Genomic DNA, 57,671 nt, shown 5'->3' with positions numbered 1-57,671 from the left:
TGCTCATGCGGCCTCCCTTCTGATGCGCCGATAGAGACGCGTTTCCGCTGTGCGTAAAAGGGCATTGAGCGTGGCAACGAAGATCAGCATCAGGAGCATGAGGCCGTACATCGTCGAATTGTCGAACGCGTTGTAGGCGAATGCGATTTGATAACCGAAGCCCGACCCGGACAACACGAATTCACCCGCTACCACCGCGATGAACGCGTAGACCACGGTGAGCTTGATGCCTGTAAATACGAACGGAAGACTCGCGGGCAAGGTGATGAGGCGCACCTCGTCTAGCGTATTTAAGCGGCATACGCGCGCCGTGCGCAACAGCACACGAGGCACACGTTCAAGACCATTCAAAGTATTTACGGCCATGGCGACGACCGCAAAGAGAAACCCGATGCCAACCAGAGGCCAGCGGTTCAAGCCGAAGATCACGATCAAGATCGGATACAGCACGAAGACGGGCACCGCATAGTAGGAAAGCAGCAAGGGGTCCAGCACACGCCTTGCGCGCGGCAATCTGAACAGCAACACGCCGCCGATAAAGCCCACTACCACCGCAAGCGCGACAGCCAGCAATGCGCTGCTAAGCGTCTGCACAATATCCACGGTGTATTGCCCTGACGCGAGAATGTCCCAGGCGCTCACCGCCATACGCGAAGGCGGAATGAATGAGACAGGATTGATCCATGCAAAACGAGTCGCTATCTCCAGCAACAAAATGAAGCCGATGACTATTCCCACGCGCCAGCGTGCGGCAACGCTCATGACTGGCTCCCTAGCGCTTTCATGGCCTCTTCGCGCAACAGACCCCACACTTGCGCGGTCAGTTCGCCGAAGCGCGCATCGAGTGCGATCTTGCTGTCGCGAAGACGCGGCCAGCCGGTTTCAATGGTCGATATGAAGCGTCCCGGACACGCCGACATCACACCAATGCGATCGGACAGCAGCACCGCTTCGTCGATCGAATGCGTAATGAGCATGATGGTCGCGCCCGTATCGCGCCAAAGCTTGAGCATTTCATCGCCCATGAGGAGACGTGTCTGCTGATCTAATGCGCCGAATGGTTCGTCGAGCAACATGAGACGCGGACGCACGACCATGGCGCGCGCGATGCAAACGCGTTGCCGCATTCCGCCCGAGAGTTGCGCGGGATAAACACGCGCGAAAGACTTGAGACCCATGAAAGACAATGCATGATCGACGCGCGCCTTTACTTCGTTCTCTGCCACGCCTGCGCGACGCGCCGCAAAGGCTGCGTTGTCAAAGACGTTGAGCCATGGAAAGCTCGCGTCTTCCTGAAACACGACGGCCACGCCATCCGGAACCTCGCGTCCCACTGCATGCCCTTCGAATTCGACAGTGCCGCCGCTTGCGGGATTAAGGCCTGCGAGCACATCCAGCAAAGTGGACTTACCGCAACCGGAAGGGCCGACAACCGAAAAGAATTCACCCGCGCGCAATTCCAAACTTACGGGGCCGAGCGCATGAAAAGGAGGCTTGCCTGCAATGCCGGGATAAATGCGCGTGACATCGGTCACGCGCGCTTGCACACGATCCCCCGCCTGTGTCGCAGCGTCTGTGGAAACAACGGAAATTCGCGTGCGACGTGACAATACGCTCATCGCGTGCCTCACTTTTTCGTTTGCAGATCGGCGGGAAGCAGAGACTCGTCGACGATCTTCGACCAATCGAACGGGCCTTCCGGAATGGCCTTGACGAGTATCAGGCCCTTGAGCACTTCTTCCATGCCTTTGCGATCGAAGCTTCCTTCGCTCCAGTACTTCGGATCGGACTCGAGCACGTTATTGACCGCCGACGTCGCGACAGCGGGGTCCATCTTGTATTGCTTCGCCAGAATCTGCGCCGATTCTTCACGGTGCGCGGCAATGTACTGCACCGCCTTGCGACGCGCATTGATAATTCCGCGTATCACCTCGGGATGCGACTTGAGATAGTCGGTGCGCACGATGCCCACGGTCTGTGTCTCGTTAGGCACGATATCGGAAGAGCGAAAAGCTATGCGCAACTGATCTTTTTTCCCGCTATAGGAAGGCTCCGTCATGTAAGCGACATCGACAGCGCCTTGTTGCAGCGAAGTCAGCATACCGCTAGAACTACCGACCGGCTTGCGCTGCACTTGGCCTGCGAGACCTGCACGGTCTAACGCAATCGTCACGACCGTATCCGTAGTCGACTTCGGGCTGCTATAGCCGATAGTCTTGCCCTTCATTTGTTTGATGTTGGTGATGGTGCCGTTCTTTAGTTCCACCCAGACAAGGTCGGCGAGACTCTGCACGCCGCCATGCACAATTGTCAGGTCGACACCTTGTTTGACTGCGGAAATGGCGGCCGGCAGGGCGACCTCGCCATAAGGAATCTCGGAAGCCATCGCATTGCGCACGGTGGTGCCGCCGCCTTCCGATGTGATGAAGCCTGTTACGTCCACGTTGGCTTCCTTAAAGAAGCCTTTTTCCATGGCGACCGCAAAAGGCACGCCATACATGCCGTCACCCCAATGCGTCACGGTAAGCGGCGCGGCCTGCACATGCGTCGCGCAAATGGACGCGGCAGCGAGAGACATTAAAAGAACACTACGGGCGATTCTCCGTATTCCAGACATGTAGGCGTCTCCATCCATGTTGGGCGGTCTCGCATCGTGCTTGGCGCATGCGGCCGCACTATGTTTTAGGCTTCTTGACTGAGCGGGCTATTGAGCCGCGCGGCAAATCGAACTCGCACGGGAGGCTTAACCGTGCAAGTTAATGTATGCATTAAATTCTCTGAAGTCCAGAAATGCCGGGGGCGGACATACCCGTGCTCGAGCTGGCTCGACTCTTGTCGCGCGCCTTAGGAAGGCGCTGCCTCAAGCCTGTTGAATGCCGAATTGTTGCAGTACGCTCGTTTGGTCGCGCCAGCCACGCTCTCGATGTGCACGATATAGCGCGCTTGCCTTTGCCGCATCGCCGCATTGAATCGCGTCGATGATGCCGTAATGCTCCTGCACGGATTTCACGGGTTGCGGATGCGGTTTGACCATTTGCGTAAAGCGTCGCACGCGATGCACTTGATCGCGACAATTCATGACCACGCTTTGCAAGCGGGTATTCCCGCTAAGCGCAACGAGCGTTTCGTGAAAGACTTCGTCCGCGGCAGCCCAAGCCAACATGTCGCCGCGTTCGTATGCCGCGCTCATCGCCTCGCACGCAATGACAAGGGGTGTGATGTCCACGCCCTTCTTCGACGCAATAAGGCTGGCAGCCGTCGATTCCAGGCTGATGAGGACCTGGTAGATGTTCCTGATGTCGGAGATGGAAGTTGGCACGATACGAATGCCATGCCTAGGCACGATCTGCACGAGTCCCTCGCCCTGCAGACGAATTGCGGCTTCGCGAATCGGCGTGCGGCTGAAGCCCAGCATCAAACCGAGTTCCTGTTCGAGCATGTAGGAACCAGGCGTCAATTCGCTTTCGATGATTCTGCGGCGTAATTCGGCATATGCAAGCTCGGTCGTGTTGCGCTTGACGGGTTTCGTTCCGTTAGCGGTTGCGACCGGTGGCTCGTCCTGCACGATCTTTACGCGCGTGGCGCTCATGATTTGCGTCTCCTTAGCCGATGTTAGCACCGGCAATGACGTTATACGGCTGCCAGATGCGCGACGAGTTTTCTGCAGGCTTCGGGCAGGGCATCGAGCGAGCGCATTCCTATCAGGAGTTCACGCGCGGCCCATTTATCCGTTAAAGCGACGACGCAGAGCCCCGAAGACCTTGCATGTTGGCGTGCGACTGCATCGGGCATGACACCAAGACCAAGGCCTGCACCGATCATCAGACATTGGGCATCGTAGCCTGTCACCTGAATGCGCACGTTGACGGCGCGGCCATCTTCGTTTGCGGCTCGCGTAAGACATTGGCTTATAGCGGTATCGGCCGGCAAGACGACGAATTCGAAGTCTAGTGCTTCGGCGAAAGCTATCGAATTTCTTAGCGAAAGCGCGTGACCCGGCGGCGTGACGAGCACGAGATTGTCGGTACGATAGGGAAGCGTCTGAATAGCACGACCATGCGGCACGGCTGTAAAGACGCCTATGTCGGCCGCGTTATCGGCGATCGCGCGCACGACTTGCATACTGGGCTTTTCGTCCACTTGCAAGCGAACATTGGGATGACTGGCCGCGAAAGACTGAATATCCTGAGGCAGGAATTGCACGATGGACGAGTTGTTCGCCGCGATGCGCACCATACCGCTAAGGCCATTAGTGAAGTCGCGCATTTGCAGGGCAATATCGTCGAAATGATGCAGCGCGCTAAGCGCCAAAGCGACGAGGCGTTCACCCGCTTCGGTCGGCACTACGCCCTTATTCGTGCGATGCAATAAAGGCACGCCGAACATGGCTTCAATCTCGCTGATACGTCGACTTACCGCGGCTGCCGCAATGTGTTCACGTTCAGCCGCGGCGGCAATGGTGCCCGCCTCGGCAACCGCTACGAAGAGTCTCAGCGAAAGCGGATCGATCGAATGCATAGGGCTTGTTCAGGCCGTTGATGATCGTTAAGAGCGGCAATCGCAGTGTACTGAAAATTGACTCGTCATCGCATATCGCGATGGCGGCATGACGAAGCGTTGCTTTGCGACACTCACCGCATCAAACAGAATTAGCTCCAGCACGTCGTTGAAGGCCTTGACCTTAGGAGCATGAAAATGGAAGCCGAAGTCGCTCAAGCCACGCGTATTCGCGTGTTCTGGCAACCGGGATGTTCGTCGTGTCTGCGGACCAAGGAATTTCTTACGCGTCAGGGCATCGAATACGAATCGATTGACGTGCATAACGATCCGGAAGGCCGCGCGGCGCTCTTGGCGCTTGGTGCACGTAGCGTTCCGGTGGTCGCGCTCGGGCAGAAATACACGTTTTGCCAATCCATCAACGACGTCATCCGTTTTCTCGATCTCAAGACCACGGCAGCGCCGCCGTTGCCTCCCGAACAGCTCGTCGCAAAGCTCGCGCACGTACTCGAGTCGAACGCGCGCTATGCGAGGCAGTTCGGTCTTGAGCATTTTCGACAGCCGTTCCGTAATCGCAATCGCACGCCGGCTGGTTTGACGTTTCACGTATTCCGCGTCGCCGAAATGGGTGTGCAAGCCGCGCATCAGATTGAATTGCGCTTCGAGGGCTTTGACGATGTGCCGCCTGACAATTGGACCGCAGAAGACATCGCGCGTTGGGGAGAAAGCGTGCGCGTCCGACTACTAAAGTGGTGGGAACAGGAAACCGATCGCACGCTTGCCTATGACGTGCCGACTTACTACGGCCGCCGCTCAATGCACGAAGTGCTTGAACGCACCGCATGGCATAGCGCGCAACACACCCGGCAGGTAATGCTCATGCTTGAAAGCGAAGGAGTCACTGTGGACCGACCCTTGAGCGCGGACGACCTCGGGGGCCTGCCTTTGCCGGACGAAGTCTGGGACAGATAATTTCAGGCTAAGACGGAAGCGAGCAGGCCCATTCAGCCGCCCGCCTAGGGCGGCTTTTTTTAGTCTGATGTTAAGCAAATCATCCGCCTTTTCGCTGCGGCATAACGTATACGTTGAGCGATACAAGGTGATTCTTCTCTTATAATGTAAGGCATTCCGTCCGTCTTTCAAGGCGGATTTCGTCCATGCCCGGGCGATAACGCATCTGGAATGCCCATCATGGCTGAAGCCCAGACCGCCGAAGCGATCAGCAAGCCGCGAGAAAAATCGACCGCTACGGTCTACCAGAGAATTCGCGAGATGATCCTGCGCAACGAGCTGCGCCCGGGTACGCAGTTGCTCGAGCAAGAACTGGTGCAGATGTTCGGCGTAAGCCGCACACCCGTTCGCGAGGCGCTCATCAGACTGCAAAACGAACATCTCGTACAAATCATTCCACGTCACGGTGTGCGCGTGCGCAATGTGTCGATGGCGGATCTCGAAGAAGTTTTCCAGGTGCAGACAAGTCTCGAAGCAACTGCGGTGGCAGCAGTAGCTTCGCGCAAACTAAGCGCGCGTGATATCAAACCACTCGAAAAATCCTGCGCGGATATGGAGCGCGCTTTTGCTAAAGACGATCGCGATGCGTGGGCGGCGGCATGCGAGCTTTTCTATGCGCACCTCGTCGAAATGAGCGACAACCCGAGGCTGGCGCAAATAGTCGGTGAATGTGCCGATCAAGTGCGCCGCGTGCGCGAACTCACGCTAAAGCTCATCAAGCTCGACGACGCAAGCACCAGCGTCCTGCGCGATGTCATCACCGCGTTGCGAAATGGCGATGCCACGAATGCCGAAATGCTTTGCCGTGAACATCGCGCACGGAGCCTTCAAACGCAGATCGAAGCCCTGCAACGCTACCGGATTCTCGACGTGTGAGACCGATTACGCGTGACTTGCTTCCCACACCGTGCGTGACAGAGTTTCAGTGCAAGCCCGCTCATTCGCGCGCTCCGACGCAATCAGCACTTCACGGTCGGTATGACGGCACACCACATGGCTTACGCGTCGCACGCCGATGCCAAAGAGACTGCGCTTGCCGCCACCGAGCACGATGAGATCCGCTTCGAGCTCGTCTGCAGCCTCTGCGATGATACGCCCGACGTTGTGTCCATCGGCAGGCGTTCTGCGCGTCTCCCAGTGAGCTTCGACCCCTGCCTCCTCCAGCATCTTGGTGCTACTGCGATAGACGACGAGCGCAAGCTGGTTGACGAGATCGACCGTATCGCAGCAAATCACATCGGCTTGTGATGCCGTCCACCACGGAGCGCTGTCGATGACATGCAGCATGGTCAGCCGGGCATTGCTTTCACGTGAACGCGCGATCGCGACGAACAACGCGGCTTCGCTGAAGCCAGGACCCACGGCGACGAGAATGTGTTGGTACATGGCGCTAGCTCCTGTCGATACGTTTGTTGGTTGGTGCATGTCGTCATCATCGTCGTCAAGAATTAGCAAACAGTGAGGAAATTGCATTCTGCATGCACCACGTCGGGGCGATAAATTAAACTGATAGGCTTCTACCCTCATTGCGGCTCGAATGGACCACCGCGAACTGCTCAATCTCGCCTATCTGCGCGCTTTCCGGCTCGTTGCGCAGACGGGCAGCGCCACGCGCGCCGCCGTCGCTTTGTTCCGCGCTCAGTCGGCAGTCACGCGCTCGCTACAGGAACTTGAAGCCGCCGTTGGCGAGACGCTGCTCGAACGCCGGTCATCGGGCATGCTTCCTACGCCGGCCGGCCGCGCCGTTCTTCTGCGTTGCGAACGCATCTTCACGGAGCTGGAAACCCTTGCACAGTGGTGTGCAGCGCGCCAGTCACGGCGCCGCGCCAGCAGCGGCGACGGCCTGCCGGCGTTTCTGCTGAACACGCGGCGCCTCCAGTTGTTTTCCGCGCTGGCGCGTCATCGACATATGCCGAGCGCGGCGCAGACGCTCGGACTTAGTCAGCCCGCGGTGTCTAGCGCCATTCGCATCATGGAAACGGGCGCGGGCATGCAGCTTTTTTATCGCAGCCCGCGCGGCTTGCTGCTCACGAGCGAAGGCGAAACTTTTGTCTTGCACGTGCGTCGCGCGCTTAACGAACTGCGCCATATTCCCGACGATATCGCCGCATTGCGCGGGACGATTCAGGGCTTCGTCACGGTCGGTTCGCTGCCGCTCGGGCGTACGTTGATCCTGCCGGGCGCGATAGCGAGAGTGGCCGCGCAATATCCGGGCGTGCGCATCATCACCGACGAAAGCGCCTATGAGACGCTCGTTGCCGGCCTGCGGGCGGGCGATATCGATTTCGTGCTCGGCGCGCTTCGGCAGAACGATGCATCGAGCGGTTTGACTAACGAACGTTTCATGTCGGAGGACATGGTCGTGATCGGGCGGCGTGGTCATCCGCTTGCCGAAATCGACGGACTCACTCTTAAGGAACTCGTCTCGGCACAATGGATTTTGCCGCGCAGCCACGCCCCCGCGCGTGGCATGTTCGAGGCGCAGTTCAAGCGATGGAAAATGAAGCCGCCCATGCCGACCGTCGAAACCGCCGACCTCGCGGTCATTCGCGGTTTGCTGATGAACACCGATATGCTCGCAGCGGTCTCAGCGCAGCAATTGCATTATGAATGCGAGTCGGGCCAACTCATGGTGCTCGACATAGCGATGCAAAATACAAAACGCGATATCGGTCTGACCTTGCGCGCCGGTAGCACTCCCTCGCCAGCTGCCCGAGCGCTGATCGACGCCATTCGGCTGACGGTGGACGAGGTCGGCCATACATTGCGGCGTGAAACGGCTCGGAAAGAGACCGGCACGACGCATCGTGTTTGAAATTTTGAATGCCACCGCGTGGTTTTTTGCATGCATGTCGGCCGGCGGAGTATCGTGGCAGTTCGCTCAAGACGAGGATTTCGGATGGACCAGCAGCAATGGGATGCCATGGACGCCTACCTGTGCCAGCAAACCCAGGCACACGACGAGGTACTCGAAGCAGCGCTCGCGGCGAGCAGTGCGTCGGGACTGCCTCCCATCAATGTCGCACCGAATCAGGGCAAGCTGCTGAACCTGCTCGCACGCCTGCGTGGCGCACGCCATATCCTTGAAATAGGCACGCTAGGCGGCTACAGCACCATCTGGCTCGCACGCGCCCTGCCACCTGACGGCACGCTGCTTTCGCTTGAGGCCAATCCCGACTACGCCGAGGTGGCGCGCAAGAATCTCGAACGCGCTGGACTTGCTTCGGTTGCAACAGTCGTGGTCGGCGCGGCGGCCGCATCGCTTGAAGGGTTCGTGCGCGAAGGCATGCGCCCTTTCGACTTCATATTCATCGATGCCGACAAGAAAAGCTATCCCGAATATCTGCGTCTCGCGTTGAGCCTTAGCAAGCCGGGCACGGCGATCGTTGGCGACAACATCATCCGTCGTGGCCGTATCGCCGATGCTGACAGCACCGAGCCCGATGTGATCGGATTGCGCGCCTATTTCGACATGCTCGCAACCGATCCACGGCTCTCCTCCACTGCCGTGCAAACGGTGGGCAGCAAGGGATGGGACGGATTCTCGCTGTCCATCGTAACGAGCTAGCAAGCTTTATTAGAAGCTCAAGCCGGGCGCCTTCTCCACTGCTGCCAGCGGGAACGCATGCGCGGCACGGCAAGCCGCGCTTCTGCAAGCGGCATTTGCCTGCACTCGACATGCATTCCTCTGGCGGGTGCTTCGCTCACGAAGTCATCGATGATCTCGCGTACGTCCGGGTCGATATGGTCCGCACGCGAAGCATCGAGAATGACAGTCGCGTTGTCAGGAATGGAGCGCAGAAGATGCTTTAGCGTGACCTTGCCGAGAAACGACACGTCCTTTCGAAACGAGAGTAGGTAATGATCGTCGTGCTGCGTCATCGTGATCGGCCGCTTGAGATTTGCGCGCACGGCAAGCACGAGACTACATGCGATGCCAAGCACAATACCCATGAGCAGATCGGTCAGCAACACGCCAGCGATTGTCACGACGAAGGGTGCAAATCGCTCGAAGCCTTGTCTGGCGATGGCGACAAACAGCGACGGCTTGGCAAGCTTGAGCCCGGTGAAAATCAATATCGCAGCCAGACATGCAAGCGGAATGAGGTTGATCACGCTCGTCAACGCAAAGACGCTTGCAAGCAGCAAGACACCATGTACGAATGAAGACCAGCGACTTTGCGCGCCCGCGTGAACGTTTGCCGAGCTACGCACGATGACCGATGTAATTGGCAATGCGCCGATAGCGCCCGCCATCATGTTGCCAATGCCTTGCGCTTTCAATTCGCGATCGGGATGTGCACTACGTCTCTTGGGATCGAGTTGCTCGACCGCCTCCAGGCTCAACAAAGTTTCAAGGCTCGCGACGATGGCAAGCGTGAATGCGAGACGCCAGACATCCGGGTTGACGAATTGCGAGAAGTTGGGCAATTCAAGCGCATTCGTGAATGCTGCGAACGTTTCAAGCGAAGGCAATGCCACGCGATGTTGCGCGGGCGGCGCCAAGCCCGGCGCGAACATGTCGAGTAAAAGCGTTACGCCAATACCGAACGCCACCACGGCAAGCGGCGCGGGCACGGCGCGCACCACGGCAAAACGTCGCATGGCGCGCGTTTCCCAGCCAGCGAGCATGGCAAGGGACATCACGGCTACGGCACAAGCAGCGAAAGATACCGGACCGAAAGGCGTATCGAGCAAGCCCGGTCCGCTCGCGGCTGGTGCGCCTGCATTGGCGAAGCCCGCGGCCAGGGGTATCTGCTTGATGACGAGCAATAGGCCAATGGCCGCAAGCATGCCCTTGATCACCGACGACGGCACATACGCTGCAAAACGTCCCGCCTTGAGCAAGCCAAAGCCGAATTGAATTGCGCCTGACAAAAGCACCGCGAGTAGAAATGCAGAAAAACTGCCTAGTCCCGCGATGCCATCGACCACGATGACGATAAGCCCCGCTGCCGGTCCGCTTACGCTCAATTGCGAGCCGCTAAGCAATGCCACGACAATGCCGCCTATGATTCCGGACAAAAGCCCCGCAAAGGGCTCCACGCCCGACGCATTGGCAATGCCAAGACACAGAGGCATCGCTACGAGAAATACGACTGTGCCGGCGAACAGGTCGCGCGGGAACTGGCTTAGACGATTGCTAAGGTTCATAAGGATTTAGCCATGTGGGTGCCTGCTACGTTTAACGAATTCACGCAGCATGAAATGAGCGACGATCGAATCAGCGTCCGGCGGCTTCGACGAGTTCCGCGTACAACGGCACCATACGAGGCGCGTCATAGCCGGAGGCGAGCACTTTGATAAGCCCGTCGTGCAGGCCGAAAATCCAGCCGTGCACGAGCGGAGGCTCATCGCGATCGATTACGATCCGCGTCTGACGCAGAAGCCGCACTTGTTCGAGCACATTGAGTTCCGCAAGGCGATCAGCGCGCGCATCGAACTCTTCCAAGTCGTCGAGTTCACGTCGATGCCGCTCGCCTAAAGCGCACACCGGGGCAATACGGCGATTGACGTGCGGTATTTCATTCGAGAGCGGCAACAACGATGCTCGCACACCGCCGCATCCATAATGCCCGCATACGATCACATGATCGACCTTCAGCACTCGCACCGCATATTCAAGGACGCTCACAGTGTTGTCGTCCGACGGCGAGAACAAGTTCGCGATGTTGCGATGAACGAAAAGATCGCCTGGGTTAGCGTTCGTGATCGTTTCGGCAGGCACGCGACTATCCGAACACCCGATCCACAACACCTTGGGGTTTTGCCCCTCTGCAAGGCGTGGGAAAAATTGCGTGTCCGCCTGCGCGGTTTCGCGAGCCCAGGCAATGTTTTCCAGAAGCATGCGTTTCGGTCGATTCATGGCGTTCTCATGACGAGCATTCGATGGATTGCACCCGCGTTGCAGTGCAGCGAATCCTTACGAATCACTTTCGCCGAGAAAGTTCAGCGCCGTCCAAGAGAAAATAATTCGCCTCGCTATTTATTTCTCTTGAGATTTTCCTTGGACGACGCTAAGACACGCTCAAGAAAAATCGGTCGAGCGCGACAAATGCTCACACTTGTCGATTTCTTCGTTAAGCGCCACTAGCTTCGTTTTGACAAGAGAGATTGCATCGCTCCCAAGAAGAAGATGCGCAGGTGGATGATGGGCTTCGATGAGGCTTAGCAAGGCTTGGCCGGCCTTGGCTGGATCGCCCAATTGCTTGCCGCTCTTGGCCTCACGCGCCGCGCGGATCGGGTCGAATAGCGCGTCATAGTCTGCGATGCTGCGCTCCGTTCTGACCATCGAGCGGCCAGCCCAATCGGTACGAAACGATCCGGGCGCAACGGCCGTTACTCTTACGTTGAAGTCCTTGACCTCTTTGGCCAACGTCTCTGAAATGCCTTCCAGCGCGAATTTGCTGCCGCAATAGTATGCAATGCCCGGCATCGTGATGAAGCCGCCCATGGACGTGATGTTGATGATGTGGCCGGCACGGCGCTCCCGCATGGAAGGCAATACGGCTTTGATCATGGCGACCGCACCGAATACGTTGACATCGAACTGCCGGCGCATTTCCTCCAGCGGCGATTCTTCAAGTGTGCCTTCGTGGCCATAGCCAGCGTTATTGACGAGCACATCGATCGGGCCGTATGTGCGCATTACTTCCTCGACAACCGGGCCTATGCGGTCAAACGCCGTCACGTCGAGCACGACTCCATGTGCCGATCGGGGATTGATGGCCTCGAATTCCTTGAGGGCGTCACCATTGCGAACCGTGCCGATAACCGTATGTCCTGCATCGAGCGCGCTTTGCGCGAAAGCGCGTCCAAAACCCGAACTCACGCCGGTGATGATAAACGTCTTGCCGTTTGTGTTTTCCATGTGAACTCTCCTATCCGACTCGTCGCGCGCACCATGCCGCAACACCTGTCCAATATTAGAGAGCGCGCATCGTTCTTGATACGCCGGTTCTTCTCGCATGTTTGCCTAAAGCTATTGGCGTATGGATTCGCGGCTGCAAAGCTGGCAAATTAAGGGCTGTCGACACATCTTGCGGAGCCACCGTGATCACCCGCCGAACGCTAGCCACCGAAACCAGACGCCGCATGATCGAGCTGCTGATGCGGCTTGCCCCTTTGGAAGGCTATAACCTCACAGCATTGCCAGACGTGCGTTTTCTGCGTTCGAACAGACCACTGCGTCGCACGCCGGTACTTTATGACCCGGGCATCGTCATCGTCTGTCAGGGCCGCAAGCGTGGCTATTTCGGCGAGCAAGTTTATCTATACGATGAGCAGCATTACCTGGCCGTGTCGGTGCCCGTACCCTTTTCCATGGAGACGGATGCCAGCGCGCAAAAACCTTTGCTTGCCATCTATTTCCGGCTCGATCTCAACGTTGCAGCAGAGTTGATCATGCAACTCGATGAACACGGCGCAACCGTAACGTCCGAACCTCACGGCATGATCTCAACGCCGCTGGACAAACAACTCGGCGCGACGGTTCTGCGCTTTCTCGAAACCGTGAGTGACCCGCTCGAAGGTCCGGTTCTTGGGCCGGCTCTCGTGCGCGAGATTTATTTTCGAGTGTTGACGGGCGAACAAGGTCCTTCGGTGCGCGCGGCTTTGACACGGCAAGGTCAGTTCGGGAAAGTCGCGCGAGCATTGCGCAAGATCCATCAAAGTTTCGATGAGCCGCTCGATGTTGCGCTGCTTGCAAGCGAAGCCAACATGAGCGTGCCCGCGTTCCATTTGCATTTTAAGACCGTGACCAACACGTCACCAATGCAATATTTGAAGTCAACCCGGCTGCATCAGGCGCGGCTGCTCATGGTGCGGAACGATGTCACGGCAGCCGTCGCATCGGCGCAAGTGGGCTACGAAAGTGCTTCGCAATTCAGCCGCGAATTCAAGCGTTTGTTTGGGCGCAGTCCCGTCGATGAAGCCCAGCGTCTCAAAGACAGTTTCGCGCTGCCAGATCCCGGACCGGGTTCGGGCTACGTGTCATCGCATTGATGCGTGGATCGTCTGTTAATCTTCCACGCAGATCAATCCTGCTACCAAACGCATGAACGAAGCCTTCGTCGAACTGAACTGCGGACCCTATCCGTTGCGCATCGAATATAAGTGGATCAATCCTTCGCGCATCGATGCTCCAATCGCGGTATTTGTGCATGAGGGGCTGGGTTCAGTTGCATTGTGGAAAGACTGGCCGCAGCGGCTATGCGACCGATTGAACTGCCGTGGTCTCGTCTATTCGCGTCCTGGCTATGGACGGTCGACGCCGCGCCCTCCGCATGAAAAGTGGCCTGTGACCTTCATGCATCGTCAGGCGACGAAGATATTGCCTGCGCTTCTAGATGCGCTCAAGGTAAATGCGTTCGAACGTTCTCGCATGTGGCTCGTAGGCCATAGCGATGGCGGGACAATCGCACTGCTTTACGCAAGCACTTTTCCCGAAGCGCTTGCCGGACTGATCGTGCTTGCACCACATGTGTTCGTGGAAGCGATCACAGTCAAAGCCATAAAGGAAGTGCGAAGCGCCTATGAGCACGGTGCGTTGCGAGCGAAACTCGCTGGCTACCATGAGGACGCAGATTCCGCCTTTTATGGCTGGAACGACGCATGGCTCAATCCGGAATTTCTGCGTTGGGACATTACAGGCGAAATTCGCTCGATCAAACGGCCATTGCTCGCAATACAAGGCCACGACGATGAATACGCGTCGATGCTTCAGATCGACAAGATCAAGGCGTCCGTGAATCACACTCATCTCGTCAAGCTAGCGGCTTGCGGACATTCACCGCATAGGGATGCCACTCAGGCGGTCAATGATGCAATTGCAGATTTCGTTACCCGCTCGTCTCTGCCGTGAACTCGAGCGATCAATCGAAAGGCCGTCTGCGCCATGATGCCATCGCGCAAGCCCGCACGGCGATTAAGTGACCGTGCCGCGCGTTTGGGCAGATGATCGCAGTCGGTCCAATGCATCTTTTATTGCGGTTAAATCGACGTTGTTCGTCTCGAGCGAGCGAACCCTCAGGGGCTCTAACTGCTTAAACAAACCACTCGCCCGAAGGACGAATGCGGCTCAAGCCTCCGCAGGCTTAACCGCTGTTTCTTGTGACCGCCGCAAGCGTTCGCGGCTGTTCGACAAATGCATGCGCATGGCTGCGCGGGCAGCTTCCGGATCACGCCGCTCGATGGCGTCGTAGATATCCTCGTGTTCGCGGTTCACGCGATCGAGGTAACTGCCGGGATCGTTATGCGCAAGCGCAGCGGAATTTACACGCGTGCGTGGAATGATCGTGTTGCCCAACTGGCTAAGGATGCTGTGGAAATAACGGTTGCCCGTAGCCTTGGCAAGCTCGAGGTGAAATGCGACGTCCGCGGCAACCGCGTTGCCCGTGCCTTCTGCAATGTGCCGCTCGAACTCGTCCAGAGCATGACGCATGTGCTTCAGATTCTCTTCGCTTCGCCGCATTGCCGCGAGACCTGCGGCCTCGGCTTCGAGACTGATGCGTAGTTCGAGGATGGCCATGACGTCGCGCACGGTGAGATCGCCCGCAGCTTCGATCTGGAAGCGATCGTGATCGGTCGCTTCGAGTACAAAAGTGCCAATGCCATGACGCGTTTGAACCAGGCGCCCCGCTTGAAGGCGCGATATCGATTCTCGTACGACCGTACGGCTAACGCCCAGTTGCGCCATGATCTCCGATTCGGTCGGAAGCTTGTCGCCAGGCTGAAGCGCGCCGCTGCGAATCCGTTCCGAAAGTTCGGCGACAACTTCCTCGGTCAGATTGCGAGAGCGGCGAAGACCGCCGGCGGCGAGAGCTGGTGACATAGGGCGATTGAAAAAGGTAGACGAGCCATTATAGGGGCGCAGACTTGCTTGTACGACGACTGATGCCTGATCGAATACAAAATGCCTTAAGCCCTCAACGCAAAACACAAAAAACCGTTATGGTTCAGGCAACTAAAAATGTAACAAACTGTTGATCAACCATTTGACCGAGCGTAAAGTTCAAGTACCGCTTGAAGTCAAAGCGCGTGTGTTATGTTTTGCAAGGCATGTAAGCATTCAAGGCGCGCGCCTCGCTTTCAAGCGGTCGACTTCCGATCGAAGGCTCGCGAATCCTCGTCCGCATCCGTTGGATTCGCCATCACCTCGCGCACTCGCGAGCCTCCCTGAAGCGGTTCACCGGCTTTTCGCGTCGCGCCTCTCACTCTCCGATTACGCGGCAAACCGGTGTGCTTAGAGCCTCCAAGTTGCGTTCGTGCGAACGCCTTCGTGGAGCGCGGCACCACGTGGGCAGCAAGGAGACAAGCAATGATGCGTGAAGTGACCGGAGCTTTTTTTGGCTCCCGCAAGCTGGACGAAGCACTGGAAGACCTCAAGGCGCAGGGCATCACGAGCGACCGCGTTCGCGTCGCGAGCATGTCCGGGTTCGCCGATTTCACCGCCAGCATGGAACTGAGCATCAGTTCACCGACCCAGTGGATCACCGCCGAATTTGCAGGCTATGCCGATCTAGCCGCCACCGACGGCGGGTATGGGATTGCATCGACGGGCAGCGACGACATCCTACCTGGCTTCGATAACGATGAATCCGCTGCATACGGTATAACCCGAGTATTCGTCAGCATTCGCGACGAAGCCGAAATGCGCGCCGTATGCGATATTTTCTCGCGCCTGGGCACTGATGATATCGACGCGGAAGTCGCGGCGGCCTGACCCGCCGCGATTGCATTCAATCGTTTGTATGCAATAAACGTTTGCTTGATTACTGCGCTGGTGCGGTCACGGGCTTCGCTTTCTTCTTGTGCTTTAAGTGAAAACCCTTGCTCGTACCAGTGGCAGCAGAGGTATTGTCACCGCCTGCCGTCGGCGCGGCCGTCGCTGCGCCGTGCGCGTTGCCGCCGCCAGCGCCGCCATTACCGTTGCCACCTTGCGCCATCGCCGCGCCCGACGCGCCCAGCATCAAACCCGCAGTGAGGGCGATAAGTGCTGCCGATCCATTCGTCTTCATGTCGTTCCTTTTTGCGTAGAGTCAGTCGAGTGTGTATTCACCGTGCAGGCTTTTGAATGCCGAATGCAATCGGCGAGCGGCTTGGCATGAGACCTGCTCGCCAGACGTATTCGCCTGCAAAGTCCAAAAGCCATAAGATGGATGCGCCCAAAGTCAAAAGCCCAGCCAAGCCGCCTCGGCGCAATAAAGCCGAAACGCCGACTGTCTCTCCAGCAGGTTTCGTGCGCGTTCGCGGCGCGCGGGAGCATAACCTCAAAAATGTCGATGTAGACGTCCCGCGCGATGCGCTGGTCGTCTTCACAGGCGTGTCCGGATCGGGAAAGTCGTCACTTGCATTCGGAACTTTGTATGCAGAAGCGCAGCGGCGGTATTTTGAATCAGTCGCGCCCTACGCGCGGCGTCTGATCGAGCAGGTCGGCGTACCGGAAGTCGATTCCATCGAAGGATTGCCGCCCGCCGTCGCCCTGCAGCAGCAGCGCGGCACGCCCAACGCACGTTCGTCGGTGGGAAGCGTGACCACGCTTTCCAGTCTCGTTCGCATGCTGTATTCACGCACGGGCAGCTATCCGCCGAAGCAGCCCATGCTCTACGCGGAAGACTTTTCTCCCAACACGGTTCAGGGCGCGTGCCCCGTCTGCCATGGTCTCGGCCGCGTCTACGAAGTGACCGAGAAGTCGATGGTCCCCGACGACTCACTCACCATCCGCGAACGCGCCATCGCCGCATGGCCGCTAGCGTGGCACGGTCAGAATCTGCGCGACATACTCGTCACGCTGGGCTACGACGTCGACACGCCCTGGCGCGATCTGCCGAAGAAAGACCGCGACTGGATTCTCTTCACCGACGATACGCCCACCGTGCCGGTCTATGCGGGCCTCACACCCGCCGAGACACGTGCCGCACTCAAGCGTCGCGCGGAGCCGAGTTATCAAGGCACCTTTACGGGCGCGCGCCGTTATGTGCTTCATACCTTCGCCCACACGCAAAGCGCGCTCATGAAGAAGCGCGTGTCGCGCTATATGGTCGGGAGCGACTGTTCGTCGTGTCACGGCAAGCGACTGAAGCAGGAAGCGTTATCGGTGACCTTCGCGGGACTGGATATCGCGGAGTTCTCGCGTCTGCCGCTTACGCGGCTTGCGCAGATGCTCGCGCCCATTGCGCGCGGCGAATGGCCCGATCATGAAGAAGCACGCGAGCAAGACGTGCTTGCCAGGGACGTGCGGCAGGCGGCAATTGCGAAGCGTGTCGCGGCGGGTGGATCGGCGCATAAAGCATCGCCCGATGTACGGCGCACGCCCAACTTGTCCAACGAGAAGCGCGCCGCCGCCGAGCGCATAGCAGCCGATCTCGAAGAACGTCTTGCCACGTTGATCGATCTCGGCCTCGGCTATCTTGCTTTGGATCGCGCGACGCCCACCTTGTCGTCAGGCGAATTGCAGCGCTTGCGGCTAGCCACGCAACTAGCCTCGCAACTCTTTGGCGTGGTGTATGTGCTCGATGAACCCTCCGCCGGTTTGCATCCCGCTGACAACGAAGCGCTCTTTGCCGCGCTGCAACGGCTCAAGGCTGCCGGCAACTCGCTTTTCGTGATCGAGCATGACATGGAGACGATGCGTCGCGCAGACTGGCTCGTCGATGTCGGTCCCGCTGCGGGCGAAGCCGGTGGACATGTGCTTTATAGCGGCCCGCCCGCGGGTCTCGCATCGGTGGAGGCGTCACAAACGCGTCTGCATCTGTTCGCGTCCCATTCGAACACCGACCGCGCGCCACGCACGCCGCGCGGCTGGCTGAAGCTCGCGGGCATCACGCGAAACAATCTGCATGAGATCGACGCTGCGTTTCCGCTCGGTTGCTTCACGGCGGTGACGGGTATATCGGGCTCGGGCAAGTCGAGTCTCGTCAGTCAGGCATTGCCCGAACTCGTGGCGCAACATCTGGGAAGAGCGCTCGATGAGCCCGACGAAGACGAAGCCGATCCGCTCTTCACGGTCGCCGAAGCGCCTGCGGAAGGCTCAATCGTCGAAGGCATGGACGCCATACGGCGCCTCGTGCGCGTCGATCAGAAGCCGATTGGCCGCACCCCACGTTCGAATCTTGCGACTTACACGGGACTTTTCGATCACGTGCGCAAGCACTACGCCGATACGCCGCTCGCGCGCAAACGCCATTACAGTGCCGGCCGATTTTCCTTCAACGTCGCGCAGGGGCGTTGCCCGACTTGCGAAGGCGAAGGCTTCGTGAGCGTCGAACTGTTATTTTTGCCGAGCGTGTACACGTCATGTTCGACGTGTCACGGTTCGCGTTATAACGCCGAGACACTCGAAGTCACGTGGAATGGCAAAAACATCGCCGAGGTGCTGGCGATGAGCGTCGATGACGCCTGTCTCTTCTTCGCGGATGAGCCCAATGTGATGCGCGCGCTTGCCGTGCTGCGCGATATCGGCCTCGGTTATCTGCGGCTCGGTCAGCCTGCCACCGAACTCTCGGGCGGCGAAGCGCAGCGCATCAAGCTGGCAACCGAACTGCAGCGCGCGCATCGCGGCGACACGCTCTATATCCTCGACGAGCCCACAACCGGACTACATCCCGCCGATGTCGATCGTCTAATGGCGCAACTTCAAGGACTCGTCGACGCAGGCAATACGGTCGTGGTCGTCGAACACGACATGCGCGTCGCGGCCCAGAGCGACTGGGTCATCGATATCGGTCCGGGCGCGGGAGAAGATGGCGGCAAGATAGTCGCGGCCGGCGTGCCTGCGAGTGTGGCGACGCTGGCCGCAAGCCGCACGGCGCCTTATCTGCAAGACGCATTGACCTGAGCAATCAATACAAGCCCAGCCAGCGCCACACGTGAAACTTCAACGTGCCGAGCATCTCGTGCAATCCGCTGTCGGAATCGATCCAACCTTCCGGGTGCGGCACGAGCCATGACTTTGGATTGCGCACGAATGCAACCGCAGGCTGCGGGTGTAGGTCGAAAGCATCGAATGCGAGCAACGCGCGACGCATGTGCAGTGAGGACGTGATGAGGATGGTCGTGTCGTATCGACGCGAGCGTAGGATTTTGTACGTATTGCGCGCGTTCTCGTAAGTGTCGAGACTCTGATCTTCGAGGATGAGATCCGCAGGCTTCACGCCACGATCCACGAGCAGACCGCCGTATAGTTGCGCTTCGGTTTGTTCGTGATGCTGCGGATTTCCGCCGCTCATGATGACCTGACACTGCTTGTCCGTTTCGACACAGGTTTCGTACAGGGCGGCAGCAAGGTCGACGCGATAGATGGAATCGGCCAGTGGAACGAGATGTTTGTTGCGATCGTATTCGGTCCCACCGCCCAGCACGATGATCGCCGTACGGTCCGCGAGCCGGGGCGCCTGCTTCGACCCATAGCCGATCTGCGCGAGGCTTATCATCGGCCCTGCAAGCCAGCTACCGAAGAGCCAGAACACGGTTCCGGCCACGAGGAAGATCACGAGGCGGCGTTTGCGCCACACGATGAACAAGGCGACGAAGACAAGCAGCAGGCAGAGTAGATCCAATTACGTTTCCCGTCGTTTTAAGGTTTCAAATACCTTGCATCATGCGCATGAAACTTGCAAGGCGAGGCTATGCAGTACGAATACCGTCGTAACGCCGCGACAAGTATCAGTCTGAACGATTTGCGTGACATCAAGCGTGGTCGATATCGCACACGCAACGCGTTGTCTTCCGGGCCTCACCGTGCGCCATCGCACGGACGATCACCCCCCGTAATTCGTTAAATACGATCAAACAAGATTCGACGGTGTTGCGAGTGCTCTTGAGTCGTTTGACCAGCGATTCACCGAGTGCACCACCGCCCGTTAGCAACGGGACTGAGCACGGTCCAAAAAATCGAATATTCGTTTGATACCCGCTTCAGTCCGTTTGCACCGTTGGCCATGGTTCAAGGGAAACCAGAGAAAATGAAAACTGAATTGCGCCGCATCCTTGCCGAGTCCGCACGCCTCGACGTGTCGATCGACACTCTCTCCGACAGCGACGACCTGTACGCAGCCGGCCTCTCCTCGCTTGCAACCGTGCACGTCATGCTCGCGATCGAAGACGAGTTCGGCATCGAAATTCCGGATCAAATGCTTACGCGACGTCTGTTCTCGAGCGTCGATTCGCTCGCGGCCGCCGTCAAGGAGCTGCAAGGTTCGCAGGCGGACGCATGAACGCCGCCACGCAAGAACTCGAAGCAGCAGGACACGTTGAAGGCGACGGCGTGATCGCGCCGCGCAGCGAAAGCGAGTTGCTCGAAGCCGCGCGTCGCGTCTCGGCCATCGCCGGCAAGCATGCGGCAGCGGTCGACAAGGATGCACGCTTCCCCGCTGAAGCCGTGGCCGCAATGCGTACGGAGCGTCTCTTCTCTGCAATGGTGCCGGCAAGCTTCGGCGGCGACGGGCTCTCGCTCACGGGCGTGGCCCGCTTGTGCGAAACGCTCGCGCAAGGCTGCGCATCCGCCGCGATGATCTACGCCATGCATCAGAGTCAGGTCGTCTGCATCGTCGATCACGGCGCGAATGTGCCCTGGCAGCGCGCGTTTCTCACGCGCATGGTGAACGAGCAACTGCTGTTGGCATCGGCGACATCGGAAGAAAATATCGGCGGCAACATGCGCACGAGCGCATGTGCGGTCGATCTTGCCGATGACGCCTTCAACATCGAAAAGCTCGCGCCGACGATTTCGTATGGCACGTATGCCGATTGCATTCTCGTAACCGCACGCCGTCATCCCGACGCGCCGCCGTCCGATCAGGTGCTGATCGTCGCGCCTCGTTCGACGTGCACGCTCGAATCGCGTGGTACGTGGGACACGCTCGGCATGCGTGGCACGTGCAGTCAGGGGCATCGTCTCACTGCAAGCGGCAAGGCCGAACAGATTCTGCCCTCGCCTTTCTCGAAGATCGCCGATGAAAGCATGCTGCCGGTTTCGCATACCTTGTGGTCCGCGGTGTGGATCGGTATTGCGTCGGATGCCGTGAATCGCGCGCATCAGTTCTTCCGTAATCAGGCGCGTGGCAAGCCGGGCGCATTGCCGCCTTCGGCCGCGCGTCTTTCGCAAGCCGTCACCCTCGTGCGCATGATGCAGGCGCGTCTGCGCGAATCGCTCGCCTCGGTCGAGGCTGCGCAAGCGGAACGGCTCGCAAGGCAGGCATTGCAGACCGACGACAGCGACGCACCGTTGACCGCGTCCATCGGCATTGCCTCCGATCTGAACATGCTGAAGCTCGCCATTTCGCAATCGGCCGTGCACGTCGTGCAAGAGACGCTGATGATCTGCGGCATGGCGGGTTACAAGAACGATACGCCCTTCAGCGTGGGGCGGCACTTGCGCGATCTGCACTCGGCGCCGCTCATGATCAGCAATGACCGCATCGAACTGAACACCGCGAATCTGCTGCTCGCGCAGCGTTCCGCAACCGGGACCCTATAACGATTATGAACATGCCGAACGAACAGGCCGCGCTCATGCAGGCCGAAGAACAAGCACATAACGAGACCAGTCAAGTGCCCTACGATAAATCGGATTTGACCTTGCGCGACCGGCTGATGGCCGCCGGCATTCTCATCGATACGGGCGAAGACGGCCTCTATGGCCGCAGCGCGGTGTTCGAGGATGTGGTGGACCGTCTCAACAACGCGATCACGTTGCTCGGCGCCGACCAGCACGCGGAATCGTTGCGCTTTCCGCCGGCCATGCGCCGCCGCGACTTCGAAGACAGTGAGTACCTGAAGAGCTTCCCGAACCTTGCCGGCACGATTCACTCGTTCCAGGGCAATGATCGCGGCCATCATCGTCTGCTCGAAGCGCTCGACAAGATCGTGCATATCGGCGAAGAAGAAGAGCGTTCCGATGACTGGATGGATCAGCAAAAGCCGACGCGTCTCGTGCTCACGCCCGCGGCCTGTTATCCGATCTATCCGCTCGTTGCCAAGCGCGGCAACCTCGCCGAAGACGGCGCGATCTTCGATGCGTTCTCGTATTGCTTCCGTCACGAACCGTCCATCGATCCGGGCCGCATGCAGATGTTCCGCATGCGCGAGTACATTCGCGTGGGCAGCCCCGAGCAAGTAATGGCGTTCCGTCAGAAGTGGATCGAGCGTGGCTCGCTGCTCGTGAATCTGCTGCAACTGCCGTTCGAAATCGATCTGGCTAACGACCCGTTCTTCGGACGCGGCGGCAAGATCGTGGCCGACAGCCAGCGTGCGCAAGAACTCAAGTTCGAACTGCTCGTGCCGGTTGCAACGCCCGACCGTCCGACCGCATGTTTGTCGTTCAACTATCACATGGACCACTTCGGCGAGTTGTGGAACATCCGTCAGGGCAATGGCGAAGTGGCGCATACCGCATGCGTGGGCTTCGGCATGGAACGTACGACGCTTGCGCTCTTCCGTCATCACGGTCTCGACGTGAACGCGTGGCCCGCCGCAGTGCGTGAACTGCTGTGGGGCAATGCGGCGCCGCTCGTCGCCGATGGCCTCGGCACACTGGGCAAAGACGCATGAACGCACGCTCGCCCGAGCACGCCGTGACTGGCGCGTCCAACGAACAGTCTGCCGCTCAAGACGAAGCGAGCCGCCATGCGTTGCATCGCGGCGAGCGCGTCTGGCTGGAGACCAACTGTTACGTCGATCTGTGGATCGAGCTCTTGCACCACTACGGCTGCGATCCGCACGCCGCATTGAGCTTCACCGTGACGCAGGCGTTCGAAGGCGATCAGTTCACGTTCCCCAAGTTCTCGCTCGACGACATCTCGCGGCTCTACGGCTTGCAGGCCCAGGAACTCGCGATTTTCGACACGCTCGAAGCTCACGTGCGCGAGCAGACCAAACGCGGTCACGTAGTGGTCGCCGAAGTGGATGCGTTCTATCTGCCCGACACGCGTGCAACCGCGTACAAGCAGTCGCATTCGAAGACGACCATTGCAGTCGACTCCATCGATGCAGCGGCAAAGCGCATCACGTACTTCCATAACGCGGGCTATTTCGCGTTATCGGGCGAGGACTATGACGGCGTGTTTCGCCTGATGCCAGACCTTGCAAGCGACGTGCATGCGCTCTTTCCGTACGTGGAGTTCGTCAAGCGCGCGCGTGCGCCGCTCGAAGGTCAGGCGCTGGTGCAACGTTCGGTCGATCTGCTCAAGCTGCGCTTGCTCGATCGTCCGACATCGAACCCCGTCTCGCAGTGGCGCGCGGAGTTTCCCGAGCATCTACGTGCATTGCTCGAACGGGATGTGTCTTACTACCATCTCTACACGTTCAACGTGATGCGCCAGCTCGGTTCGAACTTCGAGTTGCTGTCGAAGTATCTGGTGTGGCTCAATGCGCACGGCGTCGAAGTGCCTGAGGCAATCCAGACGAGCGCGCAATCCATGGCGAACGAAGCGATGGTCATGCAGTTCCGCCTTGCGCGGGCGCGCATGCGTTCACGGCTCGACCCGTGTACCGACTGCCTCGATTCGCTCGAAGCATCTTACGAGAAGGTCATCGAACCGCTCGCCGCGCGTTTTCTTTGAAGCACCGGGGCCACGCTGCTCGCGTGGCCCGTGCTTCGTTCATCATGTTCATCTTCGCCCATAGAAGGAAGGAACATGCATTCCATGTCCGATATGTCCAACGCTTGCCTGCCGCAACGCCTCTCCGAAGGGTGGACGTGCACGAGCACGGCTGCGGGCGCTTGTGCGACGCCTGCATCGCTCGATGAAAGCGCGCATTGGATCGATGCGCCCGTGCCCGGCACGATTGCATCGGCGCACCGTGCAAACGGCGTTGGTGAAGATGCGCTCGCGCAGCCCTACGCGATGTCGGATCACTGGTATCGCGTGCGCTTGCAGGGTGAAGGCAAGCGGCGCGTGCGCTTCAATGGCCTCGCGACGATTGCCGAAGTGTGGCTCGATAACGACAAGCTGCTCGACTCCGATTCTATGTTCGTCGCGCACGATGTCGATCTGAATCTGCAAGGCGACGCGACGCTTTTTCTGTGCTTTCGTTCCATTCAGCCTGCACTTGCCGCAAAACGCGGCCGTGCGCGCTGGCGTCCGAAGCTCGCGCAGCCAGCGACGCTGCGCAACGTACGCACGACCTTGCTTGGACACATGCCCGGATGGTGCCCGCCGATTCAGCCAGTGGGTCCGTGGCGCGCAGTGGAACTGATCGGCGAAGCGCGCAATGGCATCGAGCGTATCGAGCTTGCGCCTTCAATCGATCGTGCCGATGGTCTGCTCGACGTCACTGTACATTTCTATCATCCGCAAGAGCCGAAGGAAATGCACGTCGAATGTGGCGATGGCGAGGCCACGGCGCCGCTGCAATGGCGTGACGCGCATACGCTCACGGGACAAGTGCGCGTGCCGCAAGCGCGGCTCTGGTGGCCGCATACGCATGGCGCGCCATCGCTTTATGCCGTGACCTTGACGAGCGAAACGCTTGGTCGTATCGCGCTTGGGCAGATCGGTTTTCGACATATCGAAGTGGATCGCGGTGCGGACAAGACGGGCTTTCAGTTGATCGTCAACGGCGTGCCGGTGTTCGCGCGCGGCGCATGCTGGACTTCCGCCGATATCGTCGCGCTCGACGCATCGCGCGACAAGCTCGCGGCCATCTTCACCCTGTGCCGCGATGCGGGGCTCAACATCATTCGCGTGAGCGGCATCACGCTTTATGAATCCGATACCTTTTACGAACTCGCGGACGAATTCGGCATTCTGATCTGGCAAGACTTTGCGTTTGCCAACTTCGACTATCCCTCGGACGAGGCATTCAACCGAAGCGTGCAACTCGAAGCAGAACAGTTTCTTGCGCGCACGCGGCGTTTTGCATCGCTTGCAGTGCTATGCGGCGGCAGCGAAGTGCATCAGCAAGCGGCCATGCTGGGTCTGCCATTCCATGCCTATCAACAAGGCCTTTTCACGCAACTGCTTCCGGAAGTCATCGCCAAGCATCGCGCCGATGTGGCGTATGTCGTGAACTCACCGAGCGCCGCGCCCGGCGACAGCGTCTCGATGCCCTTCGGCACGCGCGGCGGCATCACGCATTACTACGGCGTCGGCGCATATCAGCGCCCCTTCGACGACGCGCGTCGTGCGCAAGTACGTTTCGCTTCCGAATGCCTTGCGTTCGCGAATGTCCCCGACGATGTCACGCTGCGTTCTGTACCGAATGCGGCGCGCGCGCATGAGCCACGCTGGAAGACAAGCGTGCCGCGCGATCCCGGTTCCGCATGGGACTTCGACGATGTGCGCGAGCACTATCTGCGCGAACTGTATCGGGTCGACGTGGCGCGTCTGCGTTATGAAGACCCCGAGCGCTATCTCGAACTGTCTCGCGCCGTCGTCGCCGATGTGATCGGCGCTGTGTTTTCCGAATGGCGTCGCGAAGGTTCGACCTGCGCGGGCGGCATCGTATGGAATCTGCTGGATCTGCGTCCGGGCGCGGGCTGGGGTGTGATCGATGCGCGTCACAAGCCCAAAAGCGCGCTGCATGGGCTTGCGCGCGTGCTTCAACCTATTCAGGCGCTGATTACCGATGAAGGCCTCGACGGCCTCGATGTGCATCTCGTCAACGAGACGGCTCGCGAGATACGCGCACGCGTCGAACTGTCGTGCTTGCGCGATGGCGCGGTGAAGGTCGCAGGCGGCGCGAGCGATGTCGTGCTATCTCCGCGCAGCGTGCAGCGCGTCAAATCGGCTTCGCTGCTGGGCGCGTTCTTCGACATCACCTATGCATATCGCTTCGGTCCTCGCGCGCACGATATCACGCATGTGCTTCTGCGCGATCAGGATACCGGCGCGGTATTGTCAGAAGCTTTCCATTTTCCCGATCCTTCCATTGGCGAGCGACGTGATGTCGGGTTGAACGCGACCATCGGTCAGGATGACAAAGGCTGGTTCCTCGACGTTGCAACGACACAGCTTGCACGATGGGTGCACGTGGTCGATCCGGACTATTACGCGAGCATCGACTGGTTCCACCTTGCGCCCGGCGTGCCGCGTCGCGTGCCACTCGTTGCGCGAAGCGCACATGTTCGCGCGGCGCCCGAAGGCGATGTGTTCGCGGTCAATGGATCGAAAGGTGCGGTGTATCGCGGTTGAGCAGTCTCGCGATTATCGGGCTCGCAACGCATCTACGATACTCAGCCTCGCAGCACGTACGGCAGGCAGAAAGCCACCGACGAACCCCATGATCATCGAGAATAAAACCGTTTGAATAACGACCGATGGCGTGAGCACGAACCGGAACGATAGGTCCGCGAACGTCTGAAAATTGGTCGTCGAAAACGAAGCGAACTGCATGAGTGCCGCGCAGCCGAGGCCGACGAGTCCACCGGCAAGTCCCAAAAGCAGCGCTTCGAGCAGAAACGCAATCAACACATCGAAGCGCTTGAAACCTAACGCGCGAAGCGTTCCAATCTCCGCGACCCGGTTCGCGACCGAGGCATACATGGTGATCATCGCGCCGATCATCGCTGCTATCGAAAAGATAATCGAAAGCGTGATGCCGAGAATATTGATGAACGTGGATAGCGCCTTCGACTGATCGCCGTAGAACACTTGCTCGCGCTTGGCTTCATCGGCAAGACGAGGATCGACGTCGATTTCCGCCCGAAAGCGGTCGAAGGCATCGCTGCGGGCAAGCCTCACGACCATCGACGAATAACTCGTGCGGCGAAACGACTGCATGAGTTGATCGACATCGCCCCATATCTCCGAATCGAAGCCGCTGCCGCCTGCATCGAAATGGCCCACCACGGTCCAATCGCGTTGAGCGAAGCGCAGATGATCGCCAATGCGCGTGCCCGCAAAACCCTTGGCGATACTGCTGCCGACGATAATCTCCGATGACCCGTGACTGAACATGCGCCCCGCCGTAAGCCTCACTTGCGGCCGCAGTTCGACGCCAGTCGGCGATACGCCGCGTATCACCACATTCGCTGGCGTATTCGAACCGAGCTTATAGAGCGAGATGAGCACCACGGTCTCTTTGGATGCGAAGGGCTCACCCTCGCCATTCATCGCGACAGACGGATGCATCTCCATCACGTTCGCCTGACTGCGGTCGATCGAGCTTTGAATCTCCGTTTCCGCGCCTTTGCGAATGACCACGACGTTATCGCGTTCGCCCGTGGACACGAGCGTTTTCCTGAGTCCCGCATCGAGCATGAGCACGGTCGAGAACACGAAGACGACGAGCGCGAGACCGCCTGCGGTCAACATCGTCGTGAGACGGCGAGCCCATAGGTTGCGCGCGATGTATGAAACGGGAATGGCCATATGCTCGCCTTATCCGATCGCTCGCAAGCCTTCGACGATCCTCACGCGGCTCGCCTGCACCGCCGGTACGATCGCCGCCGCCAGCGCGATGACGAACGCGCAGGCAGCTTGCAGCATCATCGTTTCGTGCGAGACGCGAAAGACCGGAAACACGCCGCCTGTCGCATTTTTGAAGAAATCGGCGACCGGCGGTGTCGCGAGTATGCCGATTGCACCGCCCATCGTGCATATCGCCAGCGACTCGCCGAAGACGAGCACGCTAAGAAACGTGGGTCCGAATCCAAGCGCCTTGAGCGTGGCGTATTCGACGGTGCGTTCGCGTGCGCTCATGGCCATTGCATTGGCCATCACGGCCATGATGATGAGAATCACCACGTAAGAGACGACACGTATGGCCGCAATGATCTGATTAGACATCGCGACGAAGCCCAGCTGAAACGCTTGCTCGGTTTCGGTAAGCGTCTCCGCAAGCGAGTTCTTGAAGACGTTATCGACATTGCGCGATACGGTGGCCGCCTGATCCGGATTTCCGATGCCCACGACATACACGCCGACCTGATCCACTTGACGCTTGGTGGTTTTGCGAATCGTCTCGTTGAGATACTCCCAGTGAAAGATGAGTTGCCGCGTGATGGTCGATTCGTCGCGCCCTTCCATGATGCCGCGCACCACGAAGTCCCACGTTCCTGGATAGATCGTCCCCTTGAGAGGAATGACGTCGCCCACTTTGAAGCCGTATTGCGTCGCAAGCTGTCGCCCGATGAGCACGCCCTTGCGATCGCGCTGGTAATCGGAGCGCGCTTGCGGCGTGACGATGTACTCGGGATAGAGATCCAGATAGTTGTCCGATACCGCGAATTGCGCGAAAAAATTCTTGGGGTCGCGATAGATGCCGCCGAACCAGTTCGAGCGTGCAACCAGCGTCACACCATCCACGCCGCGAATGCGATTCTCGTATGCAAGAGGCAGCGGAAACACCAGCGAGATTGCATTGCGAGTGACCAGGCGCGCGTTGGATGCCGCAGCCGCGCCCGCGTACCATGCATCAACGACCGTATGCAGCAGGCCGTATGCAAGCACCGCAATCGTGAGGCCCAGCACGGTCAGCGCCGTGCGGAGCTTGTGACGCGTGGCATTGCGCAGAATGAGCTTGAAGACGAACATGATTCAGCGCACCGCGCCGTCGATCAACTCGCCCTTCTCAAGATGCACCAGCGCCTTCGCGGCATTGGCGGCATGCGCGTCGTGCGTGACCATGATGATGGTCTTGCCAACGCGTTCATTCAGGCGTTGCAGCATCGTCAGGACTTCGGCCGCAGAGGTGCGGTCGAGATCGCCCGTGGGTTCATCGGCGACGATCAGCTTCGGGTCGGTAATCAAGGCGCGTGCAATCGCCACGCGCTGCTGCTGGCCGCCGGATAGCTCCGACGGATAGTGAGTCGTGCGCTCGCTCATGTTGACCATGTCCAGCACCATCGCGACACGTTCACGCCGTTCGGCGCGCGAGAGGCGCGTGAGCATCAGCGGCAATTCGACGTTCTCGAATGCGGTGAGCACCGGCATCAGGTTATAGAACTGGAAGATGAAGCCGACGTGAGCCGCGCGCCAGTCGGCAAGCGCGGACTCCGGCAAACGCGTGATATCGAGCCCGCCGACAAGAAGCTCGCCGCTGTCCGGCCGGTCGATGCCCGCGATCAGATTGAGCAACGTGCTCTTGCCCGAGCCGGACGGTCCCATCAACGCGACGAAGTCCCCTTCGGCGATGGACAACGAGATGTCGGTCAGCACGGGCACCGTCTGCACGCCGCGCCGGTATGACTTCACGACGTGACTGATCTGGACCAGAGGTGCGGTGCTCACGTTACTTCTTCGCCAGCGTAACGCTGGTGCCGTCTTTGATCTTGTCGTTTGGCGCGAGTACCAGCGTATCGCCTGGCTTGACGCCTTGCACCGCGAGCAGGTCGCCGATATGTTCGCCCGTTGTCACGGGCCTCTGAAGCGCCTTGTCGTTCTCGACGATGAACACGACCTGCTTGCCATCGCGCGTGACCACTGCTGCGGGCTGAACGGCCACCAGCGCCTTCTTCTGTTCGGGCGGTACGGGCTTCGAAAGGAACGCGACCTTCGCGCTCATGTCGGGCAGCACGCGTGGATCGTGTTCGACGAAGCGCACTTTCACGAGGACCGTGGCCTTCGAGCGATCGACCGTTGGCACGATGCGCGATACACGTCCCGAGAAGCGAACATCGGGCAGCGCGTCGAGCTGCATTTCGCATGGTTGATCGACCATGATCTTGCCGATGTTCGACTCCGCGACATCCGCCTCGACTTCGAGCGTCTTCATGTCCGCAATCGTCACGACCGCACCCTTGCTGTCCGATGCCGACGAGAACGGCGTGATGTTATCGCCCACGTTCGCATGCTTTTCGAGCACAACGCCATCGAAAGGCGCACGAATGATGGTCTGGTCGACGGCTACGCGCGCCGCGAGCGCATTGGCTTGCGCCGACACGATCGTGGCTGCGTCGCTATTCACGGCTGCCTTGGCCTTGTCGAAGCGGGCGCGGTCGCTGTCGTGCTGAGACGCGGGAATCGCGCCTTGGGGAGCGAGGATATCCGAGCGCTTGAGACTGATCTCTGCGTCCCTCAACTCGGCGCGTTGCAACTCGAGGTTGGCTTGAGCAACTTTAACTTGCGCCTCGGCTTGTGCAAGCGAAGCGGACACATCATCGCGTTCGAGCCGCGCAATCACCTGGCCTTCCTTTACAGGCGTACCTTCGAGTACACCAAGCCATTCCACGCGGCCCTGTCCCTTCGATGCGACCGCCGCCTTGCGTTGCGGCACGACGTAGCCGGTCGCGTTGAGAAGCGTATAGCTTTGCGATGGATAAACCGACGTGACCGTAGCGGTCTCTACCGTTTGCGGCCCGGCAAAACGCAAGCCGATGCCCACGAGTACGAGAATGATCGCTGCGACGAGCACATAGCGAAGCCACGGACGCCTGCGTCGCGGGACGACGGCAGCGGAACTGCGGTCGATCTTGAGTTTGTCTAAATCGTGTTCAGCCAATTTATCTGGAGTCGCGCCGCGGGTGACCTTGGAGCCGCTTGAGGACGGCTATCCGGTCGTGGGTCGTCATGCAATGGACAGGCAACCAGTATAGCGCCCGCAGGCCGCCCGCTTTCATTGCCTTTACTGGGTCGACGGAATTTTGCATGCGGTATGCCGACTACAAAATGCCATGTCTTTAACGATAGTCGGAAATTCAAGTGCCGCGCGCATGCTTGAGATCGAGCGCAATGAAATCGACGAAAGCCCTTATGCGCGCGGACATCTGATGCCGTCCGGAGTACACGGCGTAGATGTCCGCATTGGGCGTCTCGTAATCGGGCAGTACGGCGACGAGCCGGCCATCCGCCAGATAGTCTGCAATATCCCATTCAGCTCGCATCAGAATGCCGTGTCCTTCGAGCGCCCATTTGACGGCGATTTCACCATCGTTGGTCGTGAGATTGCCCTTGATGCGCACCGCCTCCGTCTTCTGCGCAGCACCCCGCCCGCTCGTCAGCCGCCAAACGCCGTACGCTTCGTCGCCCTGCCGGATGCCGATGCAGTTATGCCGCGTGAGATCGTGCGGCGTCGCAGGCAAACCGTGCGTGGCGATATAGCCCGGCGCCGCGCATAGCAGCCGACGATTCGACGCGAGACGCCGCGCGACTACACGCGTATCCGGTGGCTCGCCGAAGCGAATGCAAACGTCGAACGTGTCGTCCGTGAGCGGCGGCGGCGCGACCGACAACTGCAATTGCACCGACACTTGGCGGTGCCGCGCAACGAATCGAGAAATGGCGGGCGCCACATGACTGCGCCCGAAGCCGAGCGTCGCATTCACGCGAAGCAGGCCTTTTGGACTCTTCTTCGCGCTGCCAAGCAGCTCCGCAAGTTCGTCGATTTCGTCGAGAATGCGCCGCGCGCGCTCCAGATAAAGCTCGCCCTCGGGCGTGAGCATCATGCGGCGCGTCGTGCGATTGACGAGTGGCACGCCTGCCCGCGCCTCCATTTGTGTCAGGCGCTTGCTTACTGCCGCTGCCGTGAGACCCAGCTCCCGCGCCGCTGCGCTCAGGCTGCCCGATGTCGCGAGCGTCGAGAAAAAGCTCAGATCGGCCGGCTGAACGGTCTCGGCCATGCGCCCTCACTTTTGAATCAAAGTTAAAGATGCTTTGAGTTTAGCACCGGTTTCTTATCCTTAAGTTGGGTAGAGTGAGCTCACACACCCACATCGAGGAACGGAGACATGAAAACTTATCGCATCGCAACCATCCCCGGCGACGGCATCGGCAAGGAAGTCATCCCCGCTGGCCAGCAAGTGCTCGAAGCGCTTGCCAAGACGTCGCGTAATTTTGCATTCGAATTCGAGAGCTTCGACTGGGGCGCGGACTATTACCGTCAGCACGGTTCGATGATGCCCGCCGATGGCCTCGATGCCATCCGCGACAAGGACGCAATTCTCTTCGGTTCGGCAGGCGACCCCGGCGTGCCCGATCACATCACGCTGTGGGGCCTGCGCCTGAAGATCTGCCAGGGCTTCGATCAATACGCCAACGTGCGCCCGACGCGCATTCTTCCCGGCATCGACGGGCCGCTCAAGCGTTGCAAGCCCGAGGACCTCAATTGGGTGATCGTGCGCGAGAATTCCGAGGGCGAATATGCGGGTGTGGGTGGCCGCGTGCATCAGGGTCATCCGATCGAGGCGGCAACCGACGTCTCCATCCTCACGCGTGCCGGTGTCGAACGCATTATGCGTTTTGCATTCAAACTCGCGCAGTCGCGTCCGCGCAAACTGCTTACGGTCATCACCAAGAGCAATGCGCAGCGCCATGCCATGGTGATGTGGGACGAAATCGCGCTGCAGATTTCAAAAGAATTCCCGGACGTGAAGTGGGACAAGGAACTGGTCGATGCCGCCACCGCGCGCATGGTCAACCGTCCCGCCACGCTCGATACGATCGTCGCGACCAATCTGCATGCCGACATCCTGAGCGACCTGGCCGCCGCGCTCGCGGGCAGCCTCGGCATTGCGCCGACCGGCAACATCGACCCAGAACGCCGTTATCCGTCGATGTTCGAGCCGATCCACGGTTCCGCTTTCGACATCATGGGCAAGGGGCTTGCCAACCCGATCGGCACGTTCTGGTCGCTCGTCATGTTGCTCGAACATCTGGGCGAAACGGAAGCCGCCAAGCGTGTGATGGATGCCGTCGAAGCCGTGACAGCCGATGAATCGCTGCATACCGGCGATCTCGGCGGCAAGGCGACGACAGCGCAAGTGACGGCTGCCGTGTGCGCGTTTGTCGAACGCGTGGAAGCCGCAGCCGTCTGAATCCGCATTTTGTATGCGATGGACCCCGGCCGCGTGCCGGGGCGCTTGACCGCGATGCAACGCACATCGCGGCAACAGGACGCTCGCGCCTAACGCCTGAGTCTTTCCGCACCGTTCCTTAGAAGAGCACCGCTCGCCTCCCAAGGAGGAGACACATGCATACCCCATCCGAGTCCGGCGTGGAAGCCCGCGTCAATCGCAAGCTGGCATTGCGCATCATTCCGTTCGTGATGCTGCTTTACTTCATCAGCTTTCTCGACCGCGTCAACGTCGGTTTTGCCGCCATGACGATGAACAAGGCCATCGGCCTCTCGCCCACCGCCTTCGGACTGGGCGGCGGATTGTTTTTCATCGGCTACTTTCTGTTCGAAGTTCCGTCAAATCTAATTTTGCATAAAGTCGGCGCGCGCATCTGGATTGCACGCGTGATGGTCACGTGGGGCATCGTCTCCGTTGCATCCGCATTCGTGGCAGGTCCGACGAGCTTCTACGTCCTGCGCTTCCTGCTCGGCGTCGCGGAGGCCGGATTCTTCCCCGGCGTGATTCTTTATCTCAGCCTCTGGTTTCCGGCCAAGCAGCGCGCCGTGGCCGCCGCATGGTTCATGGCAGCCGCGCCGATCTCGACCGCCATCGGCTCGCCGTTGTCTGGCGCGATCATGCAGATGCCGCCGATCTTCGGGCTCGCAGACTGGCAGTTGCTCTACATCATCGAAGCGATTCCGGCTATCGTGCTCGGCTTCGTCGTCCTCAAATATCTGACCGACACGCCCGCCCAGGCACATTGGCTCGCGAGCGAAGAGCGCGAATGGCTCATTGCAAGGCTGAAAAGCGAAGCCGACGCGAAGCAAGCGAATGCGGGGCATACGGAAGGCGCTTTGAATGCATTACGCGATCCGCGTGTGCTGGCGCTAGCGCTCATCTATTTCGGCACGTCGGCGGGTCTTTATACGCTCGGGTTGTGGGCGCCGCTCATCATCCGTCAGTACGGTTTCAGCGCGCTGGAGACGGGGCTCATCAACGGCATTCCGAGCGTGATCGCCGTCATCGCGATGATCCTGTGGGCCCGGCATTCGGACCGCACGCAGGAACGCACGTGGCACGTGGTCATTCCATGTGCGCTGGCTTGCGTCGGCTTCTTCTTTGCAGGTCAGGCGACGACGGCGCTCTTTATCGTACTCGCGCTCATCGTGGTCAACGTGGGCATCAGCGCCGCCAAGGCTCCGCTCTGGGCCATGCCGAGCATGTTCCTCTCCGGTGCAGGCGCGGCGGCAGGCATTGCGATGATCAACTCCATCGGCAACCTGGGTGGCTTCGTGGGACCGTTCGCCATCGGCTGGCTAAAGAATACAACCGGTAGCTATGCCGCGGGCCTGTACGTCGTGGGCGCGACGCTCGCCATGTCGGCGGTCATCACGCTGATGTTGAGCCGCAAGGCGAAGAGCGAGCGGGAGCATGCGGCGGCCGCGCGAATGTGAAGCTGCGCGGCTTTTATTTTAAGATAGCCGCTTCATCAGACTCAGCGCGTGCGCCAGAGGAAGCGAAGTGCTTTTATCGAAGAGAAAGAGTAAGACGGCTATCGGCGCGGCTGGCATGCTGCTAAGTGTATCCATTATTTTGCATGTACCTTGCGCGTGGAGTGCTTCGGCCGATGCAGGCGTTGCGAGCGGTGCGGGCATTTTGTCGGCGGACGCGCTCCCTGCCGACTTCACCGGCGACGATCCTCAACACGTCAGAGACGCGCTTAGCGGCAAGCCGTCGCCCAGCCAGCCGCCTTCCATTACTAGCCGCCTGCGCGGCTTTCTGGACCGTCCGCTGCAACGCTTGCGCAAGTCCACGCAATCCGCATCCGCGACGCAGACAGCGGCGCAAGCACAGGCAAATGCGCAAGCCGATCCCACTTTTGCATTCGTTATTCCAGCGTCTTACGGCGTCCGATATCAGACGAAAAAGAAGCTGCTTAGTGTGAACGTCTCCCTTGCCGCGCCCACGCAACCGGACGCCATCCTGCTCAAGGAGACGGTGAAGGGCCAGAGCGGTCGCAAACTGGTCGTGGCGCCCGAGGCCAAGGCCAAGGGCTTCGTCCAGACTTTCGACGTGATACAGCTTGGCGTTGAAGGCCGCGCAAGAACGAACGTGCGCGGCGGTGCAATCCTGGCCGATTTCGATAAGACGCACGGCGACGGCGACTTTGCGATTCTGCTGATCTGCACGCTAGAGCCGCCATATCTCATCGACCGCGTCGAACATAACGACCCCACGGATGAAGAGCCGACCGACATCACGCGTAGGACATCCACGCTGCATGGTCGCGTCGACGCCGTCTGGCTCATCGATCGCAAGACGGGAACCATCGTCACCAAGCGGCTCAATCTCGTGAAATGACGCTCAAGCGTCGAACGTCGCGTTCGAATCCAATGGATAAACCGGCCGCTTGAGATTGCTGAACGAGAAGAGCTCATAGTCCGAGCTCGTGACGCCCCGGCTGTCGCACTCCACCAGACCACCGGCAATCGGCACGAACACCGGCCGGCAATACATGCGCGACTTGAGGATAAGAAAGCGCGCGCCGCGTGGATCGATACCGACGCTCTCGAATACACCGAGATCCCAAGGCTCATGCGTGCGTTCGGTGACAAGAATCCGCGCGGCCGGTGTCTCGATGACGGCGGCGCGGCCCATATAAGCGCGTTGGCCGGTATAAGTCGGACCGCTGATGATGTACTCGCCATTCGTCAGGGCACGCACCACGCCTGTCACCTCGAGCGGAGGCTTGCCGCGCGATGCGACGCTCGGGAGCTTGTTGCCTATGCCGACTGTGACCGTCGCGCCGATGCCAGCATCGAATAAGGTTGCCACTGCTTGCGGGTCGCATAGCGGGCCGACGACGATGCCATCGAGCCCTTGTACAAGGGCTTCTTCGAATGCGTCGGTGGTGTCGCACGTGCCGCCCGACATGCAATTGTCGCCGTGATCGAGCAGCAAGACGGGCTTGTCGGCTTCTTGCGCCAGCTTCACGCCTTCCGCGATAGATGCTGCAAGCGGTGCGCTGCGATAAACGAAGGCCTCGCGTTCATTCCAGATCTGCTGCGCGATCTGGTTCGCGACTTTTTGCGCTTTGTCGATGTCGCCATTTGTAACCACGACTACGCTAATGCAAGGCGACGCGATATCCGCGAGAGAAAAGCCCGACAGCACCGAGACTGCGAGCACTCCTTCCTCTCCCTCCGCTGCGCGTGCCGCTTCGATGGCGCGCTTCATCGCACCGCTTGCCGTCGCGCTTCTCAACGTATGCGTGAGGAGCGGCGGTTGGGCCCACGCGATGACAGGGGTCACCTTTTCATCGATGAGATTGAAAAGCAGGCGGGCCGCGTGCTCGCCGCTTTCATACATATCCACGTGCGGATAGGTCTTGAAACTCACGATCACATTTGCATTGTCGATGATCTTCTGCGTGACGTTCGCGTGCAGATCGAGCGAGACCGCAATGGGCGCGTGCGGCACCGCCTTGCGTACGCGTTCGAGCAAATCGCCTTCGCCGTCCGGCGAATTTTCCGCAACCATGGCGCCGTGCAGGTCGAGCATCACTGCGTCGCATCCTTGCGCGGCTTGGACGATAGATGCGCATATCGCGTCGTAAGCTGCTGCGGCGACCGGGCCGCTAGGATTCGCCGATGCGGAGATAGGCGTGACGATCTCCGCCTTTAGGCGTTCGGCGGCGTCGATGAAAGCAGACATCGCGGTGCGCATACCCGCGTTTTCCTGATATGCGGCTTCGTTATAGCAAGGGCCGTCGCGACCGAATGCTTCGAGCGGTGTCGCCACAGGCGAGAAAGTATTGGTCTCATGATTCATCCGGGCGATCAGAATTTTCATGCTTGCGCTCCTTCTTGAGCCGGTGCATTTGCGGCACGCAGCATGACTTGAAGCAGCACGTTACAGCCTGCTTCGAGATGATCGGCCTGCGCATCCTCTATTTCATTGTGGCTGATGCCATCCTTGCAAGGCACGAAGATCATGGCAGCGGGCGCGACGCGCGCAAGGTACACCGCATCGTGACCTGCGCCGCTTACCGCATCCATCGACGTATAAGCTAGTGCATTGGCGCTGTCACGCACCGAATCGACCAGCGATGCATCGAACGGTTGCGGTGCAAAGTAGACCACTTCGTCTACTGCCACAGGCAACGACGACTTGGCGCACATGTCACGCAGGGCGGCATCCATCTCATCGAGCGTGGCGTCGTCGGCAGCGCGGAAGTCGACGGTTAGCTTCACACGGCCCGGGATCACATTGCGCGAATTCGGATGCACGTCCACCCAACCGACCGTACCGCGTCCATGCGGAGCATGCGAGATCGCAATGCGATTGACCTCGCGGATAAGATCGGCTGCCACGAGCAACGCGTCACGGCGCAGTTCCATCGGCGTAGGTCCTGCATGCGCCTCCATCCCCTCAATGGTCACGTCGTACCATCGTTGACCGAGCGCTCCCTGCACCACGCCAATTACTTTGTCATTCGCTTCGAGCACTGGCCCTTGCTCGATATGCGCTTCGAAATAAGCACCGACGCGATGCGCCGCGACGTGTTCACCCTCATAACCGATCGACGCGAGCGCATCGCGCACGGAGATGCCTTCGCGATCCTTTTGCATCAGCGCGTAATCGAGCGTGAACGCGCCAGCAAAGACGCCTGAGCCCATCATGACTGGAACGAAGCGCGACCCTTCCTCATTGGTCCAGACCGCGACTTCGAGCGGCGCGACAGTGCGTACATCGTTGTCGTTCAGGGTGCGCAGGACTTCGAGGCCGGCGAGTACGCCATAGTTGCCATCGAACTTTCCGCCTGTCGGTTGTGTGTCGATATGACTGCCGGTCATAACGGGAGGCAGGTCGTCACGCAAGCCCGCACGACGCGCGAAGATGTTGCCGATTGCATCGATGCGCACCGTACATCCAACTCCCTTCGCCCAAGCGACGAAAAGATCGCGCCCTTTCTTGTCGAGTTCGGTTAGCGCCAGGCGACACACGCCACCTTTATGCGTCGCGCCGATGCGCGCGAGTTCCATCAGGCTGTTCCAAAGTCGCGCGCCGTCGACGCGCAAGCCAGCATGCGCTGGCAGATCGAGCACTTGCATCGGAATTCCTTCGATAGTTGCAGATGAAAATTGTCAGCCTTCGATGAACTCAAACGACGCCGACACCTAGATAGCGGTCTTTGACGGAGTCGTCGGCAATGAAGACGTCGTTGCTGGCTTCGTACACGATACGGCCTTGCTCGATGATGTAATGTCGATCCGCAAGCTGAGTACAGACCTCGAGATTCTGTTCGACCAGCAGGATTGCCACGCCCGCTTCCCGAATCAGCTTGAGTTGCGCCACGATTTCTTCGACGATCACGGGGGCAAGGCCTTCGACGGGTTCATCGAGCATCAGAAGCCGCGGATGATTCATGAGCGCACGGCCGATCGCCAGCATCTGCTGCTCACCACCCGACAGTTGACCACCGCCATTGGTGCGGCGTTCCTTCAGACGAGGAAAGATGCGATAGATGTCCGTCAACTGCCAAGGCGATTGCTTACGGGCGCCAAGACGAAGATTCTCTTCCACTGAAAGCAGCTTGAAGATACCGCGATGCTCCGGAACAAAACATATCCCGCGCGCGGCAATCTTGTGCGGCTGCATTTTCGCTACTTCAATGCCTTTGAACTTCACACTGCCCTGTTGCGGGGTTACGACGCCGGCAATACTCTTTAACGTCGTCGACTTTCCCGCGCCATTGCGGCCAAGCAAAGTGACAGTCTCGCCGTCCCGAACACTAAGCGTCACGCCTTGCAAGACGTGACTTTTCCCATAGTATCCGTGGATATTCTGTGCTTCGAGCATCAGGCACGGCCTCCGGTAATCATGTTGCCGAGATATGCGGTACGCACGCGCTCGTCGCCGCGAATATCGGCAGGCTTGCCTTCGACCAGGACACGCCCCTGCTGCATGACCGTGATCGTGTCGGAGATATCCATCACGATATCCATGTTGTGCTCGATGAGAACGACGGTATAGTCGTCGCGCAAACTGCGGATCAGTTGCTTCATGTCGTCGAGATCGTCGATTCCCATCCCGGAAGTCGGCTCATCGAGGAAAATTGCCTTAGGACGAGCCGCGAGCGCCATGCCTACTTCAAGACGCCGCTGCTGACTATGCGAAAGCGCGCTTGCGAACGTCGACGCGAAACGTTGCAAAGAAAGGCGCTCAAGCACGGCATCCACTGTCTCGCGATGCTCAAGCGCACCACGCGGCGGCGTCCACGCATTGAGCGCGCGCTTTGCGTCCACGCCTTGAGCCGCGAGGCGAAGATTTTCGCGCACGGTCAGATTGGCGAAGAGACTCGTTACCTGGAACGATCGCGCGATGCCACGCTTCACGCGCCGATGATCGGGCTCATGTGTGACATCGTGTCCGTCGAACATGATATTGCCTGCCGTGATGGGCACGGTGCCCGTGAGCACGTGGAATAGCGTTGTCTTGCCCGCGCCATTCGGACCGATGACCGAATGGACCGTATGGCTCGCTATACGCAAGTTCACCTCGGTCAAGGCGGCGAATTTCCCATAACGCTTGACGACATTCCTTGCTTCGAGAAGGGCCGTGCTCATGTTGCCTCTCCCTGATTGCGCCTGACGGCGCGCCAGACGCGTTCGCCAAGGCCCCACAAGCCACGCTGCATGAAAAGACTTACAGCGATCAACACGAGCCCAAGCAGGAGCAGCCAGCGCGGCCAAAGCGTGCTCAACCAATCAGCGAACAGCACATAGAAGGCCGCACCGAGAACCGATGAGAACAGATTGCCCGTACCGCCGATCACCGTCATCACGAGAATCATCTCGCTCGTGTGATAGTCGATGTTAGACAGCGGCGCGATACCGGTCATCATGGCGTGCAGCGCGCCCGCCAAACCCGTGACCGCACCGGAGATGACAAAGGCCGCGAGCTTGAAGCGCCTGACGTCGTACCCAACCGCGGCCGCTCGGGCTTCGTTGTCGCGAATAGCCCGCAATGTGCGACCGAATATCGAATGCGAGACACGCATCATCAGCCAGAATGCGAGCAAGAAAAGCACCGCCACGAACGCGTAATACTGCCAGGGTGAGGTTATCGAAAAGAGCGTCTTGCCGAAGATGGACAAAGCGGGACGGGGGATATCGAGAAGACCGTTGTCACCGCCAGTTAGATCGGGCGTCGTGTAGGCGAGAAAGTAAAACATCTGGCCGAATGCGAGCGTCAACATCACGAAATAGGCACCGCGCTGACGGATGGAAAACCATCCGACGATGGCTGCGGCAACCGCTCCGGCAAGCACCGCCCCTAATAAGGCGACGGGAGCCTGTAGACCGAATTTCGTCAGGATGAGACCCGCGCTATAGCTGCCTAGTCCAAAGAAAATGCCTTGTCCAAAAGAGAGCAACCCTGTGTGTCCCAGGAGCAGATTGCACCCCAAGGCCGCAAGCGCGTAGACAAGTACTTCGGTCGCAAGCGAACCCGAACGTATCGTCATGGGCAATATGCAAACGACCAATAAGGCAAGGAGCAAGAAGCGATAGCGATGAAGCGCTTGCCGGGGCGACGAGCTTTGCGGCGCGTCGACGTCCAGCGCGTTCGAATCCTGTCTGGAAATCACACTGCCCTCCCGAGCAATCCATTCGGACGCAGCAATAGGACAGCGGCCATCGCGACATAGATCATGAGCCGCGCGCCTTCGGGCCATAACGTGCTCATCACGCTTTGAACAATACCGACCAACAAGCCGCCAACAAGCGCGCCAAGGAAATTACCCATGCCGCCCACCACGACGACCACGAAGGCCACGCCCAAAGCTTCGATACCCATGAATGGATCGACGCCGCGTATGGGTGCGGCAAGGACGCCTGCAAGCGCTGCCGTGCCCGCGCCGAGCGCGAACACGAGACTGAAGACGCGCGTCACATTGATACCGAGCAAGGACACCATCTCGCTGGATTCACTGCCCGCGCGAACGGCGCTACCGAGCCGCGTGCCTTCGAGTACCCACCAGAGAATGGCCGCGAGCACAGCCGTGAATCCGATCACGAACAGGCGGTATTTCGGATAGACGAAGCTGCCCCAGATCACGACGCCATTCAGCACATCCGGCACCGCTACGTTGTCGCCGAGCGGTCCCCATAGGATGATTGCGCACTCCTGCAGCACGAGTGCGAGGCCCACTGTCGCGAGAATATGAAACTCGTGCTGCTGCGCATAGACGTGCCGCAGTACGATCTTTTCTACTATCCACGCAAGCACGCCTACTACAACCGGCACGACGATGAGCGCCATCCAGAAGCTCATTGACCACTGCATCGCCTGATAACAGAAATACGCACCAAGAAGGTAGAACGCGCCGTGCGCGAAATTCACGAAGCGCAGGAGCCCGAATACGATCGACAAGCCGACCGCAAGCAGAAAATACAGCATCCCCACGCCGATGCCGTTCACGACCTGCAACAGATAAACGTTCATGGCCTTGGCTCAAAAGAGAAACGGCGCGAACGCGCTTCAAGCGCATTCGCTTCCAGCTTGTGCCTAAGCATTGTCAAGCCATCTTGCATTGCGTCTTGTCGAGCGGAAGGAACGATTGTCCTGAACTGACGATATCGGCGTAGTCGTCCTTGTCTTTCATCTTGCTCTTGGGCTTACCCTTGAGCAAATAATAATTCTTGAGCACCTGATGGTCGCCTGCGCGGATTTCCTCAGGGCCCGTCAGACCTGAATACTTCATTCCTTCCAGCGTCGCGATGACTTTCTTGGGGTCTGCCGTACCTGCCTTGACGATGCCGTCCAGCAAAATCTTGGTACAGATATACGATCCCGCAAGACTGTAGTTCGGATTCGCCTTGAAGGCCGCATTGGCGCGCTTGACGAGATCCTGATTGAGCGGGGAATCAATTGCGTGCCAGTACTGCGCGCCGAAATACACCCCTTCGCAGATGTCCGGACCGAGCGCTTCGAACTGCTCCAGACCGGACGCCCAGGCCATGAGAATCGTGCAGTTGTTCTTCATGCCGAAGCTCACGGCTTGTCGCAACGTATCCGACGACTGTGAGCCAAAGTTCAGAATAAGCAGGACGTCCGGCTTGGCCGCGACAGCGTTGGTCAGATATCCGCTGAATTCTTTTTCGTTTAGCGAGTGATAGCTGTTGCCCACATGCTCGATGCCCTTTTCCTTGAAGATGGCTTTAGCAGCGGATAAAAGACCATCGCCAAAGACGTATTGCGGCGTGATGGTGTACCAACGCTTGGCCTTGGGGAACGTCTGAATGAGCGGTCGAACCGTCTGCTCTATCGCGCCGAAGGTCGGCACCGACCACCGAAACGTCGCGCTATTGCAGTCTTTCCCCGTGAGCTCGTCGGCGCCCGCCGTAGTGATGAAAACGCCGCCGGCCTTCTCCACTTCCTTACCCATTGCAAGCGCTTCGGACGAAAGAATGCCGCCTGCAAAATAGCGCGCGTTTTTCTGTTGGGCTATTTCCTGAACGCGACGCACCGCGGTCGCGGGCTTGCCTTCGGTATCGAGCGTGGTATATGCGAGCGGCTGACCGAGCACCTTGCCATACTGTTCGATCGCGAGCTTCATGCCGAGATCGGCGTATTTGCCGTTTGCCGCAAAGGGTCCGGACATCGGCACCGGGCAGGCAAACTGAATCGGCGAACCTTGAGCGAGCGCGCTGCGCGACATGAGCGCCTCAAACGATCCGGGAACGGCCGACAGCGCGGCCAGCTTCAACATATTTCGGCGATTCAAAATTGACGCTCCTTGAGAAGAAGACCTGCGCGGCCACCTTGCGTTTTTTTCGTGGTACGTTCATGCGTCGGTTTAGCTTCATCCTATTTATCATGATAAATAGAACGAATCCGATGCTAGGTACAATAAATTCGGGTGTCAATAAGGCAATATTCCGGGGTGTGTAAAGGAGCATCGATATGGTGATGGACCGTGCTAAGCGCGCCAGCGCGGCGGCCGGAGTCGACCCGACTCAACAGGAAGTCTCAAGGCAGCCGCTTGCCAAGCCCATCAAGCAGCCCAAGCGCGCAGACCTCGTCGCTGAGGAAATCAAACGGCTCATTACGGAAAAAGATCTCAAGCCGGGCGACAAGCTGCCGCGCGAAGTCGAGTTGCAGCAGTTGTTTTCCGTTAGCAAGAGCACGATTCGCGAAGCGCTCAAGTCTCTGGAAGTGCAAGGGCTTATCAAGGTCACGACCGGTCCTTCGGGCGGCGGCACCATCGTTGAAGTGCCGCTAGATAGAACCCTTCAGCTCTTGCAAAATTATTTGTTCTTCAAGGACGTAAGCATCGACGACATCTATACGGTGCGTCAGTTACTCGAACCCGAACTTGCTGCAGGGGCAGTGCCGCATTTGACGGAAGAGGATTTGGCCGCGCTCGAAGAAAATATATCGAGTTGCGACGAACCCGCTTGCGCGCACGAGAGCCGGGATATTGTCAGGCAACGTCAGGAAGACGTGAATTTCCACGACATTCTCGCTGCGGCCAATCCCAATCCGTTCTTGCGGTTTAGCTGCGAGCTGATCAACGAGATGATCCGGCAACTGATCGAATTTCGAAACGATACACCGCAAGCGGAGCACGAACGTTTCGGCCGTGCAAACGTCAAGATTCACAAGGCCATCACCGAAGCAGCACGTGCGCGCGACGCTGAAAAAGTACGCGAACTGATGGTGATACACATGACGGAAGCGCCGCGCTACGTCAAACGCATGAAGGGCAAAATTCGCGGCAGGCTCATACTCGATTCAGAGATTCGCAAGCGCGTCATTAAGCGCGGCGGTAAAGCTTAAGCGAATTTCTTCTTCCGATTACAATCCTGTTGACGAGCGCGCCGCTCTCCAAGCGCGCATTTGAACCCTGTTTTTGTGGGGTTTTCGAAAGTTTCACGCTTGCAGCGTCGTGCTAATGGCGTCGCCTGAGCGAAGCGTGTCTCACGCGGAGAGATGAATGTCCCCGAGATTCGACGTCGTGCGCAAAACGGGCCGTGTGGTCCGGCGTCGGCTAGTCCGACGCAATAGCACCGCCACGATGCGCGTGGCAGATGCCTTCTCGCGCTTTCCCTTGCTTGCCGGCCTAATCGGCACGGCTATCGCTATTTCCATGGCGGTGCTTTCCTTTGCCGCGCTTTGGCAAGGCCGTGCGCAGGCGTTGCAGAACGCACATGAGGCGTCCGCCAATGTTGTTGCGACGCTCACTGCCGATATTTCACGCAATATCGAATCCATCGATCTTTCGTTGCGCACCATCGTAAGTGGAATGGAAAATCCGGCCGTGATGGCCTTGTCCGACGACTTGCGCAAGCTCGTCCTATTCGATGGCGCAACCGCAACGAATTACATAGGCGGCGCATTCGTGATGGACGGGCAAGGACGTATCGTAGTCGAGCGCGATGCATCCGTTCCTAACGAATTGCGCTTTAAAGACCGCGACTATTTCACGGCGCACGCAGCAAGAGCCGACGTCGGGCTCTATATTTCAAAGCCGTATCAATCGCGCTTGCGCAACGGCGCATATTCGCTCGCGCTAAGCCGCCGCATTAACGCACCGGATGGCTCGTTTGCGGGCGTGGCGGTGATCGCGCTCAATATCGACTATCTCAAGGCATTACTCTCGCGCGTCAATGTCGGCCGAGCGGGCTCCGTTTTCATCGTGCAGCCAGACGGCCTGATGCTTGCCCGCAAGCCTCCCTTGCCCGCTGGCGCCTCCAGCACCGTGGTTCGCTCGCCTACCTTTTCGTCGATGACGGATCAACTCAACGGCTCTTATATTTCGACTTCGCCCCTGGACGGCGTGCGCCGCATCTATACCTTTGCGCATGTGCCGGGCACGCAACTCATCGCAGCGGTCGCGCCTGCGGAAGATGATGTACTTCAAGGCTGGCGCGAACGCAGCACGATGATCGGCGGCCTGACTCTCATGTTCGGCGCTGGCTTCATCGTTCTGTCGTGGCTGCTTGCAATCTCGCTGCGTTCGCGCGCCATCGCTCAGGAAAAGTTGCAAAGGCTCGCAGGGACCGATTCACTCACCGGTCTCGCTAACCGGCGTGCGTTGGATCGCCGTCTCGACGAGGAATGGCGACGTGCGCGGCGGGCGGATCAGCCGCTTTCCGCATTGTTCGTCGATGTCGACCACTTCAAGCTCTACAACGACACCTACGGTCATGCGATGGGCGACGATGCGCTCGTCGCCGTGGCCGATTGCATACAGCATTCAGTCAAGCGACCGGGCGATATCGTCGCGCGCTACGGCGGTGAGGAATTCGTGATCGTGCTGCCTTCAGCAGCGGAGGAAGGCGCGGTGACCTTTGCTGAACGTCTGCGGATGATGGTCGAAGCGCTCGAGATTCCGAACAGCGGTTCGCCGAGAGGCTTCCTTACCGTGAGCATTGGCTGCGCGACGGCCCATCCGCGCCATAGCGATGACGCGCTCAAGTTGCTGAACAACGCGGATGCGGCGCTCTACCGTGCGAAGCGCGCAGGCCGGAACCGGGCTGTCCACGAAAATAGCGCAGCGAGCGGCGGCTGACGCGCTCGAATCCTCTCTCGAGATCAATCGACCAGTCGCGCTCCATTGGCATAATGCATACAAAATATCGTCGTCCAGGGACCGCATGAACGCGTTGACCTTCATCCGTCGCGGACCTCGCGGCATGTTCAGCGTCCCCGAGGGGCGCCGGCTTGCACGTACGCTCCTGGGCTGCGCGATTAGTTACGGCGCCGCAAAACTTATCGCGCTTCCCGAAGGTTATTGGGCGCTCATCACCACGCTCGTCGTGGTCACTCAGCCCAGCCTCACGCAGGCGCTGGGAGCCGCGCGCGATCAGATCGTCGGCGCTTGCATCGGCGCGGTGGCGGGGGTAATTGGGCTCATCGCCATCGAGCATGGCGCCGCGCCGCTTGCCGTATTCGCCATCGAACTCGTGCCGCTCGCCGCGCTTGCTGCGGCGCGGCCCGCGTTGCGGCTTGCATGCATCACGCTTGTCATTGTCGTGCTGATTCCGACAGGCGGCGGGCCCTTGTTTCAGCGGCCGCTGCATCGCGTGCTGGAGATTCTCATCGGCGCGGCGTCCGCGTTCATCGTCGCGGCTATCTTGCCGAACCGCTCGCTTACGACCGCGCATCGCTGCGTGGCCGACACGCTGAAGTGTCTTGGCCAGTTAGTCGCCTTGCATCTCTCCGACGACGCAGACGACCATGAAGCCCGAGCGGCGCAGCTCGAAAAGAAGAGCGCTCAGGCGCAGCAAGCGCTCGACGATGCCCTCGAGGAAGCGGAGCGCGAGCACATCATCGTGCCCCTGCAAAGCCGCCGCGCGGATGCCATCGACAAGGCCGCGCCCTTTCTGCGGCGATTGCACAGCGACACCCTCTTTCTTGCCAAGGCAGTCTCGCGTGACCCGCAAGCGGCACGAAGCGATCATCTGCAAGAAAGCGCTGCGGCGCTGCAGACCCTCTTCGACAAGCTCGCGCAAGTGCTCGGCAACGTGCATCGGGATGACGCCGAACTCGACCACGTGCGTGCAACGTTGGAATCGCTGAAGGACGCGTGCATGAGAAGCGAAGGCTCGCACGATGTCGCGCAGTTCGTCATCAAGCTGATCGTGTCGGATGTCGATGCGTTGATCTCGGCCATCTATCCCGCCGCGCCGTCCGCGCCGGCTTAGCGCGAAAGACCGCGGGCATCCACCGGCCACAGGTCGACGACGCGATCACCGCGATAGCACACGTATTGATCGTAGAGGTTCACGGTGGGATCGCAATGGCCGGGCGGCAGAAGCAGACGCGCGCCGATAGCATCGCTTATGTTCACAGTCGTGCCGGCTTCCAGCATGCCGTGCTCGTCGTTGGCCGATGTGTATGCCAAAGCGGGTGCATCGTCCGATGCATGCAACCAACGCACGCTGCGCGGTAAGCCGGAATCGACCGCCAGCCCCTTCAGGCCGACATCGCAGACAGCCATGCCGGGCCGCGTCGCGCTCATGATGGTCGACAAAATGAATAACGCATGCCGCCAGCGAAGTGCGCCGTCCCAAGCGAGGCGCCCATAATCCCCGTCGATGAAGAGGTAGGAACCGGGCTGCACTTCGGTATAGACACCGCTGGCCGCGTCGAATTCGACTGTACCGGTGCCTCCGCCGGTCACGATGCCGCATGCGATTCCGCGCGCTTCGATGGCATGAACATAGGCTGCCGTGCGCTCGGCGGCGCGCTGCGCTTCTTCCTTGCGGGCGCTCCACTGCACAATGTGCTGAGCGCCGCCGTGGTATGCCTGAATGCCAGTGAAGCACAGCGCGGCTTGCGCATGAATCGCGTCGACGAGCGCGAGAAGGGCATCTTCATTGGTGACGCCGCACCGATGCTGGCCTGCATCGACGTCCGGCAGCACGTCGATCTCGACGCCCGCGCGTGCGGCGGCATCGCCGAGCGCTGCGACTTGCGGCAACGCGTCGACGCAAACGGAAAGCCGTACATGCGCGGCGAGTTCCACTGCCATCGCCAGTTTGTCGGCGCCCACGAATTCGTTGCTGATATGAATGCTTCGAACGCCCGCCGCCGCGAAGGGATAAGCCTCGGAGAGCTTCTGGCAGCATACGCCAACGGCACCCGCCTCGATCTGCTTGCGGGCAATGACGCTCGATTTATGCGCCTTCGCATGCGGTCGGAGCGCGACACCCTTCTGTTTTGCAAACGCCGCCATGGCGGCGAGATTGACGTCGAAAGCATCCAGGTCGAGAAGCAACGACGGCGTGGCAACGGCGTCGAGCGTATCGCCCGGACGGGCAGCGGGAGGAGGAGCGAACGTCATGCGGTGATCGGCCGGATTGGTAGACAAAATGCATGATAGCGCCCGACGGTGCTTTGCATATTGCATGCAAGCAGTACACACCCGCCTTCTGCCGCTTCGAAACACGCAAACGCGAAACCCGGCCACCGTGAATGCGCACGGCACCAGGTTTCACTTACAAGGTCGGCCCGGCGCGCTCAAACGTACTTTCGCGCCGGTGTTGTGCCCGGCTTCTCCTCGTCGACTTCGAGCGCTCGGTCCGGACGCATCGTGAACGAGAGGATGATGCCCGCCGCCATCAGAATCATCGACACGGTGAAAGGCAGATTCCAGTTGCCGGTGCGGTCGATCAGCCAGCCGCCCACCACCGGACTGATGATCGCCGCGAGCGCCGAACCTGAATTCATAATGCCGGATGCCGTTCCCGAGTGCTTCGGAGCGATGTCCATTGGCACGGACCACATTGGACCGATCGTCATCTCATTGAAGAAGAAGCCGGCCGAGAGGCAGACCGCGGCAAGCGTGATCGAGATGTCGGACACGAGCATGATCGGCGCAAGCGAAAGAAGCGTGAGCAGCATGCAGACGCCGACCATCACGTTACGAGCCATGCGCACGTTGCCGCTCTTGCGAAGGATACGGTCCGTGAGAGAGCCGCCGAGCCAGTCGCCCAGCACGCCCGCGAAGAACACGCCTGACGCGAATAGCGCCGACTTGCCGAGTTGCATGTGATAGCTGTGCAGGAAGTATTGCGGAATCCAGCCAAGGAAGAGCCAGAGCACCCATCCATAGCAAAAGTAGACGGCGGTCACGGGTGCCATGCGGCCGAGCAAAATGCGCCACGGCACCGGCGAGCGCTGTTTCACGCCGGAATAGCTCGAAAGCGTCGCACACTCCCCTTCGGTGATACGCGGATGATCGCGCGGATTATCGCGGAAGTAGAAGACCCACACGAGCGCCCAGATGAAGCTGATGATCCCCGTGATGATGAACGCGCCACGCCAGCTGGTCGCGACCATGAGCCACACGATCAATGGCGGCGCGACTGCATTACCAATGCGTGATGCTGCATGCGTAATACCTTGTGCAAACCCGCGCTGATCGGCCGGCATCCAGTTGGACATGGCACGCGTTGCGGTGGGAAAGGTCGCGCCTTCGCCGAGGCCGAGCAGCACGCGCGCGACGATCAGCGAAAGAAAGCCGCCGGACAAGCCGGTGAGCACTGTCGCTCCCGCCCAGATGATCGCGCAGAGCGTGAGCGTGCGGCGCGGACCGAAGCGGTCGCCCACCCATCCGCCGATGATCTGAAACACGAGATACGGATAGGCGAATGCCGAAAACACGAAGCCTACCTGCGTGTGCGACAAGCCCAGTTCGGCGCCGAACTGGCTTGCCGCGGTGCTTACATTGACACGGTCGATATAGGTGATGAAATACATCGCGCAAAGCAGCAACAGCACGCGTGTGGTGGCTCGACGGAACATCATCGTCTCCTTGAGTAGTGGCGAGCGTGTCCGAGGCGTGTGGCGCGATGCCAGATGCCCGTGAACGTGGCCTGCAAATCTGATCTCGGTACGTCTATGAACTGCTTCGATCGATGGCGAACGGATACGCCATGAGCGTGTTATTCCGTGCGGTCATGGAACCGTCGGATGCGTGGCTTGCGCGGCGTTGTCATTGCGTGTCTCCTTTCGCGGGTCGTCGATGGCCCGTTGTCATGTTGTCGATGGTTCTACTCATAAGCACGTCGTTTTTGCGGGCTCAGGCGACCTCATGCAAGCGCATTGGCAAGCACCCGCGCCACGTGCAACGCTTCGGTCTGTGCACCATCCGCAATCTGATGACGGCAGCTCGTGCCATCCGCGACGATCACGGCATCGCGTGCATCTCTTGCCTTGCGTACCGCCGGCAGCAGCGACAGTTCCGCCATCGCCTGCGAAGCTTCGTAATGCTCCGCTTCGTAACCGAAGCTGCCCGCCATGCCGCAGCATGACGATTCGATCGTCTTCACTTCGAGACCGGGAATCCACTTGAGCACGGTTTCGACCGGACGCACGGCATCGAATGCCTTTTGATGGCAATGGCCATGCAGCAACGCGCGACTGTGATCTAGCGGCTTGAGGTCGATATCGAGTCGTCCCGCAACGCGCTCGCGAACCAAAAATTCCTCGAAGAGAAAGGATGCCTCCGCGAGCTTGCGCGCGGCATCGCCGTAGCCGTAGCCGAGGAACTCGTCGCGCAGCGACAGAAGACACGAAGGCTCGAGGCCGACAATTGCCACGCCGCGTTCGACATATGGCAGAAGCGTATCGAGCGTGCGCCGTGCTTCAGTCTTGGCTTCGTCGACGAGCCCGGCGGAAAGAAACGTCCGTCCGCAACATAACGGCCGTTCTCCCGCTTTCGTATTGAGATGAACCGTGTAGCCCGCCGCCTCGAGCACGCGCTGTGCGGCACGCGCATTGGCCGGCTCCATGTAGTTGTTGAAGGTATCGACGAAGAGCAGGACCTCCTTAGTTGCATTTGCAACTATTTTCGTCGACGCATCCGACAGAAAGGCCTTTTCAAAACGGGGAAATGCGCGTTGCGGCGCCAGGCCGAGTTTCGTCTTTAGCCAGCGCGCCAAGACCGGCATACGCGCTTCGATAGCGCCGCTCATGAACGGCCAGCGGCTCGCATAGGGCGCATAACGCGGCAGATAAGCGACAAGACGTTCACGCACGCTCACACCGTGACGTGCGGTGCGCGCAGCACGCGCTTCGATCTTGATGCGCGCCATATCAACGCCTGTCGGACAATCGCGTTTGCAGCCCTTGCACGACACGCACAGATCGAGCACGTCCTTCACGTCCTGACTCGCAAGACCCTCTTCACCCAATTGTCCCGAGAGCGCGAGACGCAAAGTGTTGGCACGTCCACGCGTGACATGTTGCTCGTCTTTCGTAATGCGATAGCTCGGGCACATGGTTCCCGCATCGAACTTGCGGCAATGGCCATTGTTATTGCACATCTCGACTGCCTTGGCCAGTCCGTTCGAAAGATCATTGCCAGAGCCCGGCGCACCCTCCAGGCCTGTCAACGGATCACGCGTCACGTTCCAAGCCGACCAGTCGAGTTGCGGCTCGAATGCACGTTCACGATACGACGGCGGAAAGCGGAAATTCACCGTATCGTCCATTTTCGGGGGCGCCACGATTCGGTCCGGGCTCAGGCGATTGTCCGGATCGAAGAGCTGCTTGATCTCGCGAAACGCCTCGTTGATGCGCGGCCCATATTGCCACGCAACCCATTCACCACGGCATAGTCCATCGCCGTGCTCGCCCGAGAATGCGCCTTTGTATTCGCGCACCATCGCAGCGGCTTCTTCGGCGATAGCTCGCATCTTTGATCCGCCATCGCGACGCATATCGAGGATCGGACGCACATGCAACGTGCCGACGCTCGCGTGGGCATACCAAGTGCCTTCGGTGCCATGCTTTCTGAAGACATCGGTAAGACGGCTCGTGTATTGCGCCAGATATTCGAGCGGCACCGCGCAGTCTTCGATAAAGGACACGGGCTTGCCATCGCCCTTCATGCTCATCATGATGTTGAGGCCGGCCTTACGCACTTCCCACAGCGCTTTCTGCGGGCCGGCGTCGGGCATCTGCACGACCGAATCGGGCAGGCCGAGATCGCTCATCAGATCGACAAGGCTTGCAAGTTTCGTCACTTGTTCAGCGCGATCGGCGCCCGCGAACTCGACCAGCAAGACTGCTTCTGGCTCACCCACCAGCGCCTTTTCGATGACAGGGCGAAACGCCTGATTCGACATTGCTAGATCGATCATGGTGCGATCGACCAGTTCCACGGCAACAGGTCCGAGCTTGACGATGTGTTGCGTCATCTCCATTGCATCGTAGAAGCTCGGAAAGTTCACCACGCCAAGCGTCTTGTGTTCGGGCAAAGGCGCGAGCTTCAACGTAAGTTGCCGGCTAAAGGCAAGCGTGCCTTCCGATCCCACCAGCAGGTTCGCCAGATTCGGCTCGCCGTCTTCGCTGAAGGGCAACGGGCTTTGGCAATCGAACAGATCGAGGTTATAACCAGCCACGCGGCGCAGAACCTTGGGTATGCGTTCACGCATCTCATCGCGTTCGCGCAATGCAACGTCGCGCACGCTTTCTACGAGCTCACGCATGCGGGCATCGAGCTTCATTGCCGAGAGCTTACCGAAGCTGCCCTCGTATCCGTCAGCAAGAATCGCGTCGATGGCGAGCACGTTATGCACCATGATGCCGTATGCCATGGAGCGCGAACCGCACGAGTTATTGCCCGCCATGCCACCGATCGTGCATTGCGCGCTCGTCGAGACATCGACAGGAAACCACAAGCCATGCGGCTTGAGCCATGCATTCAGGTGATCGAGCACGACGCCCGGCTCGACTGTCACCGTTCGAGCGTCCTTGTCGAAGTGCACGATGTTGTTGAGCCACTTGCTCGTGTCGATGACGAGCGCCTCGCCTATCGTCTGACCGCACTGACTCGTCCCGGCGCCGCGCGCGAGCACGCTTGCCTTTGCCTCGCGCGCGATCTCCAAAGCAAGCCGCAAGTCTTCCTGATCCCTCGGCACGACCACACCTTGCGGCATGATCTGATAGATCGACGCGTCGGTTGCATAGCGTCCGCGCGACGCGCGATCGAACAGCACATCACCCTTCAGCTCGCGTTGCAGACGCATCTGCAAAGGGGTCGGCGCCGCTGCGCGACCGGCGCGCGCGGACGCTGGCATCAGATGGATCGGCTTGACGAGTCGGTCTGTGGGGGTATTGAGCATCGTCGCTATCGGTTAGTGCGGGAGGCCTGCTTGGGCTTTTGCATGCTGAATGCTTTATGCCGGCACACCGCATGCATTATTCGAAATGCAATTCGACGGTAGGCAGGCCGTCGATCGAGCCCACGGCGTGGCCCGCCCCATCCGGGAAGGCAAGTCCGGTGTAAGAGCCCGCCGTGATCACCGTGCCCGCGGCGAACGCGATGCCATGCGAGACCGCGTGATTGACCGTCCACGCAAGCAGACGACGCGGATCGCCCGCCGGGTTCGCCGGTGGGCCTTCGAACAGCGGCTTGCCGTCGAATTCGAAGCTCATCGCCGGGGCGACGAACGGGAACGCTTCGTCGTAAGGCACGCCCGCGCCGACGAGTAGCGCGCCGTGATTCTGCAGATCCGCGAGTTGCCACGGCTTCTCGACGTCGGGCCACGCAGCGAAGCGACTCGCCACCACTTCGATCGCCGCATGCACGGAACCGATCGCGCCGATGATGTCGGTATCGCTATACGGTCCGCTGCCTGCCTCGAATGCGCGATTGAATACAAAAGCCACTTCGAGTTCGAGCCCTGCTCGTCCGAAAGCCGACATCGATAGCCGCGCGCCCGAGGCATGCACGCCATCGGCCGGGAGCAACGCCGCCTGGATCGGACCATCGGGCGTCTTCGCGCCGACCTTCCACCCGCCGACGCTCGCGCCGAGTGCATGCAAAGTCGCCTTTTGCGCGGCGTAGGCTTCTTCCGCGTTCGATGGCCGCGCGTCTTCCGGCAATGCTTCGAGCTTCGCGCGATGCGCACGCGCTTCCACGAAGAGCCGCGCGAGCGCGTCGGCGTCGAAGGCCGCGCTCATGCCGCCTCCTTGAGTTCGGGTTTCGCGACGTGGCTCGTCAGATAGTCCATCGCCGCGGCCACGCCGCTCCCTTCGAGTTTGATGCCCGCGAGCTTCAGTCCCATCTCGCAGCCGGTGAGCGCGGCCATCAACGTGAGATCGTTGCAATCGCCCAGATGCCCGATGCGGAACATGCGGCCCTTCACCTTGCCGAGACCCGTGCCCAGCGACATATCGAAGTGCTCGTAGATGAGCTTGCGTACCGCATCCGCATCGACACCTTCGGGCGTCATCACACCGGTCAGCACCGGCGAATACACGGACGAATCCGCGCACTGGATGTCGAGCCCCCACGCGGTGACTGCCGCGCGACAGGCGGCCGCGAGCCGCTGATGGCGCGCGAACACGTTGTCGAGCCCTTCGCCGAGAATCATGTCGAGCGCTTCGGACAGGCCGTACAGCAAGTTGGTGTTCGGCGTGTAGGGCCAGTAGCCCTGCTTGTTCATTTCGATGATCTCTTTCCAGTCCCAGAAAGCACGCGGCAGCTTAGCCTCTTTCGATGCCTCGATCGCCTTCTGCGACACCGCGTTGAAGCTGATTCCCGGCGGCAGCATCAAGCCCTTCTGCGAGCCGGACACGGTCACGTCCACGCCCCATTCGTCATGACGATAGTCGGCGGATGCGAGACCGGAGATCGTGTCGACCATCAGAAGCGCCGGGTGGCCAGCCGCGTCGATGGCGCGCCGCACCGCTGCGATGTCCGAGGTCACGCCCGTGGACGTCTCGTTGTGAACGACGCATACCGCCTTGATCGTGTGCTGCTTGTCTTCGGCAAGGCGCGCTTCGATCATGTCGGCCTGCACGCCGCGGCGCCAGCCCTCAATGCCGGGCAAGCCCAGGAACTCCGGCTTCAGTCCGAGGTTGACCGCCATCTTTTGCCATAGGGTCGCGAAGTGGCCGGTTTCGTACATGAGGACCGTGTCGCCAGGGCTGAGCGTATTGGCGAGCGCCGCTTCCCATGCACCGGTGCCGGAAGCCGGATAAATCACCACCGGCTGGCTCGTCTTGAAGATTTTCTTGATGCCATCGAGCACCTTCAGGCCGAGTGCACCGAACTCCGGCCCGCGATGGTCGATGGTCGGATAACTCATCGCACGCAAAATGCGATCGGGCACCGGGCTGGGTCCCGGAATCTGCAGGAAGTGACGGCCAGCGGGGTGGTAATCGAGCTTCAGCATGGATGCGCATCCTCTTAAATTGAATTTTGCATGCAAAATACTGTAGCGCAGCGATGCGGCCGCGGAAAGGTTTAAATAGGCCAAATGGCCTAGGGATAACCCGCTGGAGGTTTTTTCCGGCGAGCTAGGGTTAAAATTGCCGCAAACGAATTCGAGGTATTGAATGCAAAATCGCGACTTGCCCGACGCCAGTCTTTCGCCGCTCCTACAGAAGGTCGAGCGCATGCGTTTGCACGACACGGTGGTGGATCACTTGCGTGAATTCATCGTGGAAGGCCTGCTTGCGCCGGGCGTGAAGCTAAACGAGCGCAAGCTTTGCGAGACGCTCGGCATTTCGCGCACGCCCTTGCGTGAAGCGCTGAAGGTGCTGGCTGCGGAAGGGTTGATCGAGATAGCGCCGAACAGGGGTGCATCGGTCTCGCAGATGAGCGAACTCGAAATCCGCGAGATGTTCGAACTGATGAGCGGACTGGAGGCGTTCTCCGGCGAACTGGCTTGCGAGCGAATCACGCCGCAGGAGATCGCGGACATCAAGGCGCTTCACGCGGTCATGCTGGAATGCCGCGCGCGCAATGATTTGTCGGGCTATTACAGCCGGAATCAGGCTATTCACGACAAGATCAATGAAGCCGCGCGCAACACGGCGCTACGGCAAACCTACGTGTCGATCAACCGGCGCTTGCAGGCCATGCGCTTTCGATCGAACTTCCAGACGCCCAAGTGGGATAGCGCGATACGAGAGCATGAAGAGATGATCGAAGCGCTGGAAACGCGCGATGGCAGGCGCATGTCGACCATTCTTCGTCATCACCTGCTCGGCAAACGCGATGCCGTTCTCGCCGAACGCACGCTGACCACGGTGAAGGCGCCGGTTGCCAGGAAGCGGACGCACACCGGCGACGCTGGCTGAAAACGCCATACTCAAGCGCATCGAACGCTGCGTTCCCCCGCGCACAGTTCGTTCGGCCGAATCCTCGCAAGCTTCGCTACGATTCGCGCCAATGGCCGAAGAGCCTGACATCGGGGGACATGTTGAACACAATAAGAGGTACATGCCTGGCGCTTGGGGCGGCGCTCGTCGTTGGCGGCTTCACGCTCTATTACGACGATCAGGACGTGAGCGTCGCGCAAGCCGATACGGACCGCGCAACGGTCGATTGCCTCACGCAGCAGCTTACGCATGATGAGAAGGTCAGCATTGCCCGCCTGACCGTCGATCACGATAACGCGAACATGCGTCGCGTCTACACCGATGTTCTGTCGCGCTGCGTACTACGCGCCGATCAGTGGGACCGGCGCTCGCAACTCGTCGCGAGCGCGCGTCAAACTCTCGCCTACGATACCGAGTTCCGGCGCATGCTCAGCGAAAGCACGATGCGCATTGCACAGCGACCCTGACATCGCCTTCTCGAAGCACGACGTTGGTCGAACGACATAGGCCGCCAGGCGATGGAGTAACATCGGCAGCCATTGCGCGGCAATCGCATGCATCATTCGGCATTCAGAATGCAATCCACATCTCACGGCAATTCGACGACGATCGAGTTGCCCTTCAAGCGGCCCTTCGACTGGACTCGCCTGCTCGCCTTCATAGGCGGCCGGGCGGCGGCGGGCGTCGAGTCGGTGGAAGGCGGCGTTTATCGACGCGCGATCGAATGGCATGGCGATGAAGGCACCGTCGAAGTCAGGCCGCATGAGCGCAAACATCGCCTTGTCGTGACCGTCGACGGCAATGCGCAGCGGCATGCCGATGAACTTGCCGAACCGCTCGCTCGTATGTTTGATCTGCATGCCGATCCCCGCCGGATTGCAAGCGTGTTGTCACGCGACCCGTTGTTGGCGCCGCTACTCGATGCCTCGCCGGGGCTACGCGTGCCGGGCGCATGGTCCGGGTTCGAGTTGGTGGTCAGAACCATCGTGGGCCAGCAAGTGAGCGTGAAAGGCGCTTCGACGATCATGGGACGAATCGTGCAGCGCGCGGGACGAATGATCGATGGGCATTCGCACGAGGCCACTGCCTGGCGGTTCCCGACGCCCGCCGAGCTTGCCGCCGCGGACCTGGATAAGATCGGCATGCCCACGAAACGTGTCGAAGCCGTGCAGCGGTTTGCGAATGCGGTGTCAACAGGCGCGTTGCCACTCGACGAACCGGACGCTGATGCCGAGGCGTTGAAGCGCGATCTGCTGGCGCTGCCGGGTATCGGTCCGTGGACAGTCGGTTATGTCGCGATGCGCGCCCTGCGCGATCCAGACGCATGGCCCGATGCCGATCTCGTGTTGATGCAGGCCATCGCGCGGCGCAATCCGGCCCTGCTCAAGCCCGCGCAGCAACGAGCGCATATCGAGCGTTGGCGGCCTTGGCGCGCATATGCCGCAGTACATCTGTGGAATGGAGTGGCGATGGAGACTGGGGCAGCGCGAGGCGGGTAGATTGAATACCAGACGAATGTATGCGGTCGACTGCATGCAATGCCACCGGCCAAACGAAGCTCCAGGGAACCTGAATTTCGCCAAGCCACCAGACGCCATCAGGTTTGAACAAGATCGCATTCGGTCGATTGAATACCACGCAAAGGCATACGGTCGACTGCATGCAAAAGTCGCGTGCGAGCCAGATTTCAAGAAACTGATCCGCCTTCGACCGAAAGGCTTAAGCCCCTGCCGCACCCCTTCTTCCCGCAGCAATCGCAAGCTCGATCGAAACCAGCAACCCCTCTTCATCGAAAGGCTTGCGCAGAAAACCC

At 59.7% G+C, this 57,671-nt stretch carries 53 protein-coding genes and 1 pseudogene (2 of these 54 running past the window's edge); 23 read left to right on the top strand and 31 right to left on the bottom strand.

What is annotated here, in order from left to right; all coding sequences use genetic code 11:
• The 6 genes from P9250_RS04595 to P9250_RS04570 all read right to left on the bottom strand — a co-directional run.
• Positions 1-7 carry the beginning of an ABC transporter permease gene (locus P9250_RS04595; RefSeq protein ID WP_244831300.1) on the bottom strand. It extends 770 nt beyond the left edge of the window, so 7 of the gene's 777 nt are visible here — the first part of the coding sequence; its start codon is at positions 5-7; its stop codon lies off the left edge, out of view.
• The gene (locus P9250_RS04590) at positions 4-762 is read right to left on the bottom strand and encodes an ABC transporter permease (protein WP_250467965.1); all 759 of its coding nucleotides are present in this window, start codon (positions 760-762) and stop codon (positions 4-6) included. Before P9250_RS04590 ends, P9250_RS04595 begins: the two co-directional genes overlap by 4 nt.
• Positions 759-1,535 carry an ABC transporter ATP-binding protein gene (locus tag P9250_RS04585; protein WP_250467964.1) on the bottom strand — a complete coding sequence of 259 codons (777 nt, stop codon included), beginning with the start codon at positions 1,533-1,535 and terminating at the stop codon, positions 759-761. Before P9250_RS04585 ends, P9250_RS04590 begins: the two co-directional genes overlap by 4 nt.
• A gap of 92 nt (positions 1,536-1,627) precedes the next feature.
• The gene (locus P9250_RS04580; RefSeq protein ID WP_310391366.1) at positions 1,628-2,578 is read right to left on the bottom strand and encodes an ABC transporter substrate-binding protein; all 951 of its coding nucleotides are present in this window, start codon (positions 2,576-2,578) and stop codon (positions 1,628-1,630) included.
• Between the two features lie 282 nt (positions 2,579-2,860).
• Positions 2,861-3,589, bottom strand: coding sequence for a GntR family transcriptional regulator (locus P9250_RS04575; RefSeq protein WP_310391364.1), 729 nt, complete (start codon positions 3,587-3,589; stop codon positions 2,861-2,863).
• Positions 3,590-3,630: 41 nt separating this feature from the next.
• Positions 3,631-4,518: a LysR substrate-binding domain-containing protein gene (locus P9250_RS04570; protein WP_250510540.1), complete on the bottom strand. Its 888-nt coding sequence runs from the start codon at positions 4,516-4,518 to the stop codon at positions 3,631-3,633.
• Between the two features lie 177 nt (positions 4,519-4,695).
• Here P9250_RS04570 and P9250_RS04565 point away from each other — a divergent pair, with 177 nt between their 5' ends.
• The 3 genes and pseudogenes from P9250_RS04565 (at position 4,696) to P9250_RS04555 (ending at position 6,384) form a co-directional block, all read left to right on the top strand.
• Positions 4,696-5,469 carry a glutaredoxin domain-containing protein gene (locus tag P9250_RS04565; RefSeq protein ID WP_310391361.1) on the top strand — a complete coding sequence of 258 codons (774 nt, stop codon included), beginning with the start codon at positions 4,696-4,698 and terminating at the stop codon, positions 5,467-5,469.
• 210 nt (positions 5,470-5,679) lie between these two features.
• Positions 5,680-5,913, top strand: a pseudogene (locus P9250_RS04560) (GntR family transcriptional regulator); the annotation flags it as partial.
• Between the two features lie 24 nt (positions 5,914-5,937).
• Entirely contained in the window at positions 5,938-6,384 is a 447-nt protein-coding gene (locus P9250_RS04555; protein WP_310391440.1) for an FCD domain-containing protein, read from the top strand.
• A 6-nt stretch (positions 6,385-6,390) separates the two neighbouring features.
• On the opposite strand, the gene P9250_RS04550 is transcribed toward P9250_RS04555, so the two are convergent.
• Positions 6,391-6,894 (bottom strand): universal stress protein, encoded by a 504-nt coding sequence (locus tag P9250_RS04550; protein WP_310391359.1) that lies wholly within the window; start codon positions 6,892-6,894, stop codon positions 6,391-6,393.
• Positions 6,895-7,045: 151 nt separating this feature from the next.
• Here P9250_RS04550 and P9250_RS04545 point away from each other — a divergent pair, with 151 nt between their 5' ends.
• Positions 7,046-8,323 (top strand): LysR family transcriptional regulator, encoded by a 1,278-nt coding sequence (locus tag P9250_RS04545; RefSeq protein WP_250527243.1) that lies wholly within the window; start codon positions 7,046-7,048, stop codon positions 8,321-8,323.
• A gap of 84 nt (positions 8,324-8,407) precedes the next feature.
• Positions 8,408-9,076 carry an O-methyltransferase gene (locus tag P9250_RS04540; RefSeq protein WP_309964820.1) on the top strand — a complete coding sequence of 223 codons (669 nt, stop codon included), beginning with the start codon at positions 8,408-8,410 and terminating at the stop codon, positions 9,074-9,076.
• A gap of 17 nt (positions 9,077-9,093) precedes the next feature.
• Here the strand turns inward: P9250_RS04540 and P9250_RS04535 are convergent, their stop codons facing one another.
• The 3 genes from P9250_RS04535 to P9250_RS04525 form a co-directional block, all read right to left on the bottom strand.
• Positions 9,094-10,662, bottom strand: coding sequence for a SulP family inorganic anion transporter (locus P9250_RS04535; protein ID WP_310391356.1), 1,569 nt, complete (start codon positions 10,660-10,662; stop codon positions 9,094-9,096).
• 70 nt (positions 10,663-10,732) lie between these two features.
• A complete protein-coding gene (locus tag P9250_RS04530; protein ID WP_310391355.1) occupies positions 10,733-11,374 on the bottom strand; it encodes a carbonic anhydrase in 642 nt (213 codons plus the stop codon).
• A 162-nt stretch (positions 11,375-11,536) separates the two neighbouring features.
• The gene (locus P9250_RS04525) at positions 11,537-12,379 is read right to left on the bottom strand and encodes an oxidoreductase (protein WP_310391353.1); all 843 of its coding nucleotides are present in this window, start codon (positions 12,377-12,379) and stop codon (positions 11,537-11,539) included.
• A 224-nt stretch (positions 12,380-12,603) separates the two neighbouring features.
• Here P9250_RS04525 and P9250_RS04520 point away from each other — a divergent pair, with 224 nt between their 5' ends.
• On the top strand, positions 12,604-13,512 hold the full coding sequence (locus tag P9250_RS04520) for an AraC family transcriptional regulator (RefSeq protein ID WP_310391438.1): 909 nt from the start codon (positions 12,604-12,606) through the stop codon (positions 13,510-13,512).
• Between the two features lie 52 nt (positions 13,513-13,564).
• Positions 13,565-14,371, top strand: coding sequence for an alpha/beta hydrolase (locus P9250_RS04515; protein ID WP_310391351.1), 807 nt, complete (start codon positions 13,565-13,567; stop codon positions 14,369-14,371).
• Between the two features lie 216 nt (positions 14,372-14,587).
• Here the strand turns inward: P9250_RS04515 and P9250_RS04510 are convergent, their stop codons facing one another.
• Complete coding sequence (locus P9250_RS04510; RefSeq protein WP_244831285.1) at positions 14,588-15,340, bottom strand: FadR/GntR family transcriptional regulator; 753 nt, start codon at positions 15,338-15,340, stop codon at positions 14,588-14,590.
• A 486-nt stretch (positions 15,341-15,826) separates the two neighbouring features.
• Here P9250_RS04510 and P9250_RS04505 point away from each other — a divergent pair, with 486 nt between their 5' ends.
• Positions 15,827-16,231, top strand: a complete 405-nt coding sequence (locus P9250_RS04505; protein WP_310391349.1) for a hypothetical protein — start codon at positions 15,827-15,829, stop codon at positions 16,229-16,231.
• A 49-nt stretch (positions 16,232-16,280) separates the two neighbouring features.
• Here P9250_RS04505 and P9250_RS04500 read toward each other — a convergent pair whose 3' ends face one another.
• Positions 16,281-16,526 carry a hypothetical protein gene (locus tag P9250_RS04500; RefSeq protein WP_310391346.1) on the bottom strand — a complete coding sequence of 82 codons (246 nt, stop codon included), beginning with the start codon at positions 16,524-16,526 and terminating at the stop codon, positions 16,281-16,283.
• Positions 16,527-16,663: 137 nt separating this feature from the next.
• On the opposite strand from P9250_RS04500, the gene P9250_RS04495 reads away from it, so the two are divergent.
• Positions 16,664-19,345 (top strand): excinuclease ABC subunit UvrA, encoded by a 2,682-nt coding sequence (locus P9250_RS04495; RefSeq protein ID WP_310391345.1) that lies wholly within the window; start codon positions 16,664-16,666, stop codon positions 19,343-19,345.
• Between the two features lie 4 nt (positions 19,346-19,349).
• Here P9250_RS04495 and P9250_RS04490 read toward each other — a convergent pair whose 3' ends face one another.
• Positions 19,350-20,066, bottom strand: coding sequence for a YdcF family protein (locus P9250_RS04490; protein WP_310391341.1), 717 nt, complete (start codon positions 20,064-20,066; stop codon positions 19,350-19,352).
• A 405-nt stretch (positions 20,067-20,471) separates the two neighbouring features.
• Between P9250_RS04490 and P9250_RS04485 the strand changes: the two genes are divergently transcribed.
• From P9250_RS04485 to P9250_RS04465, 5 genes are all read left to right on the top strand, one after another.
• Positions 20,472-20,723, top strand: a complete 252-nt coding sequence (locus tag P9250_RS04485; protein WP_244831941.1) for an acyl carrier protein — start codon at positions 20,472-20,474, stop codon at positions 20,721-20,723.
• Complete coding sequence (locus tag P9250_RS04480) at positions 20,720-21,985, top strand: acyl-CoA dehydrogenase family protein (RefSeq protein ID WP_250493992.1); 1,266 nt, start codon at positions 20,720-20,722, stop codon at positions 21,983-21,985. The genes P9250_RS04485 and P9250_RS04480 overlap by 4 nt, the downstream gene beginning before the upstream one ends.
• Before the next feature lie 5 nt (positions 21,986-21,990).
• Entirely contained in the window at positions 21,991-23,058 is a 1,068-nt protein-coding gene (locus P9250_RS04475; protein ID WP_370652278.1) for an amino acid--[acyl-carrier-protein] ligase, read from the top strand.
• Positions 23,055-24,068 carry a DUF1839 family protein gene (locus P9250_RS04470; RefSeq protein ID WP_244831279.1) on the top strand — a complete coding sequence of 338 codons (1,014 nt, stop codon included), beginning with the start codon at positions 23,055-23,057 and terminating at the stop codon, positions 24,066-24,068. Before P9250_RS04475 ends, P9250_RS04470 begins: the two co-directional genes overlap by 4 nt.
• 75 nt (positions 24,069-24,143) lie before the next feature.
• The gene (locus P9250_RS04465) at positions 24,144-26,642 is read left to right on the top strand and encodes a glycosyl hydrolase 2 galactose-binding domain-containing protein (protein WP_310391338.1); all 2,499 of its coding nucleotides are present in this window, start codon (positions 24,144-24,146) and stop codon (positions 26,640-26,642) included.
• Positions 26,643-26,654: 12 nt separating this feature from the next.
• On the opposite strand, the gene P9250_RS04460 is transcribed toward P9250_RS04465, so the two are convergent.
• The 5 genes from P9250_RS04460 to P9250_RS04440 form a co-directional block, all read right to left on the bottom strand.
• Positions 26,655-27,821 carry an ABC transporter permease gene (locus tag P9250_RS04460; RefSeq protein WP_310391336.1) on the bottom strand — a complete coding sequence of 389 codons (1,167 nt, stop codon included), beginning with the start codon at positions 27,819-27,821 and terminating at the stop codon, positions 26,655-26,657.
• A gap of 9 nt (positions 27,822-27,830) precedes the next feature.
• Positions 27,831-28,985, bottom strand: a complete 1,155-nt coding sequence (locus P9250_RS04455; RefSeq protein WP_244831276.1) for an ABC transporter permease — start codon at positions 28,983-28,985, stop codon at positions 27,831-27,833.
• Positions 28,986-28,988: 3 nt separating this feature from the next.
• The gene (locus P9250_RS04450; protein WP_244831275.1) at positions 28,989-29,681 is read right to left on the bottom strand and encodes an ABC transporter ATP-binding protein; all 693 of its coding nucleotides are present in this window, start codon (positions 29,679-29,681) and stop codon (positions 28,989-28,991) included.
• A gap of 1 nt (position 29,682) precedes the next feature.
• Complete coding sequence (locus P9250_RS04445; protein WP_309847657.1) at positions 29,683-30,891, bottom strand: efflux RND transporter periplasmic adaptor subunit; 1,209 nt, start codon at positions 30,889-30,891, stop codon at positions 29,683-29,685.
• Between the two features lie 196 nt (positions 30,892-31,087).
• On the bottom strand, positions 31,088-32,008 hold the full coding sequence (locus tag P9250_RS04440) for a LysR family transcriptional regulator (protein WP_250493987.1): 921 nt from the start codon (positions 32,006-32,008) through the stop codon (positions 31,088-31,090).
• Positions 32,009-32,116: 108 nt separating this feature from the next.
• Here P9250_RS04440 and P9250_RS04435 point away from each other — a divergent pair, with 108 nt between their 5' ends.
• From P9250_RS04435 to P9250_RS04425, 3 genes are all read left to right on the top strand, one after another.
• Entirely contained in the window at positions 32,117-33,202 is a 1,086-nt protein-coding gene (locus P9250_RS04435) for a tartrate dehydrogenase (protein WP_310391331.1), read from the top strand.
• Positions 33,203-33,357: 155 nt separating this feature from the next.
• Complete coding sequence (locus P9250_RS04430) at positions 33,358-34,677, top strand: MFS transporter (RefSeq protein ID WP_250467943.1); 1,320 nt, start codon at positions 33,358-33,360, stop codon at positions 34,675-34,677.
• Between the two features lie 115 nt (positions 34,678-34,792).
• Positions 34,793-35,584, top strand: coding sequence for a hypothetical protein (locus P9250_RS04425; RefSeq protein WP_310391327.1), 792 nt, complete (start codon positions 34,793-34,795; stop codon positions 35,582-35,584).
• A 3-nt stretch (positions 35,585-35,587) separates the two neighbouring features.
• Here P9250_RS04425 and P9250_RS04420 read toward each other — a convergent pair whose 3' ends face one another.
• The 7 genes from P9250_RS04420 to P9250_RS04390 all read right to left on the bottom strand — a co-directional run bounded on the left by P9250_RS04420 (position 35,588) and on the right by P9250_RS04390 (position 43,013).
• The gene (locus P9250_RS04420) at positions 35,588-37,075 is read right to left on the bottom strand and encodes a M81 family metallopeptidase (protein ID WP_310391325.1); all 1,488 of its coding nucleotides are present in this window, start codon (positions 37,073-37,075) and stop codon (positions 35,588-35,590) included.
• On the bottom strand, positions 37,072-38,337 hold the full coding sequence (locus tag P9250_RS04415; RefSeq protein ID WP_310391323.1) for a Zn-dependent hydrolase: 1,266 nt from the start codon (positions 38,335-38,337) through the stop codon (positions 37,072-37,074). The genes P9250_RS04420 and P9250_RS04415 overlap by 4 nt, the downstream gene beginning before the upstream one ends.
• Before the next feature lie 49 nt (positions 38,338-38,386).
• Positions 38,387-39,085, bottom strand: a complete 699-nt coding sequence (locus tag P9250_RS04410; protein ID WP_409014797.1) for an ABC transporter ATP-binding protein — start codon at positions 39,083-39,085, stop codon at positions 38,387-38,389.
• Complete coding sequence (locus P9250_RS04405) at positions 39,085-39,852, bottom strand: ABC transporter ATP-binding protein (RefSeq protein WP_310391321.1); 768 nt, start codon at positions 39,850-39,852, stop codon at positions 39,085-39,087. The genes P9250_RS04410 and P9250_RS04405 overlap by 1 nt, the downstream gene beginning before the upstream one ends.
• A complete protein-coding gene (locus tag P9250_RS04400) occupies positions 39,849-40,847 on the bottom strand; it encodes a branched-chain amino acid ABC transporter permease (RefSeq protein ID WP_310391435.1) in 999 nt (332 codons plus the stop codon). The genes P9250_RS04405 and P9250_RS04400 overlap by 4 nt, the downstream gene beginning before the upstream one ends.
• A gap of 23 nt (positions 40,848-40,870) precedes the next feature.
• Complete coding sequence (locus tag P9250_RS04395; RefSeq protein WP_244831266.1) at positions 40,871-41,731, bottom strand: branched-chain amino acid ABC transporter permease; 861 nt, start codon at positions 41,729-41,731, stop codon at positions 40,871-40,873.
• A 73-nt stretch (positions 41,732-41,804) separates the two neighbouring features.
• The gene (locus P9250_RS04390) at positions 41,805-43,013 is read right to left on the bottom strand and encodes an ABC transporter substrate-binding protein (RefSeq protein ID WP_250493982.1); all 1,209 of its coding nucleotides are present in this window, start codon (positions 43,011-43,013) and stop codon (positions 41,805-41,807) included.
• 179 nt (positions 43,014-43,192) lie between these two features.
• On the opposite strand from P9250_RS04390, the gene P9250_RS04385 reads away from it, so the two are divergent.
• The 3 genes from P9250_RS04385 (at position 43,193) to P9250_RS04375 (ending at position 46,938) form a co-directional block, all read left to right on the top strand.
• Positions 43,193-44,068, top strand: coding sequence for an FCD domain-containing protein (locus tag P9250_RS04385; RefSeq protein ID WP_310391318.1), 876 nt, complete (start codon positions 43,193-43,195; stop codon positions 44,066-44,068).
• A gap of 157 nt (positions 44,069-44,225) precedes the next feature.
• Positions 44,226-45,803, top strand: coding sequence for a sensor domain-containing diguanylate cyclase (locus tag P9250_RS04380; protein WP_310391316.1), 1,578 nt, complete (start codon positions 44,226-44,228; stop codon positions 45,801-45,803).
• Positions 45,804-45,927: 124 nt separating this feature from the next.
• Positions 45,928-46,938, top strand: coding sequence for an FUSC family protein (locus tag P9250_RS04375; RefSeq protein WP_310391314.1), 1,011 nt, complete (start codon positions 45,928-45,930; stop codon positions 46,936-46,938).
• On the opposite strand, the gene P9250_RS04370 is transcribed toward P9250_RS04375, so the two are convergent.
• From P9250_RS04370 to P9250_RS04350, 5 genes are all read right to left on the bottom strand, one after another.
• The gene (locus P9250_RS04370; RefSeq protein ID WP_310391312.1) at positions 46,935-48,080 is read right to left on the bottom strand and encodes a DSD1 family PLP-dependent enzyme; all 1,146 of its coding nucleotides are present in this window, start codon (positions 48,078-48,080) and stop codon (positions 46,935-46,937) included. The genes P9250_RS04375 and P9250_RS04370 overlap by 4 nt on opposite strands.
• A 176-nt stretch (positions 48,081-48,256) precedes the next feature.
• Entirely contained in the window at positions 48,257-49,546 is a 1,290-nt protein-coding gene (locus P9250_RS04365; protein ID WP_250510517.1) for an MFS transporter, read from the bottom strand.
• A 284-nt stretch (positions 49,547-49,830) separates the two neighbouring features.
• Positions 49,831-52,869, bottom strand: a complete 3,039-nt coding sequence (locus tag P9250_RS04360; RefSeq protein ID WP_310391310.1) for an FAD-binding and (Fe-S)-binding domain-containing protein — start codon at positions 52,867-52,869, stop codon at positions 49,831-49,833.
• Positions 52,870-52,945: 76 nt separating this feature from the next.
• Positions 52,946-53,710, bottom strand: a complete 765-nt coding sequence (locus P9250_RS04355; protein ID WP_310391308.1) for a 2-keto-4-pentenoate hydratase — start codon at positions 53,708-53,710, stop codon at positions 52,946-52,948.
• The gene (locus P9250_RS04350; protein WP_310391306.1) at positions 53,707-54,927 is read right to left on the bottom strand and encodes an aminotransferase class V-fold PLP-dependent enzyme; all 1,221 of its coding nucleotides are present in this window, start codon (positions 54,925-54,927) and stop codon (positions 53,707-53,709) included. The genes P9250_RS04355 and P9250_RS04350 overlap by 4 nt, the downstream gene beginning before the upstream one ends.
• 163 nt (positions 54,928-55,090) lie before the next feature.
• On the opposite strand from P9250_RS04350, the gene P9250_RS04345 reads away from it, so the two are divergent.
• The 3 genes from P9250_RS04345 to P9250_RS04335 all read left to right on the top strand — a co-directional run bounded on the left by P9250_RS04345 (position 55,091) and on the right by P9250_RS04335 (position 57,357).
• Complete coding sequence (locus P9250_RS04345; RefSeq protein ID WP_250493976.1) at positions 55,091-55,837, top strand: GntR family transcriptional regulator; 747 nt, start codon at positions 55,091-55,093, stop codon at positions 55,835-55,837.
• 119 nt (positions 55,838-55,956) lie between these two features.
• On the top strand, positions 55,957-56,325 hold the full coding sequence (locus P9250_RS04340; protein ID WP_244831256.1) for a hypothetical protein: 369 nt from the start codon (positions 55,957-55,959) through the stop codon (positions 56,323-56,325).
• 108 nt (positions 56,326-56,433) lie between these two features.
• Positions 56,434-57,357, top strand: coding sequence for an AlkA N-terminal domain-containing protein (locus P9250_RS04335; RefSeq protein WP_309847619.1), 924 nt, complete (start codon positions 56,434-56,436; stop codon positions 57,355-57,357).
• 220 nt (positions 57,358-57,577) lie between these two features.
• Here P9250_RS04335 and P9250_RS04330 read toward each other — a convergent pair whose 3' ends face one another.
• Positions 57,578-57,671 carry the end of a response regulator transcription factor gene (locus P9250_RS04330; RefSeq protein ID WP_250493974.1) on the bottom strand. It continues 290 nt past the right edge of the window, so the window shows 94 of its 384 coding nt (coding positions 291-384); the start codon falls outside the window, past its right edge; it ends in the stop codon at positions 57,578-57,580.

Origin of the sequence: Caballeronia sp. LP006 (genome assembly GCF_031450995.1) — a bacterium.
Classification (GTDB): Bacteria; Pseudomonadota; Gammaproteobacteria; order Burkholderiales; family Burkholderiaceae; genus Caballeronia.
The sequence above is the reverse complement of the archived record's forward strand: the minus strand, read 5'-3'. Positions and strand labels throughout refer to the sequence as shown.

Excerpts from the sequence above, each read along its gene's own strand:
- P9250_RS04355 (WP_310391308.1), bottom strand. The coding sequence starts at position 53,710 with ATGAGCGCGGCCTTCGACGCCGACGCGCTCGCGCGGCTCTTCGTGGAA.
- P9250_RS04430 (WP_250467943.1), top strand. The coding sequence starts at position 33,358 with ATGCATACCCCATCCGAGTCCGGCGTGGAAGCCCGCGTCAATCGCAAG.
- P9250_RS04440 (WP_250493987.1), bottom strand. The coding sequence starts at position 32,008 with ATGGCCGAGACCGTTCAGCCGGCCGATCTGAGCTTTTTCTCGACGCTC.
- P9250_RS04405 (WP_310391321.1), bottom strand. The coding sequence starts at position 39,852 with ATGAGCACGGCCCTTCTCGAAGCAAGGAATGTCGTCAAGCGTTATGGG.
- P9250_RS04420 (WP_310391325.1), bottom strand. The coding sequence starts at position 37,075 with ATGAAAATTCTGATCGCCCGGATGAATCATGAGACCAATACTTTCTCG.
- P9250_RS04565 (WP_310391361.1), top strand. The coding sequence starts at position 4,696 with ATGGAAGCCGAAGTCGCTCAAGCCACGCGTATTCGCGTGTTCTGGCAA.
- P9250_RS04365 (WP_250510517.1), bottom strand. The coding sequence starts at position 49,546 with ATGATGTTCCGTCGAGCCACCACACGCGTGCTGTTGCTGCTTTGCGCG.
- P9250_RS04345 (WP_250493976.1), top strand. The coding sequence starts at position 55,091 with ATGCAAAATCGCGACTTGCCCGACGCCAGTCTTTCGCCGCTCCTACAG.
- P9250_RS04370 (WP_310391312.1), bottom strand. The coding sequence starts at position 48,080 with ATGACGTTCGCTCCTCCTCCCGCTGCCCGTCCGGGCGATACGCTCGAC.
- P9250_RS04590 (WP_250467965.1), bottom strand. The coding sequence starts at position 762 with ATGAGCGTTGCCGCACGCTGGCGCGTGGGAATAGTCATCGGCTTCATT.
- P9250_RS04575 (WP_310391364.1), bottom strand. The coding sequence starts at position 3,589 with ATGAGCGCCACGCGCGTAAAGATCGTGCAGGACGAGCCACCGGTCGCA.
- P9250_RS04385 (WP_310391318.1), top strand. The coding sequence starts at position 43,193 with ATGGTGATGGACCGTGCTAAGCGCGCCAGCGCGGCGGCCGGAGTCGAC.
- P9250_RS04520 (WP_310391438.1), top strand. The coding sequence starts at position 12,604 with ATGATCGAGCTGCTGATGCGGCTTGCCCCTTTGGAAGGCTATAACCTC.
- P9250_RS04580 (WP_310391366.1), bottom strand. The coding sequence starts at position 2,578 with ATGTCTCTCGCTGCCGCGTCCATTTGCGCGACGCATGTGCAGGCCGCG.
- P9250_RS04540 (WP_309964820.1), top strand. The coding sequence starts at position 8,408 with ATGGACCAGCAGCAATGGGATGCCATGGACGCCTACCTGTGCCAGCAA.
- P9250_RS04410 (WP_409014797.1), bottom strand. The coding sequence starts at position 39,085 with ATGCTCGAAGCACAGAATATCCACGGATACTATGGGAAAAGTCACGTC.
- P9250_RS04470 (WP_244831279.1), top strand. The coding sequence starts at position 23,055 with ATGAACGCACGCTCGCCCGAGCACGCCGTGACTGGCGCGTCCAACGAA.
- P9250_RS04545 (WP_250527243.1), top strand. The coding sequence starts at position 7,046 with ATGGACCACCGCGAACTGCTCAATCTCGCCTATCTGCGCGCTTTCCGG.
- P9250_RS04530 (WP_310391355.1), bottom strand. The coding sequence starts at position 11,374 with ATGAATCGACCGAAACGCATGCTTCTGGAAAACATTGCCTGGGCTCGC.
- P9250_RS04495 (WP_310391345.1), top strand. The coding sequence starts at position 16,664 with ATGGATGCGCCCAAAGTCAAAAGCCCAGCCAAGCCGCCTCGGCGCAAT.
- P9250_RS04380 (WP_310391316.1), top strand. The coding sequence starts at position 44,226 with ATGTCCCCGAGATTCGACGTCGTGCGCAAAACGGGCCGTGTGGTCCGG.
- P9250_RS04335 (WP_309847619.1), top strand. The coding sequence starts at position 56,434 with ATGCAATCCACATCTCACGGCAATTCGACGACGATCGAGTTGCCCTTC.
- P9250_RS04550 (WP_310391359.1), bottom strand. The coding sequence starts at position 6,894 with ATGTACCAACACATTCTCGTCGCCGTGGGTCCTGGCTTCAGCGAAGCC.
- P9250_RS04525 (WP_310391353.1), bottom strand. The coding sequence starts at position 12,379 with ATGGAAAACACAAACGGCAAGACGTTTATCATCACCGGCGTGAGTTCG.
- P9250_RS04415 (WP_310391323.1), bottom strand. The coding sequence starts at position 38,337 with ATGCAAGTGCTCGATCTGCCAGCGCATGCTGGCTTGCGCGTCGACGGC.
- P9250_RS04465 (WP_310391338.1), top strand. The coding sequence starts at position 24,144 with ATGCATTCCATGTCCGATATGTCCAACGCTTGCCTGCCGCAACGCCTC.
- P9250_RS04515 (WP_310391351.1), top strand. The coding sequence starts at position 13,565 with ATGAACGAAGCCTTCGTCGAACTGAACTGCGGACCCTATCCGTTGCGC.
- P9250_RS04455 (WP_244831276.1), bottom strand. The coding sequence starts at position 28,985 with ATGTTCGTCTTCAAGCTCATTCTGCGCAATGCCACGCGTCACAAGCTC.
- P9250_RS04505 (WP_310391349.1), top strand. The coding sequence starts at position 15,827 with ATGATGCGTGAAGTGACCGGAGCTTTTTTTGGCTCCCGCAAGCTGGAC.
- P9250_RS04350 (WP_310391306.1), bottom strand. The coding sequence starts at position 54,927 with ATGCTGAAGCTCGATTACCACCCCGCTGGCCGTCACTTCCTGCAGATT.
- P9250_RS04460 (WP_310391336.1), bottom strand. The coding sequence starts at position 27,821 with ATGGCCATTCCCGTTTCATACATCGCGCGCAACCTATGGGCTCGCCGT.
- P9250_RS04570 (WP_250510540.1), bottom strand. The coding sequence starts at position 4,518 with ATGCATTCGATCGATCCGCTTTCGCTGAGACTCTTCGTAGCGGTTGCC.
- P9250_RS04425 (WP_310391327.1), top strand. The coding sequence starts at position 34,793 with ATGCTGCTAAGTGTATCCATTATTTTGCATGTACCTTGCGCGTGGAGT.
- P9250_RS04500 (WP_310391346.1), bottom strand. The coding sequence starts at position 16,526 with ATGAAGACGAATGGATCGGCAGCACTTATCGCCCTCACTGCGGGTTTG.
- P9250_RS04485 (WP_244831941.1), top strand. The coding sequence starts at position 20,472 with ATGAAAACTGAATTGCGCCGCATCCTTGCCGAGTCCGCACGCCTCGAC.
- P9250_RS04340 (WP_244831256.1), top strand. The coding sequence starts at position 55,957 with ATGTTGAACACAATAAGAGGTACATGCCTGGCGCTTGGGGCGGCGCTC.
- P9250_RS04395 (WP_244831266.1), bottom strand. The coding sequence starts at position 41,731 with ATGAACGTTTATCTGTTGCAGGTCGTGAACGGCATCGGCGTGGGGATG.
- P9250_RS04360 (WP_310391310.1), bottom strand. The coding sequence starts at position 52,869 with ATGCTCAATACCCCCACAGACCGACTCGTCAAGCCGATCCATCTGATG.
- P9250_RS04435 (WP_310391331.1), top strand. The coding sequence starts at position 32,117 with ATGAAAACTTATCGCATCGCAACCATCCCCGGCGACGGCATCGGCAAG.
- P9250_RS04475 (WP_370652278.1), top strand. The coding sequence starts at position 21,991 with ATGAACATGCCGAACGAACAGGCCGCGCTCATGCAGGCCGAAGAACAA.
- P9250_RS04555 (WP_310391440.1), top strand. The coding sequence starts at position 5,938 with ATGGCGGATCTCGAAGAAGTTTTCCAGGTGCAGACAAGTCTCGAAGCA.
- P9250_RS04510 (WP_244831285.1), bottom strand. The coding sequence starts at position 15,340 with ATGTCACCAGCTCTCGCCGCCGGCGGTCTTCGCCGCTCTCGCAATCTG.
- P9250_RS04535 (WP_310391356.1), bottom strand. The coding sequence starts at position 10,662 with ATGAACCTTAGCAATCGTCTAAGCCAGTTCCCGCGCGACCTGTTCGCC.
- P9250_RS04375 (WP_310391314.1), top strand. The coding sequence starts at position 45,928 with ATGTTCAGCGTCCCCGAGGGGCGCCGGCTTGCACGTACGCTCCTGGGC.
- P9250_RS04480 (WP_250493992.1), top strand. The coding sequence starts at position 20,720 with ATGAACGCCGCCACGCAAGAACTCGAAGCAGCAGGACACGTTGAAGGC.